A 55,114-nucleotide genomic window follows, 5' to 3' on the forward strand; every position below is an offset into this window, starting at 1 on the left:
GCCATTGCCGCAAGCTTATCCGCAGGGGCAAGGCGGGGGCTCTTGATGAAGGGCGGCGCCGTACTCGAGCAGATCGGCAAGATCACCGTCGCGTGCTTTGACAAGACCGGGACATTGACCGCCGGTAAGCCCCAGGTCACGGACATCATCGGCTATGGACGCACCGAAACGGACGTATTGCGGTTTGCCGCCGCGCTCGAGTTGGGTTCGAGCCACCCCCTCGCCACAGCCATTCTAGCGAAAGCAACCGAGCGGGAGCTATCGTTGCCGCCGACGTCCGACGCCAACGCGATGGGCGGAGTAGGCGTTCGTGCTAAGGTGGAGGGGGTTGAGGTGTTCGTCGGATCTCCGAAGGCCGCTGGTGAACGGGCTCCGATGACACCAGAGCAAAGGACGCAGATTTCTGCGCTCAATCATGAGGGAAAGACGGTTTCCATCGTTCTGGTCGGGCATGAAGTGGCTGGCGCAATCGCGATGCGCGACGAGGTCCGACCGGACGCAAGAGCAGGCCTGAAGGCACTGACCGAGATGGGCATCAAGACGGTCATGCTGACTGGAGATAATCGCAGAACGGCAAATGCAATCGGCGAGCGTCTTGGAATCGAGGTTCAGGCGGAATTGCTGCCTGAGGACAAGCAGAGGATCGTTGCTCAGTTTCAGAAAGCGGGCTGGTCAGTTGCGAAAATTGGAGACGGCATCAACGATGCCCCCGCGCTGGCCGCCGCAGATGTTGGCATCGCCATGGGCGGAGGCACCGACGTCGCGCTCGAGACCGCCGACGCCGCTGTGCTTCACGGTCGCGTCGCAGACGTCGCGGCGATGGTCGATCTGTCAAAGCGCACTATGATCAACATCAAGCAGAACATTGCTGTCGCACTTGGTTTGAAGGTCGTATTCCTCGTGACGACGGTCGTCGGTTTGACGGGTCTGTGGCCGGCCATTCTCGCGGATACTGGCGCTACGGTTCTGGTGACCATAAACGCCTTGCGCCTGTTGGCGCCGCCCAAACTTTAATGATGTGGAAGAACTGCAAGCAGTTTTGTTTCAACGGAAGGAAAGCAGATGGGTTTCGATCAGTATCACGAGCCGCCGGAAGAGCTTTCACAGGAAACTCGTACTTTCGCGCGGATGATCACATCTCTGATCGAGGAGGCGGAAGCCATCAGTTGGTACGAACAGAGAATCTCTGTCGAAAAGGACAAGAACGCCAAGGCGATTATGGCAAACGCGCAGAAGGAGGAGTTCAAACATTTCGGAATGAACCTCGAATTTCTTCTCCGAAAAAAGCCGGACTGGCGTGCGGAGCTACAAGGGATTCTGTTCACGAAGGGCGACATCGTCAAACTAGGCGAGAAGGCGGAGAAGAAAGTCGATTAGACAAACGCGGTGTCGGTCTTGGGATATCATGAACGGAGGAAAGTTTTTAGAGCCGGCATAATCTCTTTCGGAGATGCGGCGATCTCCTGCACAGTCCGGAGTCTCAGTTCCACTGGAGCCTTGCTGGAAATTAGGGGCCCAGCAGGAGTTCCGAAGAAATTTACTCTTGTAATTGCCGCAGACGAGTTTCGGCGAGCTTGTCGAGTTATTTGGATGACGGAAAAGAGGCTCGGCGTGGTGTTCGAACTGATCTGACTTAGGGGGCCGATTCTGCTAGACTGTAGGAGGATGCAATGCTGCATTTATTCATCGTACTCATGGTGTGTCTGACCGTAACCGGAGCAAATGCGCGCGCGGCAGGAATGGCACAGGGCAAATTCTCCCCGCTCTCAGATGAACGCCTGCAACAGCTGCCGCCAGCGATTCACAAGGCATTCAAAGCGGCGCAGCGTCGCTGCATGGACGACTCGATAAATGTTCGAACGGGATATCTGCGATACATTAAAGGCTCGAGGGGCGAAGAGTTCGTCGCAATCCACTTCGATCAGTTTGGTTGTTCCAATCGAGATGCTCTTTGTTCGCCGAAGGGTTGTCCTCATCGTGTCTTCCTTTCCAGAGGAGGCACGTTTCGCGAAGTTTGGCGAGGAGATGTACTCGAAATCGATATGTCGATCGACTCAGGTGTGCCGTCGATCGATGTCGATTGCAGCCGAGACGGGTCGTTTTGTCGCTATCAGATGCGTTGGAATGGTAAGCGGTTTCGCTGAGGTTTCCAGATGCAAACAGGCGCCAGCAATGGCGGAACATCTACTGCGCATCGCGCCTCTCAAACCGCTTAGCCGGCAGAGTAGGCGGACTTGGCGCAATTTTTTCGGGGCAGGCGCGCATGTGAAGCGAGTAACGTCCCCATCGACCAATGCGGATCGATGGTTTTCTTTTGCGCAATGATCCGGATCAGTTCGAAGAATTCCAGATGGTTATGACGGTAGTCACGTGACATGGGATGTTGAAACGAGAAGCGGGCCGGTAGCGAATATAAAGCCGCCAGCACTCCGAAGACCCGGGCAAGCCACGGCAGCAAGCCAGGTAAAGCGATTTGTATTTGTCCGACTGAAGGACTCGAATATCTTAGGTCTTCAGGTAGAAGCGGTGGGCGCAGAAAAAGTGCGCCCCATGACCATCAAGCTCCCAGACCAAGCGATCCGGGAGCGAAAGCCTCCTTGATCAAGTAAGATCAAAGATGCATGGCCCGCAACCGCAGCGCGTTGCCGACAACACTCACGGATGACAGAGCCATGGCCGCTGCGGCGATAATCGGTGAGAGCAACAATCCGAAGGTCGGATAAAGGATCCCCGCAGCGACCGGGATTCCTGCTGCGTTGTAAATGAAAGCGAAGAATAGATTTTGCCGGATATTGCGCATTGTCGCTTGAGAGAGGCGGCGAGCGCGGACAATTCCGCCCAGATCGCCTTTCAAGAGCGTCACGCCTGCACTTTCCATAGCGACGTCCGTGCCCGTGCCCATCGCAATTCCAACTTCTGCCGCAGCGAGGGCAGGGGCATCGTTTACTCCGTCGCCGGCCATTGCGACGATGCGTCCGGCCTTCTGCAGCTTGATTACAACCGCGCTCTTTTGATCTGGAAGCACCTCTGCCTCCACGTCGGCAATGCCAAGCTGCTTTGCGACCGCGTTGGCCGTGGTCCGGTTGTCGCCAGTCAGCATAATGACCTGGATGCCTTCCGCTGCAAGCGCCTTCAATGCATTCGGCGTCGATTCCTTTACCGGATCGGCAATGGCAAAAATTCCCGCCAGCTTACCCTCGACAGCAATATTTATGACGGTTGCTCCCTCTCCGCGCAGCCGTTCGGCTTCTGAGTCCAATGCCTGTGTTTCGATACCGACTGAATTCAAATAGGCGGCGTTTCCAAGAAACACGACTTTGCCTTCCACTTTGCCGGTGACGCCTTTGCCCGTCGGCGAGTTGAAATCCTCCACGTTGCTTAAACTGAGATTCCGCTCCTTGGCAGCACGTACGATGGCGTCCGCGAGAGGATGCTCGCTCGACCGTTCGACGTTGGCCGCCAGTTGCAGAATGTCAGACTCCTCAAATCCGGCGGCAGGGGCGATAAAAATGACCTTCGGTTTACCTTCAGTCAGCGTTCCTGTTTTGTCGATTACCAGCGTGTCGACCTTCTCCATGCGCTCCAGCGCTTCGGCGTTCTTGATCAATACGCCCGCCTGGGCGCCGCGGCCAACGCCGACCATGATCGACATCGGCGTGGCAAGTCCCAGCGCACAAGGACACGCGATGATGAGGACGCTGACCGCCGCGACAAGGCCGAATGCAAGGCGCGGTTCGGGCCCAAAAAGCGCCCAGGCGCCGAAGGCGACAAGTGCCACGACAATGACCGCCGGCACGAACCAGCTGGCCACTTGGTCGGCAAGGCGCTGGATCGGCGCACGCGAACGCTGTGCTTGCGCGACCATCTGCACGATTTGGGATAGCAGCGTGTCTCGCCCGACCTTCTCAGCCTGCATCACGAAGCTGCCAGATTGATTGAGCGTGCCTGCGATCACCTTGGCCCCGGGCCCTTTGGTGACGGGCATAGACTCCCCGGTAACAAGGGATTCGTCCAACGACGAACGTCCTTTTACAATGACACCATCCACCGGCACCTTCTCTCCCGGCCGAACGCGCAGTTTGTCACCCACGTTCAGGCTGTCGAGCGGAACCTCGTGGTCCGCACCGCTCTCGTCCACCTGGCGCGCAATCTTCGGCGCTAGATCGAGGAGCGCTTTGATGGCCCCGGACGTCGCCTCGCGGGCACGCAGCTCTAGGACCTGTCCGAGCAGAACGAGCACGGTAATGACGGCGGCGGCCTCGAAGTAAACGGCAACGGCTCCGTCTTGACCGCGGAAGGTCGGCGGGAAGATGCCGGGTGCGAGGGTTGCAACGACACTGTAGGTGTAGGCGACGCCAACGCCCATCGCAATCAGGGTGAACATGTTCAGATTTCGGGTGACGAGCGATTGCCAGCCGCGCACGAAGAACGGCCAACCTGCCCAAAGGACCACTGGCGTCGCAAAGGCAAGCTGGATCCAGTTTGACAACGTCTGGTCGATCCAGCGATGGCTTCCGATCAGATGGCCGCCCATTTCCAAGACGATGACCGGCAAAGCCAGCCCCAGCCCCACCCAAAAGCGTCGGCTCATGTCCGCGAGTTCGGGATTGGGTGCAGCATCCAAAGTGACCAGTTCAGGCTCGAGCGCCATGCCACAGATCGGGCAGCTCCCGGGTCCGACCTGGCGGATCTCTGGATGCATAGGGCAGGTATAGATCGTACCTTCCGGAACGTGGGGTTGCTGAGGTTGCGTCTTGTGGAGGTACTGCTCCGGCGAGGCCGCGAACTTCGTCCGGCAGGTTGTCGAACAAAAATGGTAGGTCTGGCCGTGGTGCTCGAACCGATGCTTACTGGTCGCGGGATCGACGGTCATCGTGCAAACGGGGTCGATGACCGTCGTCGTATTCCTGCCAGGATCGTGATGGTGATGACCCCCATGATCATGTTTGGAATGACCATGGCTTCCGCCACAGCACCCGGTCTTCACAGCTTCTCGTGAAGCTTTAGTGGTCTTCGACGAGCAGCACCCAGAACCGCTTGAGCCGCCTTCTGAATTTTCATTTTTCGACGCGGTCATCTAAGTCTCCATCATCACTTGCAACGCATACCATGTAGGGGTATATGGGCCATATGCGAAAAGACATCAAGATATCTTGTCAAAAGCGTCTCAACCGGATTGAGGGGCAAGTACGTGGCTTGTCTAAAATGGTGGACGAAGATCGCTATTGCATCGACATTATAACGCAGATTTCCGCGGTTCGTGCCGCCCTTCGTCGAGTCGAAGAGGAAGTGCTGAAGGACCATGTCGCCCATTGCGTGGAACACGCGATCACGAGTGGCGATAAGGGCGATCAACGCAAAAAGATTGCGGAACTGATGACAGTCATTGGACGGGTGGACAGGTGAACGGATGCGCAATGGAACCGTTTTGTATGTCAGGTAGGTTCAGGCTTGGCGAAGAGAGCATTTCCGCGTAAGGTTCAAGACATCACTAGTGTGATTTCGACCTTAAAGTAGATAGGCCAAAATGTTGACGCGCCTAACCAGACCGAAGCGATTGAGGGCAGGGTGGTTGATCGCCCTGGTCTATATGCTTTGTGTCCTGGCGCCGGGCGTTTCCTTTGCGTTCGCCGACGGCTCGCGTGCGGCGCCTTGCCTTACCGACGAGAATCACGGTCTGGGCATTGTTCACGTGCATGAATATAGCACTTCGCAGCACGTTCATAAGGACGGTCACGTACACGAACATCCGGACGGCAACGCCGATTTCGACAAATTGAACAGCCCTGACAGTATGACATCAGTCGCTGACGAAACGTCGGATCCTGCAACTGCTCATCACAAGGCCTCGGGTGGACAATGCTGCGGGATGGTCTGCCTGAGCGCGCTGCCGACCACAGTCATCGACATTGTCAAATCTTCAACGCCGACGTCTGTCTGCGAGTCCGAGAGCTACCGGAACGTCGTCGATAACGCTCCCCCTCGGCATTACCGCCCCCCCATTTCCTGAACTGACGGAATGACGTGGTGCCGCGCCCGTTAAGGGCACGCGTACCTGTGGTTCATCGGCAGTTCAGGAAAAAATCATGCTTGCGCAGTTTGGGGCGAACTTCGCCGCCGTTCATTCGGTGGCGGGAAAAATATTCAGATTCAGATTTCGGATCCTTGCGGGGCTGGCCGTTGCGATCGTCACGCTGGGAGGGTGCATGCCGATCACGGCGCCGCTCGTCGGCGCTGATCCCGCCGACCCGGGCGCGAAGGTCGCCGGTGTCGGTTACCGATCGACGGTGGCTCCTTACACAAGTCTTCGTCCGACAGCTCCGTCTTCATGGCGCGAGCAGAACGACCGCGTCGCCCCTCAGCCGAAATCCGGTCAATAGGAGCGCGCTATGAACCGAGCGATCCATATCAACGCGAACCACACTTTCGAAGTTACGTATCGGCCGAAACCAACGCACGTCGCGATCCTCCTGTCCGCCTTGCTGCTTTCCGGATGCGCATCATTCTCCCCAGATGGCGGGATGACCGTCGTTGCCAATGTGGCCGGCGAGACAATCAAGAAGGACGTAATGTCCATTCGCAGCACAGATGACGCAGAATGGGCGAACGGCGCCGTCCAAAGTCTTCTTCGTCGAGGCCTGACGGTGGATACTGCCGTTCAGATCGCGCTCCTCAACAATCGGGGCTTGCAGGCGGCGTACAATGAACTGGCGTTGGCCGAGGCCGACCTCGTCCAAGAAAGCCTGCCACCCAATCCGACGTTCTCGATTAGTCGCATCGCAGGTGGCGGCGCGGTCGAGATCGAGCGTCAGGTCGCCGCCGATATTCTGGCGCTGGCCACGTTGCCGTTTCGGTCGGAGATTGCGCGGCAACACTTCAAGCAGGCACAGCTGAGAGCTGCAGAAGGCACCCTACGCCTCGCAGCCGACGTCAGGCGCACATATTACCGCGCCGTCGCCGCCAACGAATTGGTTACACTTCTGACGGATGCCAAATCGACTGCGGAATCCACGGCTCAGCTCGCTTTGAAGCTCGGGCAAACCGGCTCGCTGAACAAGCTCGATCAGGCCCGTGAACAGGTCTTTTATGCAGAAGTAACGGCCGATCTCGCCACCCTTCGTCAGGACGCCACCAGTTCGCGCGAGCGCTTGATCCGCCTCCTTGGATTGTGGGACGGCGATTTAGGGTTCCGGCTACCGCAGAGATTACCGATGCTGCCACGCCGGCCGCTATCGTTGCCGGGCATCGAGGTTGATGCGGTTGAACATCGTGTCGATCTTCAGATCGCTCGCATTGAACTGGTTGCTCTCGCGAAGTCCCTCAATCTCACCGAAGCCACCCGCTTCGTCACGCTTGTCGACGTTGCGGGGATCGACAAAAAAACTCGAGATTCCGGGAGCCCGCCGCTTCGAGAGCGTGGCTTCGACATCCAGTTCCAGATTCCGATTTTCGATGGCGGCGAGGTCCGCGTCCGGCAGGCGATCGAGACCTACAATCTGGCGTTTAATCGGTTAACCGAAAAGGCGATCAACGTCCGTTCTGAAGCGCGCGATGCGTTTCGGGTCTACCGTTCTACCTACGACATCGCAGGTCACTATCAGCGTGAGGTCTTGCCACTTCGCCAGATCATCACCCAAGAAATGCAGCTGCGGTTCAGCAGCATGCAAATCGACGTGTTCGCATTGTTGGTGGAAGCGCGGCAGCGGATCGCGGCATTGCGTGCTGCAATTGAAGCCAAGCGCGACTTCTGGCTCGCGCAGTCTGAACTGAAGACCGCAGTAAATGGCGGCGGTCGCGCCGATAGCCAACCCGAAACCAGATCGTCGCCGACCGCGCAGGCGTCCGGCGGGGGAGGGCACTGAAATGGAGAAACCAATGTTGTCCCGACGAAACTTTCTCGGCACCGCCACGGCGCTTGCAAGCGCGACAGCGATCAGCGGCCGCGTCCAGGCAGCCAGCATCCCGGAAGCACCGATCATGGAGAAGGCGACGATGCAGCCGCCGCTGCGCCCGTCGAGCGGACCCGACTACAATCCGGTCGTTACGCTGAACGGCTGGACGCTGCCCTGGCGGATGAACGGCGACTGGAAGGAGTTCCATCTCGTTGCAGAGCCCATCGAGCGCGAATTTGCAGAAGGCATGAAGGCCTATCTCTGGGGCTACAACGGTCAGTCCCCTGGCCCAACGATTGAAGCGGTGGAAGGCGACAAGCTCCGCATCTTCGTCACCAACAAACTGCCTGAACATACGACAGTGCATTGGCATGGGGTGCTCTTGCCTAGCGGCATGGATGGCGTCGGTGGTCTCAGCCAGCCGCATATCCCACCTGGAAAAACCTTTGTTTATGAATTCGAGATGAAACACAGCGGTACGTTCATGTACCACCCGCACTCCGACGAAATGGTGCAGATGGCGATGGGCATGATGGGCATGATCGTGGTGCATCCACGCGACGCAACCTTCCGTCCCGTCGACCGCGATTTCGTTTTCATCATGAGCACTTATCTCATCGACCCGGGTACGTATCTGCCGAAGGTCACTGAGATGACCGATTTTAACATGTGGACATGGAACAGCCGCGTGTTTCCCGGAATCGACCCATTGGCCGTTCGTTTGGGTGATCGCGTGCGCGTCCGCATCGGCAACCTCACCATGACAAATCACCCGATTCATCTTCATGGCCACAAATTTTCAGTGAGTTGCACCGACGGGGGATGGGTCCCTGAAAGTGCGCAGTGGCCGGAAACGACGACCGACGTCCCTGTCGGAGCGATTCGCGCGTTCGATTTTCTTGCCGACAACCCGGGCGATTGGGCGTTTCACTGTCACAAGTCGCATCACACCATGAATGCGATGGGCCACGACGTGAAGAACCTGATCGGCGTCTCAAGGAAGGACCTCGCGAAGGCGGTCGGAAAACTCGCGCCAGACGCCATGGTGATGGGATCGACAGGAATGGCGATGGGCGACATGGAAATGCCGGCACCCGACAACACATTACCAATGATGACCGGCACCGGGCAGTTTGGCCCGATCGAAATGGGCGGCATGTTTACGGTGATGAAGATCCGCGATGGCCTCGCGCGAGACGATTACAAGGATCCCGGTCCCTACAAGCATCCTGACGGCACCGTCGCGCACCAAGTCGACGCTCCAAATACTCAGGCGCCTCGCTCAACGAGCCCAAAGGAATCAAGCAAACCAAGCGACATGAAAGGCATGAAGGGAATGAAAGGAATGTAGATGAGACTTGAAATTCAAATAGATGCGAAGAAAATCAGCAAGACAGTAGAAGGAGTTTGGAGATGAAATATCTGCACAAAACCTGCATCGCTATTATCGGCGCGGTGCTCATCTCCCCGTCCGCTTGGGCCGGGGCGGGTTCTTCGGGCCATAGCCACGACGAAACATTCTCGGCAGGTGAGCCGGGTGATCCTAAAAAGGCCGCGCGGATTATTCAGGTCACTATGGGTGAGATGGACGGCAAGATGATGTTCATGCCGAGCAAGGTTGAGGTCAAAAAGGGGGAACAGGTTAAGTTCATGCTGCGCAACAACGGCGAACTCGACCATGAATTCATCCTCGCGACGACGGCCGACAATCTGAAGCATGGCGAGGCCATGAAGAAGAATCCCGACATGGAGCACGATGACCCGAACGGGAAGCGACTTGCTCCCAAGAAGACCAACGAGATCGTCTGGAAATTCACCAAGGCCGGCGAGTTCGAATACGGATGCCTGATCCCCGGTCATCGGGAAGCCGGAATGGTCGGCACGATATTAGTCAAGTAACCCGAGCCGGAATCAACTGACGAAAGGAATTGAATATGAAGACCAACAAAATCGCAGCCGCAACTCTCGCGCTTTCCCTTGCTCTGTCGTCCGCTGTCGCACTCGCCCAAGCGGCGATGGCGAGCGGCGAGGTCAAGAAGATCGATGAGGCGGCTGGAAAAATAACATTGAAGCATGGTCCCATCAAAAGTCTTGATATGGAAGAGGAGAGCATGACGATGGTTTTTCGCGTGAAGGAACCGGCGATGCTCAAATCCGTCAAGGTCGGTGACAAAGTGCAGTTCGAAGCCGAACGGGCGACCGCCGGAATCACGATCACAAAGATGCAAAAAGGAAAGTGACGGCTCTTCGGCGCGGCGGTTCCTAGGCGTCGCGCCGAATTGGGTGAAAGCTCCGCAAGGAAGCGACCCTTGAGCTGATCCGACATCGCGGCGGCAGTCCGACCATCGGATACGATCACTGGATCGACTGCTCTCAATAAGGTGGAGTTACCGATGACAGGTGTGGGTGGGAGCGGCGGCACGAGAATAGCTACGGAAAAAGCCTTCGCGAAAAGACGGTTTCCGATCAGGCGCGCGAACATTGGTGACATTCGCCAGATCGCGAAGTTGGCCAACATGGCGGGTGGAGATACGCTTTCGTTTATCTTGCGAGGCATCGATCCTTCGGTGAGAGCAGTTCGAACCTACCGCGAGATGGTTGCTGCGCCGACCGGAGTGTATTCGTATCGAAATTGTCTGGTCGCTGTTTCGCGTGGGGTAATTGTTGGTCTGGCGAACGCATTTCCTGCCCAGCTCATCGAAAGTGAGACCGCAGACGCAGCATTGACCGCGCGTGAAGAGTTGCTCCGGCCGCGCACGGAGCTCAACGATCCCACCAGCTTCCTGCTGAACAACATCGCGGTTGTGCGCAGCCACCACAGACTAGGCGTGGGGGCCGCGCTGCTGGCCGCGGTCGTCGATGAGGCCAAGCAGCGTTCGTTCCCGTCCGTGACCTTGCATGTTTGGGCCGATAACGCCGAAGCGATCTCGTTCTATCTCGCCGCTGGGTTCACAAAGGTCCGTCACGCGGAAATCCCCTCGCATCCCGACCTGCCGCACACAGGCGGAAGCCTTCTCATGATGCTGCCGGTCGTAAGTGAAAGGGACGAATCGGTTAGGCAGCGGCTTGCGACCGAATCTCAAGAATCGGCGGATGAACGAGCATCGACTTCAGCTTGAGGACATCGTGATGATTGCTCTCCCTTACGACTATTTTCTGATCGCATGGTTCGTCATTGCGGCCGCTTCCACGGCCTACGTCGCTTTCGACCAGTTCAATGGGAATCCCGAACCGACCGTGATGAAGTGGGGTTTCATCCTTGTGACCCTGTACATGGGTCCGTTCGGACTTCTCCTGTACGTACTCGCTGATAAGGAGCCGCGGCCCGGAGAACATGAGCAGTTCACGTCTCCGCTTTGGAAGCAGGGCATCGGAAGCACCATTCATTGCGTCGCTGGTGACGCCACCGGCATTATTCTCGCAGCGACCGTGACCGCACTGCTCGGTCTACCGATGTGGATCGACCTGATCGTCGAGTATGTCGCGGGCTTCTCGTTTGGTCTCTTCATCTTTCAAGCATTGTTTATGAAGAAGATGATGGGCGGTACGTATTGGGAAAATGTTCGGAAGAGTTTCATGCCGGAGTTCATCAGCATGAACGCCATGATGGCAGGCATGGCCCCGACCATGAGTCTGCTAATGATGGGCCGCGACATGCGCGCGATGGATCCGCTCGAGCTGATTTTCTGGGGCGTGATGTCGCTCGGCGTAATGGTCGGCTTCACGACAGCCTATCCGTTCAACGTCTGGATGGTGAAGAAGAAGATCAAGCACGGGTTGATGACCGAGCGCTCGGATAGGGAAGCTGGCGAGAAGAGCTCAATGTCCGGAATGAAGTCCGAGATGGCTAAAATGTCGGCTGCGGATATAAGCCACATGAAGGGACACGAAGACCATCCGCAGAAACAAACGGCCGCGAACGGCCGCAAATCTTACGGCGGTCATCAAATGACGAGCGACGCGACAACGCCACAGTTAGCTGCGCTCGCCGGCGTGACGACATTCCTCCTGATTTCCGGAATGGTGCTCCCAGGTTTCAAGGTCAATCTAGGTCTGAGCGTACGCGACGTCGGCGGCGCCATTATGCCGCCGGGCATGATCATGACGTTCGACACGCCCGGCGAAGCCATGAAAGACATGGCGGCGGTCAATCCCCGGCAAGTGGTCTATAAGGCGCCTGCCGAAGCCCGAGGGGACAACGTTCTTGAGCCGCGCATCGAAAACGGGGTGAAGGTCTTCGATATCGAAGCTTCGATCATACGCTGGAATATTCTTCCGGATGTCTCCGTAGAGGCCTATGCCTACAATCGCCAGGTGCCGGGCCCGCGGATTCAATTGACCGAAGGCGATCACGTCCGGATCAAATTCCGCAACAACCTTCCGGAATCCACGACTGTGCACTGGCACGGTCTGATCGTACCAAACGAGATGGACGGCCCGGCCAAGATAGCCCAGCCGCCCGTGGCGCCGGGCGGGCAATACACCTACGAGTTCACCGTGAGCCAAAGCGGAACCTACTTTTATCACAGCCACGACCACCCCGATCGTCAACAAGGCCTAGGCCTTTACGGCGCGTTGCTGATTGCGCCGAAGGACAGTGCCGCCGATGTAAAAGCCGATCTCGAATACACTATCCAGCTCCAGGAATGGCTCAAGCGCGAATGGCTCACCTATCCCGCGATGCTGATGGAGGGTGGCCTTCCGAACTATTTCACCATCAATGGGAAGTCGTATCCGGAGACAGACACCGTCTTCATGAAGGTTGGGCAAACCATCAAGATTCGCTTCATCGGCACCAACAACAACTTCGTTCACCCTATGCATGTTCATGGCGGGCCTTTCCAGGTAGTGGCCCGCGACGGAGAGACGTTGGCAGAAAACCAGCGGTTTTTTGCCGATACGGTGAACGTCGGACCAGGACAGCGATACGACGTGGTTTGGACAGCGCGCAAACCCGGGAAATGGCTGGTGCACTGTCATATCCCGCATCACACCACCAACAACAATGTCGAGCAGAAAGGAGCGGGCGGCCTGACACTAGTTCTCAACGTGCAATAAGGGGCAGCCATCAAACCCAGGAGAGCTCAATGAATCAAATGAGCAAAGAAATGCAAAGCTGCATCGATGAATGTCTGCGCTGCTACCAAGTATGTCTAGGAACAGCCATGACCCATTGCCTGGAGACTGGGGGCAAACACGTCGAACCCCAGCACTTCAGGCTTATGATGGCCTGCGCCGAAATCTGCCGCACGGCCGCGCATTTCATGTTGCTGAATACGCCTCACCACAAGCACGTCTGCGGCGAGTGCGCGGAAATTTGCACCGAGTGTGCGAAGGACTGCGAACGCATCGGCAGCATGGACGATTGCGTCAAGGCCTGCAAGCAGTGCGCGGAAAGCTGCCGCGCCATGGCAGGCTAGATGAGCTGACAATCGGTCAGGCGCAAGATCGATGTCTAGCGCCTGATCGGGCTATCGTTCGAGGCGAAGTGCCTTTCCCCGGTCGAATCGTCACCAACGTAAACGTCCCCGCCTTTCTGAAACCGTCGCCAAGAGTTTTCATGACAATTCGTGCTTTCCTTCCTGCCAATGGCCGTGATCTCCGCCTCGATCTTTTCCGCGGCCTTGCGAACTGGGCAATCTTTCTCGATCACATCCCGAATAACGCGGTCGCGTGGCTCACGACCAGAAATTATGGCTTCAGCGATGCAGCGGATATCTTCGTCTTCATTTCCGGCTATACGGCCGCGTTTGTCTACGCCAAGAGCATGCTCGTCCAAGGCTTCGTTGCAGGAACCGCTCGACTATTAAAACGCGTTTGGCAATTATATATCGCGCACGTGCTGCTGTTCGTTTTCTATATCGCGGCAATCGGCTGGGTCGTGGAAGCCTACAATCATTCTCACCTTGTGGATGAATTCAACGTTGCAGGGTTGATCGATCGTCCAATGCAGACCTTAATGCAAGGCCTGCTGCTCAAATTCAAGCCTCTGAATCTCGACGTTCTCCCGCTCTATATCGTTCTGATGGCTGCATTTCCGCTGGTATTGTGGCTGATGCTTCAACGGCCAGACCTTGCAATCGCGAGCTTGCTCGTCATCTATTTCGCTGCACGCCAATTCGGATGGAATCTTCCCGCCTACCCATCGGGTGTTTGGTATTTCAACCCGTTCACATGGCAACTCCTCTTCGTGCTTGGGGCCTGGAGCGCGCTCGGTGGAGCGTCGCGGCTGCAGAGATTCATTCGGTCGCCCGCGATCATATCGATCTGTTTCGTTTATCTGGGGTTTGCGCTGCTTATGACGGTTGCAGGTCATGTAGGGCCGCTTGGAAAGCTAATCCCTGAAGGGCTGTTGGGCGCATTCAATCCTAACGACAAGACAAACCTCGCGCCATATCGGGTTCTGCACTTCGTTGCCCTGGCCGTTCTAGTCGTTCGGTTTCTCCCCTTCGGTTGGCCCGGGTTGACCTCGCGCTGGCTTCGCCCACTGATCATCTGCGGTCAGCGCTCATTGGAAGTATTCTGCGTCGGAGTGTTTCTCTCCTTCGTCGGTCATTTCCTTCTCGAACTGATCTCCGACTCGCTTCTCGCGCAGATCATCGTGAGTGTGTCTGGAATCGCGCTCATGACGGCCGTCGCCTACTACCGATCGTGGTCCAAGGATCTGGACAGGCAACCCGCGGCGTCCAAATCCAGTGCGGAATCGGTTTCGACATCGATCACTTAGAAGTTTGTTCGGAGGGAGAGATGTTTGGAGTAGTCTCGAAGACCAACGAAGTACGGACCCCGCGACATGGATAGCTCAGGAAAATATCCAGGCGTTTTGACTCGCAGGAGCGTTTTGGGGCTAACAGCCGCGCTACTGGTTTTCCCGGACGGCGCTACCTCCGCTGCGGAATCCGTTGTCTTGGTTCATAAGGATCCAGATTGCGGTTGTTGCTCGGGTTGGGTGCGCCATCTCAAGGAAGCTGGTTTCACCGTGACGATCGAGGAAACGGCGGATCTTCATGCGGTCCGGAAACGCCTTCGCGTACCTGCCGACCTCGCGGCGTGTCATACGGCCGAGGCGGATGGATACGTCATTGAAGGTCATGTCCCCGCAGCCGCGCTGCGACGACTATTGAAGGAACGTCCGAACGCGGTCGGGTTGGCGGTTCCCGGCATGCCTTTGGGATCGCCGGGGATGGAGGGCAGCCGGGTCGATCCCTATAACGTCGTTCTCTTTGACGCCTCCAGCCGGCGAACATACATGCGGTTCATCGGCGGCGATATCGCTGGTTGAGACTGATCTTTTAACCATGTCGCAAGTAACTGTTATCTGATCGTTTTCCGCCTATGGCGGATTTGTGATGTGATCTGCCTTCCCAAATCCATGATCCTATGGGATGTTGGGTTATGAATTTATGCCGATTCATCAGCCGTTTGTTTGCGGTCTTTGCGATCATCGGGCTCGTTGCTTCGCCGCTGGCCACGCCAGCGGCGGCTAAACTGATGCCGGCAGCAAAGATGGGCGACATGTCGGCGATGAGCGATATGTCAGCAATGTCCGCCGACATGCCTTGCTGTCCGGAGACACAAAAGAGCAACGACTGCCAGGATTGTCCGCTTCGTGCGATGTGCGCGTTGGGCGTTGCACAGGCGCAGCCTCCTGTGGCAACCGGAATCCTGGCGCCTCTGCCAATACACCGTCCGCTCACGGCTTTCGACGATCGGATCGCCGATGGCCTCGACGGTTCTCCGCCGGATCACCCCCCTCGAAACCTGGTCTGACCGGCGCTTAAGCGCCGATTGCTGCCGCGCGGACGCAAGTTCGCGCGGATGACGCATGCCGCCTTGCGGCAGACCCAGGACAATCGAGGACTACGAACATGAAGACGTTTAACTTCGCGCAGGCCTTCCAGGCTGCGCTGATCGCTGCCGCAATCGGTGGTACAAGCACGGCCGCTCTGGCGGACATCAAGGACTACAAATTCGAGCTGGTCGATCAGACCATCCAGGCCGGGCCCGACAAGGTCATCACCGTCCGACTGATGAACACGAAGACCGGCAAGCCGGTGCCTGACGCCGTCATCTTCGCGACCCGTCTCGACATGGCTCCGGACGGCATGCAGGAGATGGCAACCAAGATCGCGCCGATGCCGGGCGCGGAGCCGGGCAGTTACAAGTTCAAGGCGACGTTCGGGATGGCGGGCCGCTGGCAGCTTTCGCTCGGCGCCAAGGTTCAGGGCGAGACCGGCACCGTCGAGAACAAGCTCGTCATCACGGCGCAGAAATGACCCGCGCCGTTCTCACAAGCGCTGCCGCCGCGTTGATCGCGGCGGCAGGCATTGGATACGTCGCCGGCACGCAGCGGCCGCCGGCGCGCGCCTTCGCCATGGTTACTCCCGCAAGGGCGGAAGGAAATTCCGCCCCGATCTATTTTCAGGATCCGGACGGCAAGCCTGCATATTCGCTGACGCCGAGGAAGACCGGGGATGGCCGCGACTATCGTGCTGTTCCGGCGGGCGCCGACGTCAGTTTTGGCGAGGCAGCTCCGGACGCAATGCCACCAGCGGCGGCATCCGCCAGCGGCACTACGGAGCGAAAAATCAAGTACTACCGCAATCCCATGGGACTGCCGGACACGTCGCCGACACCGAAGAAGGACTCGATGGGGATGGACTACATCGCTGTCTTTGAAGGTGACGATTCCGACGACGGGTCCGTCAAGCTTTCCCCCGGCAAGATCCAGCGCACCGGCGTCAAATCCGAACCCGCGTCACGGCGAGTGATCCGGACGTTGGTGCGGGCGCCCGGGACGATCCAACTTGACGAGCGCCGCATCTCGGTCATCTCGATGCGAGCCGAGAGCTGGGTGCAGAAGGTCGCGGATGTGACCACGGGCACCCAGGTCAAAAGGGGCCAGCCGCTGATGGAGATTTACAGCCCATCCGTGGCATCGGCGGCCGCCGAATACATAGCCACCATCACGTCGAAAGGGACGAGCGGCGTCGCCGTGTATGGTCGCGGCTCGCGTCAGCGGCTGATGAACCTCGACGTCCCTGACACAGCAATTGCGGCCATGGAGAAGAGCGGCACTGTTCCGATCACCATCGACTGGTCGGCGCCGCGCGACGGCATTGTGCTCGAACGTAACGCCATCGAAGGTATGCGCGCGCAGCCCGGGGATGTGTTGTTCCGGGTTGCGGATACGTCCGTGGTGTGGGCGATGGTCGATGTCGCAGAGCGTGACCTCGGCGCCATTGCCGTCGGGCAATCCGTCACCGTGAAGGCTCGCAGCTTTCCCGGTCGCGAGTTCGCCGGGAAGATATCCGTGATCTACCCGCAGGTGAACCGGGAAACCCGCACCGCCCGCGTCCGGATCGAACTTGGGAATGCTGATCTCGCGCTGCTTCCTGACATGTACGTGGACGCGGAAATCAACACCGGCAATCCGGAGCCGGTCCTCGTTGTCCCTGCCAGCGCCGTTCTTGATACGGGGAAACGACAATCAGTACTTGTTGACAAAGGACAAGGGCGGTTCGAGCCACGTGAGGTCAAGCTCGGTCATCGTGGCGACGGCTACGTGGAAGTCCGGGACGGTGTCGCGGAAGGCGAGCCGGTTGTCGTCTCTGCGAACTTCCTGATCGACGCCGAGAGCAACCTGAAGGCTGCGCTCAAGGGATTTTCTGAAGCGGGAGGCCAGCAATGATCGCGCGCCTCATCGCATGGTCGGCTCGTAACCTGCTGCTCGTCTTCTTTGGCGCGGGTTTTGCCGCGGCAGCGGGAATCTACGCCCTCGTTCATCTGCCGCTCGATGCGATTCCGGATCTCTCCGATACCCAGGTGATCGTCTACACCGAATATCCCGGCCAGGCGCCGCAAGTGATCGAAGACCAGGTCACGTATCCGCTGACGACCGCGATGCTGACCGTGCCCCGATCCAAAGTCGTGCGCGGCTTCTCGTTCTTCGGGGTTTCGTTCGTCTACGTCATCTTCGAGGATGGCACTGACATCTACTGGGCTCGCTCGCGGGTGCTCGAATTCCTCAACGGCGCGGCCTCGCGGTTGCCCGCCGGCGTAAGCCCGACGATCGGTCCCGACGCTACAGGCGTGGGCTGGGTCTACCAGTACGCAGTGGTATCGAAAGCGCTGAACCTCGCCGACACGCGGACCATCCAGGACTGGAATCTGAAATTCGCGCTGGCCAAGGCCGAAGGCGTCGCCGAAGTGGCGAGCGTCGGCGGCTTCGTCAAGCAGTACAACGTCATCCTTGATCCGCAGCGCATGCGCGATCTCGGCATCTCCATGCAGAAGATGCGCGATGCGATTCGCGCCAGCAACGCCGATGTCGGCGGCCGCACCGTCGAGCTCTCCGAGTTCGAATACGTCATCCGCGGCAAAGGTTATCTTAAAGGCATCAACGACCTCGGCAACATCGTGCTGAAGACCAGCAACGGCACGCCGGTTCTGCTGCGCGATGTTGCCCGCGTCGAGCTTGGTCCGGACGAGCGCCGAGGCATCACAGAGCTCAACGGCGAGGGAGAGGTTGCCAGCGGCATCGTGCTGCAGCGGTTCGGCGTTAATGCGCTTGATGTGATCGAGAATGTGAAGAAGCGCTTCAAGGAGATCGCCAGCAGCCTGCCGAAATCCGTCGAGATCGTCCCGGTTTATGACCGCTCCAACCTGATCAACGCGGCCATCGCTACGCTCAAGCACACGTTGCTCGAGGAAAGTGTGGTCGTCGCCTTGGTCTGCATCGTCTTCTTGCTGCATGTCCGCAGCGCGCTCGTCGCCATCCTGATGCTGCCGGTCGGCGTGCTGATGGCGTTCGGTGCGATGAAGCTGCTCGGGCTGGGGTCCAATATCATGAGTCTGGGCGGCATCGCGATTGCGATCGGCGCCATGGTCGATGCAGCGATCGTTATGATCGAGAATGCACACAAGCATCTGGAGCGGGCTGAACCCGAACGGTCAAGGGTCGACATACTGATAAAGGCAGCGTCCGAGGTCGGGCCGGCGCTGTTCTTTAGCCTGCTGATCATCACCGTGTCGTTCATGCCGATCTTCACGCTGGAATCGCAGGAAGGCCGGCTGTTCAGCCCCTTGGCGTTCACGAAGACCTTTTCAATGGCGGCGGCAGCGTTGCTGTCGGTAACGCTGGTGCCGGCGCTGATGATCATCTTCGTGCGCGGCAGAATCGTGCCCGAGCACAAGAACCCGATCAATCGCTTCCTGATCTGGATTTATCGGCCGGTGATCAAGGCCGTGATGCGTGCCAAGGCACTGGTGATCCTTATCGCGCTGGCAATTGTTGTGGTGACAGTGTGGCCGGCGCGTCAGCTCGGCACCGAGTTCATGCCCAACCTCAACGAAGGCACGCTGCTCTACATGCCCACCACGCTACCGGGAATTTCGGTGACCAAAGCGGGTGAACTGCTGCAGATGCAGGATAGGATCATCCGGTCGTTCCCGGAAGTGGCGTCAGTCTACGGCAAGGCCGGCAGGGCTTTGACGGCGACCGATCCGGCACCGTCCGAAATGTTCGAGACCATCGTCAACCTGAAGCCGAAGGAAGAGTGGCGGCCCGGCATCACGGTCGACAGTCTGATCGCAGAGATGGACAAGGCGTTGCAATTCCCCGGCGTCTCGAATGCCTGGACCATGCCGATCAAGGCGCGCATCGACATGCTATCGACCGGAATTCGCACGCCGGTTGGGGTCAAAGTGATCGGCACAGATCTGGTCGAGATCGACAAACTGGCCAAGCAGATCGAGCAGGTTCTAAAGGCTGTGCCGGGAACATCGTCGGCGTATGCCGAGCGGGGTATCGGCGGCTACTATCTCGACGTGACACCGGACCGGGCGGCCTTGGCGCGCTACGGCATCATGGTCCAGGACGTTCAGGATGTGATTGCGACCGCACTCGGCGGCCAGACGGTGACCACGACAGTGGAGGGCCGACAACGCTTCAGCGTCAACATGCGTTACCCCCGGGACCTGCGCGAGAATCCGCAGGCCATCGCCAACGACGTCCTGGTTCCGATGCCGGCGGGAGGTGCAGTGCCGCTTGGGGAGGTCGCCACGATCGAACCGGCGCGAGGGCCGACATCGATCCGCACCGAGAATGGACAGTTGGCGACTTACATCTACGTCGACATCCGTGACCGCGATCTCGGCAGTTATGTTGCCGACGCGCGGCAGGCGGTGCAGGCCAGCGTCCAGTTTCCGCCAGGCTACTACGTGATGTGGAGCGGTCAGTACGAATATCTCGAACGCGCAACGGCGCGCCTGAAGATCGTCGTCCCGGTGACGCTGCTGATCATCTTTCTGCTGCTGTACCTCAACTTCCGTTCCATCGCCGAGACCGTGATCGTGATGCTGTCGCTGCCGTTCGCCTTGGTCGGCGGCATCTGGCTGATGTGGGCGCTAGGCTTCAACCTGTCCGTTGCAGTCGCGGTCGGTTTCATCGCGTTGGCGGGTGTTGCGGCTGAGACTGGCGTCGTTATGCTGATCTACCTCAACCAAGCCCTTGCCGAGATCAAGGCGCAGCGTGACGCCGAAAAGCGAACACTGACCCGTCACGACCTCTACGACGCCATCATGGAAGGCGCGGTGGAGCGGGTGCGGCCGAAGATGATGACGGTCGTGGCCATCATGGCGGGACTGCTGCCGATCATGTGGAGCACTGGTACCGGGTCCGAGATCATGCAGCGCATCGCGGTGCCGATGATCGGCGGCATGATCTCGTCGACACTGCTGACGCTGATCGTGATTCCCGCGATCTATGGATTGATCAAAGGCTTCCGTTTGCCGCCCAATGATCACGAAAACGATCATTCGCCATCGCGGGCCATCAAGCCGGCCAAGGAAGACTCGCGACTTGTTTCGGAACCCGCCGAGTGAGGTGAACCATGATGAATGGTATGGCGCCTGGAATGATATGGGGCATGGGGCTTTTGTGGCTGCTGATCATCGTTGTTTTGATCCTATCGGCAGCAGCACTCGTCAAATATCTGTTTTATGGAGACAAGGGAGGTCGGCGATGAACAGATTGATCATGATCGCATTGGTGACAGGCGCGTTCCTGCCCTCTGCACAGGCACAGCTAGGCGACGCATCCCGTGGCCAACGGAGTTTCCAGGCTTGCGCGCCGTGCCATTCGCTCGCGCCGAACCGAAACATGACGGGACCAAGTCTCGCTGGGCTGTGGAATCGAAAAGCTGGCTCTTTGCCGAGCTTCAGCCGCTACTCACAAGCCCTCAAGTCATCGAGAATCATCTGGGACGGCACCACGCTCAACGAGTGGCTTCGGGATCCGCAGCACCTCATTCCAGGCAACACGATGACGTTTCCTGGCATGAAGGACGCAGGACGGCGCGGCGATCTTCTGGCGTTTCTCAAGGAAGCGACCCAGCCAGGTCATGCTCCGCCATCGACTGCGCAACGCGGCAGTCAAATGGGCGGGATGATGGGCATGATGGGTGGTGGCCCTGTCCAAAATCTCAAAAAACTCGAGTCTGACCAACGGGTGACGGCGATCACGCACTGCCGAGACACCTACCGGGTGATCACCGCGGATGGAAAAACGCGCGATTTCTGGGAGCGAAATCTGAGATTCAAGACCGACGTGAGTGACGATGGGCCACAGAAGGGCGCTCCGGCGATCGTGGCGGCCGGAATGATGGGAGACAGGGCTGACGTGATCTTTGCCGCACCAGAAGAGATTAGCGGGGCCATCTCACCGCAATGTTGATGAGCTCCAAGCCCATCAATCGACAACGGCGCGGCAGCGGGCCAACTATTTTCCATTGATAGCGCCGTCAACTGTAACCAAACCGGCTGGATCAGCGAACTCATAGAGATAATGCAAGTATGACGACCAACGAAATCGAACTCAAGGCACTGATGCTTGCAAGTTTGGATGGCGACGCGGCCTCGCACCGCGCGCTGCTCAATCGGTTGAGCCGCCGTCTGCGCGCGTATTACAAGGGCAAGCTCGTGAGAATTGGGAGGGGCGCAGCAGAGGCCGAAGATCTGGTTCAAGAAGCGGTATTGGCGATCCACTTCAAGCGCCATACCTATGACCCCGCCGAGCCTTTGACGCCGTGGGTGCATGCCATCGCGCGCTACAAATTGATCGATTTCTTACGTCGGACTCGCGCATCACTTGCCGATGTACCTATCGACGAGGCTGACACCATCGTGGCGCACGATGATAATCTCAGCGCCGAGAGTACATACGACATCAGACGACTTATGCAGCGGCTGCCGGAAAAAATGCGATGTTCCATCGAGGCGGTGAAACTGGACGGACGGAGCATCGCTGAAGCTGCAGACCGGTGCGGTATTTCGGAATCGGCCGTAAAAGTGAACATTCACCGTGGGCTCAAGGCGCTGGCTGCCTTGATTGCCCGGGAAGCCAGAACATGAAGACAGATGATTTGGTTGCGATGCTGAGTACGAACGTTGAGCCGGTCGACCGTCGGCTGGTCGTTCGTACGGTTGGGATCGCCGTTGCGGCTGCGTCAGTGTTGGCGCTTGGCATCATGCTCGTCGGACTGGGTGTTCGGCCGGACTTGATGACGTCCCGTGCCTTGATTTTTATCCTCCTAAAGCTCGCGTTTGCGGTTGGGACTGTCGGCGTGGCATCGGTTTATCTGACGCGGTTGGCCCGCCCGGGAGGAGAGCGCAGAACCTCGGCAGTTTTGGTTGCATTGCCTTTCGTAGCGGTTGTACTCCTTGCTGCAATCAGCCTTGGGCTTGCGCCCAGCTCGCATTGGGACAAGATGATCGTCGGCGATCAGTGGCTTGAATGTCTTCTCTCGATTCCGATCATCGCAATCGTGCCTTTCGCAATCACCATCTGGGCGGTGCGAAAAGCTGCCCCAACAAATCTTGTCCGAGCGGGTGCTTTCGCCGGCCTCATTTCCGGCGGTGTAAGCGCAATGGCTTATGCGCTTCATTGCACGGACGATTCATTGCCGTTTGTTGCGGTCTGGTACGGTGGCACGATTGTGCTTTGCACGTTCGCGGGCGCAATATTGGGACCGCGGCTGTTGCGGTGGTAACGGGCTTTGTTGGTCGTTTCACGTCAGCGTGAGGTTGTAACCGGCCGACGATTTGCTCCGAACTCATTTGTAGAAGCGCACATGACGTGCCTTTCCAAGGGAATGGAGCCGGACCATGTTAAAGAAAAGCTTTCTCACGATTTCGCTCTTGCTGCCGCTTGTAGCGATATCAGCAACCGCCCAGGCGGGCCCGACAATTTCGGACAAGAGGTATTGGCCAAATGAGGCCCGCACCCCCGCTGTGGTAATCCCCACGGAGAGCACGGTGCTGCCGTTTGCCCCCGTGCTCCAAGACGAGCGGGCGCGGCCTTCTCGCAGCACCGCTCCAAAGGTCCGAAGATGAAGCGGAATCCGTAATAGTCTGCGCCAGAAAATCCCGCCGAGGGTGGCAACGTGTGGCGCTATCAGGGCGGTCCAAAATCTCTCCGATGACGCGCACCTGAGATTATGATGCGCACTAACCAAAAGACGTATGCATCAGACGAGCGTGCAAAGAGCTGGTTCGAAGCGGAAACGGTTTCGGATCCAGAATGGTCACAGCAATCCTTTCACAGCGACGATTCTGCATTTTCACCAAAGGGAAGAACAATTGTATGATCCTGATTGATCACAACGCAACCACCCGCCGGGCAGGCATTCGACCTCGCGATACTGTGACGAGCTATTTCACTCGGTATCGGTTGGCGCTGTATCTCTTCTCGGGCGCGGGAGTTTCTGCCGGCGTTGCGTTGAATTGGAACTGGCTGGCAGCAGCGGGGTTCCTTCCTATCCTGGCGTTTCTTCCCTGCATGTTGATGATGTTCATGTGCATGAAACAACACGGGACGCAATTGCCAAAAGATCCAGGTAAGGAGCCAACCAAGACCCAACCATCTCGATTTGGTAAGCCGCTTGATCCGCAACAATAGATGCGCGATCGAACCTGTTGACTGGCGTGCGCAAATACACTGCGGATTCGTTCGTAAATCGAAACAGAGAGGAGAATCTTCGATGAAAACAGTTGCAACATTAGCTGTCATTTTGTTCGCCGTTGGAACAGGCTTGGCTCTTGGTCCCGTTGCTCGCGCCCAAGATACGCCGACGCCATCGACCCCGCAGACCGGCGATCACGGCATGATGAGCGGTGATATGAAAGCAATGATGGGTATGATGGGCCAGATGAACCAGATGATGGAGAACTGCAATCGAATGATGCAGAGCAAGAACGATCGGCGTGACGAGAAGAATCCGACGCAGAAAGATCGACCTGGTTAGATAAAAGCCACAGCGTCTCGGGGAGTTTGGCCATTCGAAATTTGCTCGGTCGGAATGTAGGTCATAGCCCAGAGGTGACTTCCCAACATTGGCGGTTATTCATCGTCCCATTGCCGACCAGGAGCATCGAAGCCGGAATATTCATCGTGGTGAAGTGCCTTTTACAGTGCGAGCGCTGGGTCGACGCATGTGGCGGGCGACGGGCTTCATCTCGAACAGCGCATCGATGACCGGACACTCCGGAACCTGATCCCGCGTGCACTGGGCAGCCATGTTCGACATCACTCGTTCGAGGCGTCGCAAATCAGCGATCTTCTGACGAATATCCGTGAGGTGCTCGACCGTGAGCGTATGCACCTCCTCGCAAGTGTAGGTGTGCCCATCGACAAGACGCAGCAATCCCCGCAGCTCGTCGAGACCAAATCCAAGCTCCCGACCGCGACGAACGAAATGTAACCGCCTCACATGCTCGGGTCCGTAGATGCGGTAGCCGCTCGCGCTGCGGGCGGGCGACGGCATGACGCCTATTTTTTCATAATAGCGAATCGTCTCGATATTCACTCCGCTGCGCGCTGACAGCGCCCCGATCGTAAGATCTTCGGTAGTTTTCATTATTGGCCTCACACGGCCGTGAGAAGTTCCCGCTTGACCCTGTAGTCGCTACAGGCACTAGGGTCACCATAAACCAATCGCGGGAGCGGGCTCAATGACGATGCGAGACGAGGCGACTGTGCTGCAAAGCAAGGCCACGCCGACGCAGAAGCGCTTTGACAGCGTAGCGCTGCTGTCGGTTGGCGGCATCCTGGCGGCACTTGGCGCCGCGACCTGTTGCGTGGTCCCGTTCGCTTTGTTCCTCGCCGGCGTCAGCGGTACATGGATCGGCAATTTGACCGCGCTCAAGGCCTATCAGCCATTGTTTATCGGGCTCGCGGTGGCATGCCTCGGCGGCGGTTACTATGCCGTCTACCGCAAACCGAAGGCGGCCGATTGCGTCGAAGGCTCCTACTGCGCCAGCCTGTCATCTCGTCGGACCGCCAAGGTCGGGCTGTGGATCGCGACGCTCCTGATCATCATCGCCGTGGGCTTCCCCCACATTGCTCGCCTTTTCCTCGACACCTAACAACAAGGAGACTTGCCATGAAAATTCTGCCTCTTGTCGCCCTGACCGTTGCCCTGTTCTCCTACGGTGCAGCTTCAGCCACCGAGCGAACCGTGACGATCAATGTCGCCAACGCTACCTGTGAACTCTGCGGCCCGATCGTGAAACGCTCTCTCACCCGCATATCCGGCGTGCTCGATGTTCAGATATCGGAGGCAGATGGGGCTGCGATTGCAAAGGTTCGGTTTGAGGATAGCCGGACGGACGTCTCGACGCTCATTTCGGCGACCACCAACGCTGGCTATCCCTCGCGCATCGTGCAGTAAGGCCGCGTCGGTATGACCGTCGCAAAACTCATCATCATCGGGGCAGGGTGTACTCCGGTTGTCTGCTGTGCGGCCCTGACTCCTGCAACGTGGATGCGAACACACGAAAGTTGAAACCATGAACGACTGCTGTACCCCGAGCACGAGTGGCGGCAGCAGCCGCTACGACCTTGTTGTCGTCGGCGCCGGCTCCGCCGGCTTCTCGGCCGCGATCACTGCCGCCGAGCAGGGCGCGCGCGTTGCGCTCGTCGGGCACGGCACGATTGGCGGCACCTGCGTCAACATTGGCTGCGTGCCGTCGAAAACGCTGATCCGAGCTACAGAGACGGTGCACCACGCTAACGCCGCCCCGGCTCGGTTCGACGGCATCGAAAGCAGCGCGCGCGTGGTCGATTGGGCCGCACAGATCGCCCAGAAGGACACGCTAGTCGCCAGCCTTCGTCAGGCGAAGTACGCCGATCTTTTGCCCGAATACAACAACATAGCCTACCGTGAAGGTCGGGCGCGCCTCGTCGAGGGAGGCGTCGACGTGGACGGTCAGCGCCTCGTCTCGGACCGCATCATCATTGCGACGGGCGCGCGGCCTGCGCTACCCACCATCCCAGGCATCGCAGAGGTTGCGCCTCTCGACAGCACGACGGCGTTGTCGCTGAAGGAGCTACCGCGCTCGATGATCGTGCTCGGCGGCGGCTACATTGGAGCTGAACTCGCCCAAACCTTCGCACGCGCGGGCGTCGCGGTGACGCTCGTCTTTCGCAGCCGGCTTTTGCCGGAAAGCGAACCTGAGATCGGGCAGGCGCTCGCGGGCTATCTGGCCGACGAGGGGATCACAATTGTGGGTGGCTTGGCCTACGATTTCGTCCGCAAAACTGAGAATGGCGGCGTCGCACTCACGATCACTCGCAACGGCGATCCAGAGATATTGACCGGCGAACGGATTCTCGTGGCGACAGGGCGCACCCCGAATACTGAAACTCTCGGGCTTCCGGAGGTGGGCGTCGCGCAGACATCGTCTGGCGCGATCGTCATCGACGACCGCATGCGCACTTCGAAGGCCGGCATCTATGCCGCCGGCGACGTGACGGGCAGGGACCAGTTCGTCTACATGGCGGCTTATGGCGCAAAGCTTGCGACCAAGAACGCGCTGAATAGCAACGGCCTGCGCTATGACAACACCACCATGCCCGCCATTGTCTTCACGGACCCTCAGGTGGCGAGTGTCGGTCTGACGGAATCGCAAGCTCGTGCCGCCGGGTACGCCGTGCGGACTTCGGTGCTCTCGCTCGACAACGTGCCGCGTGCGCTCGCAGCGCGCGACACACGGGGGCTTATCAAGCTCATCGCCGATGGGGTAACGCGCAAGCTGCTCGGAGCGCATATTCTTGCGCCAGAGGGTGCCGATAGCATCCAGACTGCGGCCTTGGCCATCCGCTGCGGTCTCACGATTGATGATCTGTCGGAGACGATCTTCCCCTATCTCACGACCGTCGAGGGCCTGAAGCTCGCGGCACAGACGTTCGACAGAGACGTGAAGAAACTGTCCTGCTGCGCCGGGTAACGGGGCGGGCTAAGGAACTGGCTATGGAATCAGAAGCGTCACTAGCGTCCGAACCCGCAGTGGAGATCAGACCGGGCGTCTTCCGTTCGGACTGATCTGCGGTGGCGGGCGCAGCGGCACGCCAGGCGTCCTTGGGCGCATACCGAAAACCTCATCCGGCGATGCTTGCGTAAGCGTCCATTCCTGACACGTGGGATCAGGTTGCGGGATTTGACGGGGTCCAATTCCAGGGCAGCAGGTCGTCAAGTCGGTTCATAGGATGACCGTTGGACATGTGAATAAGCACGTCTTTGAGGTGGGCGAAGGGCTCGACGTCGTTAAGCTTTGCCGTGGTGATAAGGGAGCGGACGGTCGCCCAGCGCGCAGCCCCGCGATCGAATCCGGCGAACAGGTGTTTTTTTGCGGCCGAGTGTGATGGGGCGGATGGCGCGTTCCACGGTGTTGGTGTCGAGTTCGATGCGCCCGTCATCGAGGAACCGGCTGAGGTCGCTCCAGCGGGTCAGTGCGTAGCGGATCGCATCGGCAAGCCCGCCGCGCGGCGGGATGTGGGTCAGCTGCGTCTCGAGCCAGGCCCTCATCGCAGCAACCAGCGGCAACGAGCGAACTTGTCGTACGTCCCGCCGTGCGTCGGCGGTCTTGCCTCGGATCGTTGCCTCGATCGCATAGAGCTCGGCGATGCAGCGTCTCTACATCGGCCGGCAGGGCGGTGAGATCGATGTTCATGACGATAGAGTGTAGCCGACTCGTGTCCGCTTCCGCCGCTCCGAATGCACCATTCAATCCGTCTCAGATCATCCGGCCAGGGCCGGTCGCCAGCGCTGCACGATCGGCGCTCCCGACCACGAGGAGGGATAAGCCCCCGGACTAACGAGAGGACTAAGCGGCGGACTAAAGGGAGGACTTAAGTTGCGCCGCCGGTAAAGCAGCTTGCGTTCCGGAGGCTGCGGCTCAGCCTCAAAAATCGCGCGTCAGTTCTCGAAGGCCTTGCGCGGAATACCCTCCGCCTCGCAATACTGCCGTTGGTTCAAGTCACTACGCTTCCACGCCTCATGGTGTGCCCGCCAGAAAGTCTCGCCCTGACGTCTCCACACTCCGTTCTTGCTCGCCATCTCGCTCTCCTCATCTACAAATCGAGAGCGAGAACAGATCGCGTCCGCTAGAGCCTATTCAAGCGTGTAAGAATTCAGCGCTCACCTAGATCCCTGTTGTCCGCGCGAGGTTTCCCTGTTCTTCGAAATGTGTTCCCTGTTAATTTTGTAGGGAATTATCGCCAAAAGCGCTGCGCCGCAGTGGTTTCTCGCCTCCAAGCTCCTCTGGGGAGGCCAAAATCGCGAATTTCCCTGTAAAATTCCCTGTTACCAGGGAATTCGCTTAGAGACGGGCGCGATCAGCACTGCGTCGCCAGCCATCCAGTGCGGATTTCAGAGAATTTCTTTCTTTTGTGCGAGAATGCCCCGCCATTGGCGGGCTTTTTCAAAATGCTGAGTCTCTACAAAGACCGGAATCGAACCGTCACCTTCCCAAATTGGCCGACATTCTCTGACCAATCATTGAAGAATTCCCGTTTTCAAGAGTCGCGCGGAAGAGACCGGAGAATAAAACCACTGCGCGATGGAGCATGCAGTTGAATCGAACTTTCTCCGCTTACGTTTGGTCAGCCATTAACATCAACTGATCCACTTCATCGTACAGGTGGGGCGCAACGTCGGCAGTTTGTGACGCGATTTGAGAGCAATGTCTGTCTTCTATTTGTCTGGCGACGGTATCTTGGCTGACTCGTCTCACCTTCACGTCGATAAACCAATTTCATAGATGCGATGTGTGGTCGATATCGTCCCGCCAATGCGTTCGATGGTGCGCCGCAGACCCATGTTGTCCTCGAGAACCCAGCCTAGTTCGACCTGACGAATCTTGTGATTGATCGATCGGTGCACGAGTTCACCGATCATCATGGCGGGCAGGCCGAGGTTTGAGGGATTTCCTCGCTCCGATTGAGCAACTCCCAGCAGGATGACACGGCAACTGGAATAAGCGCGGCGCCTAGCGCGCCAGAGAAACCTGATCCAGTTGAATGGCAGCAGACGGCCGTCCATATCGGCTACCATCTCCTGGATGTTGGGAATCCACAATGCGACGGCGATAGGCATGCCGTCGCGTTCGACAATGACCGCCATGTCTTGCTGGATGATCGCTTTGAGCGAGTCCGCCATCGCCAGGGATTCGGCATCGGATATCGGTGTGAAGCCCCAGTTGCTAGACCATGCATCGTTATAGATGGTTGTGATGATCCCGATGTCGCGGCGCAGGTGCCGCAGATCGAGGCTGCGGACCTTGAGATGGCCGGTCGTTTTTGCTGTCAAGGCCCGATGGCGTTTCAAGTCGGATGGTCCGAGCCGCGCCAGGTCGAGGCTATAAGACACGACATCCTTGACCGGTTCGAGGCTCGAGGCCTCGACATGCGCTGCGAGATAGGGCGGATGCCATGGTGTCATCACCATCGGATTGTGTGATTGTCCGCCTATCTGAAGACCGGTCTCGCCGTTCGACGACAGGTTGAACGGCCCGCGCATCCGATCCATTCCGCGCGCCTGGAGCCATCGTCCCGCTTCGTCAAGCAAGGTGCTCGTCACGCGCGGATCGTCGATCACGTCCAGGCATCCGAACAAGCCGGTTTTGAGCGGCCACTGCGCCGGTGCATCACCTAATATCTGCGCTGATATCCGCCCTACGGCTTTTCCCTTGAGCCGTGCGAGAAAAAACACGGCCTCATTGTTTTGAAAAAAAGGTGACTTTTTCGGCGATAATGTCTGTTTGCGCTCCATGTCGAGTGGAGCGGAGTAGCCCTGCATGCCGCGATAAAGCAGTCGTGGAAGGCGCAGAAAGTCCTGCAGATCTTTTCGGGATGCAACGGGTGTGACGGCGATCATTGCCGTGTCTCGGCTGGAGCGACACGCCGCCGATTCAGTTTCAAGGCGGCCATGATTTCGCTGTTGCTTTCAGGCGGCTGAACCGATCTCCCGATTCAGCCGCCCGCAAGAGTGTTCTCCGTCAGAACTTGAACTCCAGCGTTCCAACCACGGCGCTGGATTCGAGCCCGTAAGTGACCGGAAGCGGCACGCTGCAGCAAGCAAACGGATAGGTGGCTTTTTCCGCGACCTGATAGGTATATCGCACGCCCGCGACAAGGTTGTCGGTGATGCCGTAGTTCACACCCGCAACAAACTGCCCCAGGGTGTGCTGTTGGGTCTGATACTCGGCGACGCCGGGACCAAAGATCGCGCCGCCCTTGACCTCAGCCGTCCCGATGCCGCCGCCGATATAAGGTAGCCAGCGGTCGAAAGCGTAGCCCAGGGTGCCGATCGCAGAGACGGCATATTTGACGTCCGCAGTGTAGGAGACGCCGGGAATCAGCGCTGACTGAACGGTCTGCTTCTGGAAGGCGACGGGCGCGTTGACCTCAAATCCGAGCACAAGCCGGTTGGCGAACTGATAGCGATAGCCGCCCTGAACGCCGGCGAGATATCCCTTCGGATCAATGACGTCATTGCCATTTCGCGCGAAGGAGGTGCCGGTGACATCGCCCCAGAGATAGCCGACATGGCCGCCGACATAGAAGCCGGTCCAGTTATAGGCCGAAACCACGGGCATCGGCTTCGCTTTGACATAAAGATCCGCGGCGGCGGCTCCGGACGCGGCAACGGCTGCAATCACGCCAGCCAGAACAACTTTTTTGAACATTGAAATTTCCCCAACCACTGAAAACCGGTATCCTTCCTATATAATAGCTCAGTGAGCTATTATGTAACTCTTCTGCAACGGTCACAGATTTAAATACGTGGCCGGGGCCGTGGTCCGTAACCGCTGGTGGTATTTCGGTAGCTTCATGACCTCTCCTCGCTCCATTCTCATCACCGGCGCCTCGAGCGGGATTGGCGCAGCGCTTGCTACGGCCTATGCGCGCGAGCAGGTGACGCTCGTGCTGATGGGGCGAAACGAAGAGCGGCTTTCGCGTGTTTCCTCTGTGTGCCGCGACAAGGGAGCGTGCGTTGTCAAAGCAGTCCATGACATCGCCGACACGGAAGGATTTCTCGATGCACTGTCAGAGCTGGACCGGCACTGGTGCTTCGATCTCGTGATCTTTAACGCCGCCGTCGGCGATACGAGCGCGCCGCTTCAGCAGACCGAGACGCCGCAACAGATCGTCCGCCTTCTTGATATCAATCTTCGCGGTCCGGCGGCTGGCGCCAGCCTGATTGTCGAGCGGATGATCGCGCGCGGTGAAGGGGGCGCAATCGCGATGATCAGTTCGGTCGCGGCCTTTGTGCCGCTGCCCATGGCGGCAGGTTACGCCGCCTCCAAGGCGGGGTTGAACGCCTTTGCCCTGTCGCTAAACGCGGCGCTTCGCGGACATGGCATCGCCGTTTCGGTGATATGCCCGGGATATGTCGATACACCCATGAGCGCGCGGCTGAATACGTTCAAGCCGTTCCAGATGAAGCCGGAGGCGGCTGCGGGCGCGATTATCGCCTGTATCGCCAGGAAGCAGGTCTTCGCCATTATTCCATTCCAATATGCCGTTGCGTGCTTCGTTCTCAAATTCGTGCCGACGAGACTGGCTGTCTGGCTGTCGTCGAAGTTCAGTCTGGATGCGAGCCCGTATTTTGCGGCAGGCCAGCCAAAATGCGCAACTGCGGGCACGGATGACTTCTCCGAAAAACTGGATATTCGATAATGTCGCGCTCGCTCGTTGATCATGCATTGAGCAGATATCGGCTCGCGGGAGCGAACCTTATTTCGGACCGCGATCCATTCTTTCTGCCGGTCGATGGCTTTCGTCTGTCCCGCGAGCGGGAAGGCCAATCGGTGGTCAGCTTCGCGCACTACGATTATCTGGGGCTTTCCGCGCACCCCGATGTGGTCATGAGCGCACACAAGATGCTGGACAGCCTCGGCCCGTCGGTGTCGGCATCACGCATGGTCGGTGGCGAACGCATGCTGCACGGAGATCTTGAGGAGGAACTTGCCGCGTTTGTCGGGGCGGAGGCCGCGCTGACGCTGGTCAGCGGCTATTTGACCAACGTCACCTTGCTGGCTCACCTGATGTCGTCGCAGGACCTGATCCTGTACGATGAACTTTGCCATAACAGCATTGTCGTGGGAACGCGAGCCGCGCGATGCGACTCGCACCCGTTCGCGCATAACGACCTGTCCGATCTTCGCCGGAAACTCGCCGCTATGCGAGGTCGCTACAAGCGATGCCTGATCGTAGTCGAGGGTCTTTACAGCATGGATGGCGACGTCGCAGATTTGCCTGAGCTTGTGAATATCAAGAACGAGCACGATTGCTGGCTGATGGTCGATGAGGCTCATTCGATCGGAACGCTTGGAAGCAGTGGCCGGGGGCTTTGCGAACATTTCAATGTTGATGTCGGCGATGTCGATCTGATCGTTGGCACGCTGTCCAAGGCGTTTGTCTCATCAGGCGGATTTATTGCTGGACATGGCGCGGTCATCCGGTGGCTTCGGTACACGTTGCCAGGATTCGTCTTCAGCGTGGGTCTCGCGCCTAGCGTTGCTGCTTCAGCCCTGTCGGCATTGCGTGTGCTGAAGCGCGAGCCCGCGTTAACAGATATCCTGAGGAAAAAATCCCGACACTTCCTGCGCGAGGCCGAACGGCTTGGTCTCGATACAGGACCAGCCATCGGCATCGGCGTCGTGCCGATTTTGATGAAGAGCGAGCAGGCTGTACTGGAGGTGTCTGAATTGCTCAAGCAGGCCGGTTACTATGTTCCGCCCATCGTTAGGATTGGTGTCCCGAAGGAAAAGCCCCGGCTAAGATTTTTCATTTCGGCGTTGCATGAGGATCGCGATATTTCGCGCTCGCTAGAGACGCTGATAAACAATGCCGCGATGGGTTATGATACGGCGGCGCGGAGCGAAGCTGTTTGAGGACAAACTCACTCGATCCATTCATTAGCTCAGTGAGCAAAAATTGATTTGCCAATGATTTCCCGTTTTCCGTGGCCCATGCAATCAAGACGGAAGAAGCCGGGCTGGATTGCCCGGGAGTATCCGGCTTGGCGGAGGCTGGCCTCGACGTTTCTTCTTGCCGCGTTCGCCGCTGTACTTTTTCAAGCCGTCATCATCCGAAATGCCGCGGCGGTCACCTATGAACTCGGTCCTGTCGCGGATCACTTGCTCGACCTGACCGGACAACTCTCAGTGGCCGACGTGATAACTCCAGCCATTGCGGCGAGGTTCAAAGCCGCCAATGGCACTCCTGCCAACTATGGGCCGCAGCCAAACAGCGCTGCGGCTCTCTGGCTAAGGATACCTATTCCGACCCTGACTGGCTCTGACGCGCAGGATTGGGTCATGTCCGTTGTAGAGACGCGGATTCGGCGGGTGGATCTGTTCGTGCCGTCCGAAGGCAAGAGCTTCATCTGGAGCGGGGAGCAGCATGCCAACCCGTCGGTATCCACGACGCGGTACCCGGCTATCGTGGTGCCGGCAAATATCATTTCCGGACGCACGCTTTTCCTGCGTATCGACACAGCATCCTCCATGCGGGCGATGGTCAGGCTGCAAAACGATATGGATTTTTCAGTCTCCTATGGAACGCAGAGTTTCCTGTTCGGCGTGGCGTCGGGGCTTCTCGGCATTCTTGCGCTCTATCTCTTCGCCAACGGGATCGCGACGTCAGACCGCACGACGTTGATTTTGTCGGCCTTCACGCTGACCTATCTCGTTTATATCCTGACCCATCAGGCATTTCTGGAATCGCATCTGATGCCTGGCGCCTTAGGCGTATCGCGCGTTCTTTCGATATTCTCCAGCACGCTGCTGTTTGCGTGGTGGCTATTCTTCACAGACAGCTATCTGAGGGTCGAGAGCCATCGCCCGGTGCTGTCGCGGATCGCCAGAGGTGTCGCGTTTTTTTGTCTCCTGTTTGCGATCTCAACTGCGATTGCGGTGCTATTCGAGTGGCGGTTCCTCAGACGGTTTACGTCCATCGTCGGTATCGGTTCATTGCTATTTGGAATCGGGATCGCCGCTGCGATGTTCAAACTCGAGCGCAAGCGTACGACCATCTTCCTGCTGTGCTGGGCAGTCGGTCTTGTCGCCGGGATCATCCGTATGCTGCACGATGTGGTGCCCCCGATTGGCAGCAATGCCTATGCGCTTAACGCCACCTATGTGGCGACATGTTTTTGTTTCGCAGTTTTCGGAATCATTACGTCAGTTGAAGCGCATCGGCGAGAGCGCGCTTTGAGGGCTTCCGTCGAAGCAACAACCGACCGTCTCAGGGATTTCGCTCACAGCGCCTCGGACAGCTTCTGGGAAACAGATGATAGCGGATGCGTTACTTTCGCAACCGGACCGGCGGCTGACCGTGCCGGCATCCGTCCGGGGCGTTCTTTTCTTGAGATCGTGCAAGCGGGACAGCCGGATGCACATCTTAAGCCGGATGGTTCCTCCAGTGTCGCGAGCGGAGCGCCGCTGCGCCACATTCTCCACCTGACTGGACAGCACGGCGGTCCTGGCAGTTACATCGACCTGCGCGGTTCAGCGCGCTTTACGTCCGATGGAGCCCTGTTGGGATACAGGGGCATCGCGACGGACGTCACGCGGGACATTCTCGACCAGCGGCGGCAGACCCAGCAGCAAAAACTCGCGGCCATGGGCCAGCTCGCCGGAGGCGTTGCGCACGAAATCAACAATCTGCTCCATCCCATCATCAATCTGTCCCGCCGCGTGGCCGAACAGACAGAGCAGGACGATGAAAAGCGCCGCTGGCTTGATGTGGTTGTGGACTCGGGAAAGCGCGCGGCCGAAATCGTGAGAGCGTTGCTGAACAATGTGCGGCCGGCGTCCGAGACAGCGGCAACGGCGCCGCTGTTCGAGAGCGTCACACGCGCGCTTGATTCCGTTCGGAATGTTTTGCCGCGCGGGATTCGGCTGGATCTGACGGGCGATGGAACGCCTGGCCCTGTATTGCCCGTGCATGAGGTTTTTCAGGTTGTCGTCAATCTGGTTGCGAACGCGGTTCACGCCTCGCAAGGGGGCGGGAGGGTCAGTCTGGATGTGCGGGCCAGCCGATACGAAGGATTGAACGCCACGGTACTCACCGTCACCGACGAGGGAGAGGGCATGGACGCGGAAACGCTGCAACAGGCGCTCGATCCGTTCTTTACCACCAGGAAAGCCAACGAAGGCACCGGCCTTGGCCTCTATGTGGTTTACGGGCTGGTTCAGAGCTGGAATGCGGTGCTTGATATCCAATCGGAACCCCGGCAGGGAACGAGGGTGACGATTACCTTTCGCTCGGGGGAGGGGCAGACGTGAAAAGTGGACCACTGAGTATTCTTGTTGTCGACGATGTTCCTGCCATGCGGGAGTCCATCGGTGCCGCGTTGAGTGCGGCCGGGCATCGGCCCTCCTATGCCGAGAATGGCAAGGAGGCGCTTGAGCGCATCATTGCCGGCTCATTCGATGCGGTCGTCACCGATCTTTGGATGCCTGAAATGGACGGACTCGGTCTTATCAAGCGGATAAGGCAGGAGCAGATGTCGCTCCGGGTCTTTGCAATTACCGGCGGCGGGCCTCGCCTGACATTGGAGGCTGCGACGTCGATTGCCGAAATCTGGGGAGCCGAAAAGGTTTTTCTAAAGCCCTTCGATGAGTCGCTTCTAGTCGAGGCTTTGATGGAGGTGAGCTGAGGTCCGTTATTCGGCCGCCTGTGTCGGCTCATGCTTTTGCGCCTGAACAGCAGCGATGATGGCTTCACATGCCATCGCCAGACTTTCAGCCTGTTCCGGTGGCATTGCTTCGATTGCCCGCACAACCACAAGCAATGGGTCTGCCTTGAGCAGAGCGCGGCCCATGCTTGTCAGTTCCACGATCTCCGAGCGCCCGCGTCCGGCGGACCCGGCTTTACGCAGCAAACCCTTTTCGATCAGGGTTCGCACCGAACGAGAAACCGGCCCGAACGCCAGCCCCTGAAAGCGAGCCAGTCCCATCGCGGTGTTATACGGCGCGGCGGCGTCACGAAAGTAGCGAAGCGCCGTCCATTGTGCCGGAAAAAGACCACCATCGTGACCGATCGAGTGCATTGCACGGGCGACTTGATCGAGCAAACGCGCAACAGGGGCTGATGCTGGCCGCTTCAGCTTCGCAGGTGCCATTGCCATACCTTGCTACCGAGAAGAGAATCTATTGTGAGGGAGCAGATGATGCAGGGCCTTGGCAACTCTCGATGGGTCATATCAAGCAATATTGTTGACGTTGCGGATGGTCCTGCCAACACACAATAGCGTGGACTTGGCGGGCGGGTGCACTTGTTTCCCCGGCATTCGCTGACATTTTCTCTGCCCTCGAAGTCTCTTAAAAAATGCGAAATTTCCTTTTGAAATCAAAGGGAGGATTTAATTTGGGAATGTGCTGGCTCGATCTCTTCCAAGGCAGCCAACCAGTGTGGATTTTGGAGAGTATCCTTCCTGCGGTGGAGAAAAGCCCGCAAAATGCGGGCTTCTTTAATGTCGAAAAGTCTCTCGGGTGCCCATTTTCGAATTTTCGCGGCGAGAATTCCCAAAAGTCTCTTGGTATCTACTGGAAAATTCCCGTTTTCCAGACTCTCGCTCCGGAGACCAGAGAATAACTCCACTGCGCGGTAGGGTGTCAGTGTGAATCGCGTCAGAGGCGCAATTTTTTAAGCCCACGCCTTCAACTGCGGTCTGCTGGTCTACGTTAGCCGAGATTGATCAGCGAGAAGCTCGCGGCTCGCCTCTCTAGCTGATGAATCTCTGACAGCTTCGAGCGCTTCGCCCGCTTCTCCACCGAAGGCCAGCCATCACTCGTATGGTCGCCCCCAGAACCAGCGCGCAAAGAGTCGCCTTCGATATCGTCTCCATCGTTCCATTGATCATGGCGTGGACAACACCACCTGCGACGATGACCACCGCGAGGGACATATGAACGATGCGCTACGTTCGCGGTCCTAGGCCTAATTTCCGGCGGAGTGCATCAAAAAGCGCGACGGCGAAAATCGCCGACATGGCGATCACCCCCCACGGAGAGAACGGTGTCGGCGATGCGAAGAGTATAGCGTCAATTGTTCCCCGTCAGCTCGCCTGGGTATTCGCTGCGCTGATGCCGGCGGTGTCCTTCGCGTTGATCGGGGACATCGTCGGCGAGTTCATCGGTGCTGAGCGCGGGCTCGGCAAGCTCATCGTGGAAGCGGAGACCCGCGCCAATGTAAGCGAGATGATGGTCGCCATCTTCGTGACGATGGTGGTCGGCATGCTGCTTGCCTACATCGTGCGTTCGCTTCAGTCCTATATCCTGCGATGGCAACAACAGTTTGAAGCCTAGATGTGAAGTGCGAGAGCGAGCGGACCTACGATCCACAGACTTAATGCAAAGGAGCAATGTGGGCTTCCGCCGAGGTCTTGTGTAGCTAACTTCCGGTGGTTGATCTGTGGCGCAAAGCATCCGCCAAAACGGCGAAGGCTGGTGAGAGCTGCCTGCGGCTTGGATAATAGAGATGATAACCGGAAAACGGCGGACACCAATCGGAAAGGACGCGTATCAGCCTCCCGTCGGCGACGTCCTCCCGGACATGGTCTTCAAAGAGGTAGGCCAATCCTGCGCCGCTGCGCGCAGCAGCCAACGCCAATCGGGATCCGTTGAACGCTAGAGGTCCGTCCACACGCACCCGCAGTTCGCGCCCGTCTTTCTCGAATTCCCAGGCATGAAAGCCGCCGAAGGTTGGCAGGCGAATGTTTATGCAGCGGTGAGCGGTCAGATCCTGCGGGGTCAGTGGTTTTGGATGTCGGATAAAATAGGATGGTGTGCCGATCACAGCCATCCGCATCTCAGGACCAATGGGCACCGCGATCATGTCCTTGTCGACCTCCTCGCCGAGCCTCACGCCGGCGTCGAAGCGTTCAGCTACGATGTCCGTGAAGCCGTGATCGATGACGATCTCCACCTTGATGTCTGGATAATCCGGCAGGAGCGTTTCGACGGCAGGCCAGATGACCGCGACGGCAGCGTGTTCACCAGCCGTGATGCGGACGCTGCCAGCAGGCTTATCCCTGAGTTCGGTCAGCGCCGACAGTGCGGCATCGATTTCTTCGAAATGGGGCCCCACTGTCTGGAGCAGGCGCTCGCCGGCGTCTGTCAGTGAGACGCTCCTTGTCGTTCGCGTCAAAAGCCGAACACCGAGCCGTTCTTCCATGCCGCGGATCGTATGGCTAAGGGACGACGGTGACAGGCGGAGTTGGGCAGCCGCTTTCGTGAAACTGCGCTCCCGGGCGACAGCGAGAAATGTGGTCAAGTCGCTAATATTGTCTCGCGCCATTCCTGAATCCCGTTCAGTACCGCATGATAATTATGCACCCTAGTGCTACCAATCCGATTGCGCCAGATGGTGCTCTAGGAAGAAAACTGGCGTCGCAAAGATTGATTCCCGCGAGGTTGGCCTGAGGGATGACGTGAAAGGCGGCTCGGGCAGCCTCTTTTGCAAAGCTGCGCGCCCGGCGCCCGCGAGAAACCCGGTCATGCCGCGCGGGCCCCATTTATGAATCCTGTTCAAGACTGCATGCCAATGTTGCAGGCTAATCGCGGTGTCCAAGTTGCACTAGATTTGGGCTGAGACGTCGCTACATCGTGGCAAGCCCTTGAGCATCTGCGGATGCATGGAAGTGCATTTCGTTGATGCGTCTTGGCTGGCGACACGCCGCCGTTCGAACTTCTTCAAACAAGGGAATATGCGATGGCTGATAGAACCTTCGATGCGAAGAGACGCCAGTTCCTTGAAACCACTGCGTTTGCGCTGTCTGGTGCTGTCGTGGCCAGCTCGGCGCTGGTGGGCGTCACTTCGGCATCGGCTCAATCCACCGCTGCGAAGGGGCCGGCAGTGGTCAACTATCCCAATGAGAAAGGCGTGACGATCGAACGCGTCACTTACCCCGCGAGGAACATGGGGACGAACATCGTCGCCAACCTGTTCAAACCCGCGAACTTCGACAGCAGCAGGAAGTATGCTGCGATCGTGGTGACCCATCCGTTCGGCGCCGTCAAAGAACAGTCGTCCGGCCTTTATGCCCAGCGTCTCGCCGAGGCGGGCTTTATTGGTCTGGCCTATGATGCGTCCTATCAGGGTGAAAGCGGCGGCGAACCGCGCCTCATGGAGGTGCCAGGGCAACGCGTGGACGACATCAGTTGCGCCATCGACTTCCTTGTTCAGCATCCTCAGGTCGATGCGTCGCGGATCGGCTCACTCGGCATTTGCATCGGAGGCAGCTACGCGCTGAACCACGCCCAGCACGAACATCGCGTGAGGGCGGTTGCGGCCGTCAGCACGTTCGATATCGGCGAAGGTCGCCGGGAAGGTCTTTCGGGTTCGATTTCTTATGAGGAGCGGATCAAGCGGCTCAAGGATGCTGGCGAACAGCGCAGCCGGGAGGCACGCGGCGAGCCCGTACGCCTCGTGCCTGTCGTAGCCAATTCGCCGGCCGACTTCACGGCGGCGACCCCTGTGATGTACAGGGAAGGCTATGAGTATTACCGCACGGCACGAGGGCAGCATCCAAACTCGGTGAACCGCTATGCGTTCTCGAGTCTGCCCCAGCAGATGGCGTTCTACCCGTTTGAGATGATCGAGACGATTTCACCTCGGCCCTTGCTGGTTATCGCAGGTTCCAAGGCCGAGACGAAGTTCTGGAGCGATCGGGTCTACGAGAAGGCCAAGGAGCCGAAGCAACTGTTCGTGGTCGACGGTGCGACACATGTCGATCTCTACGACAAACCACAGTTCGTTGGACCGGCCGTCTCGAAGCTGGCCGAATTCTTTGGCCAGCATCTGGCGTCGGCCTGACGAGCGTCCTTCGTTGCGATATCCAGGCAGGGAAGGGGCGTCATGAAAACCCTTTCCGCGCCGGGTGTCCTTTCAGCGGCGGGCTTTCCCACTCCATACCCTTGGCCGTCAGTTAGCTCGTCCCAGCCACAACTTCGGCAAGTCGAATCTACTTGTGAATGTCAAGCATCACGGCATGCAGAATTGAATGTCTAATCAACGGGCGCTTGTCGGCCCATATCTGAGGCATGCAAATCAGCGAGCTAAGCGCCGTTCTGAAGCGATGAACGCGAAGGAGATTCCAATGAAGAAACGTCAATTGGGCAGCCTTGAGGTGTCCGCTCTCGGCTACGGCTGCATGGGGCTTGATTCGACCTACGGCAAACCACTGGAGCGAGCCGAAGCCATCAAGATGATTCACGCAGCGGTTGACCGCGGCGTCACCTTCTTCGACACGGCCGAGGTCTACGGGCCATTCACGAACGAGGAACTCGTGGGCGACGGTCTCGCCCCCTTCCGGGATAAAGTGGTCATCGCAACCAAGTTCGGCTTCGGCATCAATCCCGACGGCACTCGCTATGGCCTCACCAGCCGTCCGGAACACATCCTGGGCGTAGTCGAGCAGTCGCTCAAGCGGCTCAAGACGGATGTTATTGATCTGTACTATCAGCACCGTGTCGACCCGGCAGTGCCGATCGAGGACGTCGCTGGGGTTCTCGGTCAGCTTATCGAGCAAGGCAAGGTGAAGCACTACGGCCTTTCCGAAGCGAGCGTCGGAACCATTCGCCGCGCCCACGCCGTTCAACCGATCACCGCCGTTCAGAACGAGTATTCGCTATGGACGAGAAATGTTGAACACAACGGTGTTCTCGCGTCTTGCGAGGAGCTGGGAATCGGCTTCGTTCCCTGGAGCCCTCTGGGCGCAGGGTTTCTGGCGGGTGCAATCACCGCAGACACCAAGCTCGATTCTTCCGATTTCCGCAGCAACGTTCCACGTTTTGCGCCGGAAGCGCGCGAAGCGAACTTGGCCCTGGTCGGCGCGTTGAAACAGGTCGCGGAACAGAAGGGTGTAACGCTGGCGCAAGTTGCGCTCGCTTGGCTTCTGGCGCGGAAGCCTTGGATCGCCCCGATTCCGGGCACCACGAAGTTGCACCGGCTCGAAGAGAATCTCGGTGCCGTTAACGTCCAACTGACCGTGTCTGACCTCAATGCAATCGAAGGAGCCGTTTCAAGCATTCCCGTTCAGGGTGAACGCCTCCATAAAGCGGCCTTGGAACTGGTCGATCGCTGAACGCTTCAATCGTGTTGACCCGAGGCGCTGTCCTCGAAGGCATGGCCGCCGTGTTCAGTGCTTCGGCTTTGTGCTCGAATTGCCTTCCGCGGTCAAATAGAGTCCATGAGAGCGCCGCTCCGATGCGTGCGCGGTTCGCGTTCTAAGACCGCTCGACGAGCATCTGTTGCGAACGACTAACGCCAGCATCGTTTGATCTTGACTGGTTTGACGCTATCGCACCGACAAACCACAGATCGATCACTCCGTCGGTAAAGGGAGGGGTAACACTTTGCGTCCAATCAGCAAAATGTCCCCTAAAAAATTTGTTTGTATAGCAAACAAAAATATGTTCTAGTCTCGTCATGAAAGTTATGGAACGAGCCGTCAGGACGGGATCCCAGAATACAAGAAGGGCAATTCTCCTTACTGCCTCACGTCTGTTCGCGGACCGCGGCTTTGCCGAAGTTTCAGTAAACGAGGTCGCTGCGTCCGCTGGCGTCTTCCCCAACCAGGTCACTTACTATTTCGGGAGTAAGGATGGCCTCTTCGTCGAGGTCGCCGGACGAATGATCCTGGAGGCGGGCCTCAACGCGGAAACGGAAGCGTGCGAAACGGCATCGGTGCGAGAGTACAATCGGGCGCTGGCTACTTCGGTCCTCGGCGCGGGCCTGCCGGCCGTCCTCGCGTTCATCGAGGCCATGTTGATCGCAAGAAGGCGTCCCGATCTAGGAGCGCAGATCAAAGGCACGCTCGATCGCCTGCATCAAGAAGGCGCAAGAGCGTCCTCAGAAATCATTTCCCGGAAGGGCTGGTCGATGAAGACCAGCCCCGAAGTTGCCGCCCGAAACTTCTGGGCGACGATTACGGGCATCGCACTGCAGATGGTAGCGAATGGCGACACGAACATCGCTGGAGAACTCGACGCGCTGGCGCTCGTCGAGTTGAATCTTAACGACCACGACATCAACAAAAATAGTTAGCGAACAAGGAGACGTCACGATGGCTGAAATGGCTCTTAAGGCGAGACCCACTCACGAAGTCACGAACCAGGCTGTTCCGCTCCCGTCGGTTAATTTTTTCGACGGTGATGCTGCGTTAAGGGATGTGGTCCAGTGGTCCGGAGCCGCCGCATTCGAAAAGTCATTTAGGAGTTCCGGCAAACAAGCGGGTGATGTGCACGTTCAGGATCTTTCCCGCTTGGCCAACCGATATTCTCCGGAGTTGCGTGCGTTCGATCGCTTCGGTCACCGGACCGACCTGGTGGAATTCCATCCCGCCTATCACGAGCTGATGGGCCTGGCTTTCGGAAGTGGCGTTCACTCGCTTGCCTGGACGGCTAAGGAGGGTGGGCACGCGGCACGCGCGGCGCTGAGCTACATCTGGAATCAGGCGGATGCAGGTGTGAATTGTCCGACATCCATGACGTATGCCTCCGTCAAGGCCATCCGCAATGCTCCCGCCTTGGCGGCGGCGCTCGAACCCAAGATATTCTCCACCAGCTATGACCCGCGACCGATCCACTTCAGCCAAAAGAAGGGCATCACGGTCGGCATGGCGATGACCGAAAAACACGCCGGCTCAGACCTGCGAGCAATGGCTACGGTCGCCACACCGGTCGGCGATGGTGAGTTCGGTCCGGAATTCGAACTAACCGGTCACAAGTGGTTCTGCTCCGCTCCGATGTGCGATGGATTTCTTACTCTGGCGAGGACCGACAAGGGAGTGACGTGTTTCTTTGTTCTGCGCTCGCTGGCCAATGGCGAGAGAAACACTTTTCTGATCCAGCGCTTGAAAGAAAAGCTTGGAAACCGCTCTAGTGCCAGCAGCGAAATCGAGTATTCGGGTACGCGCGCCATCCTCGTCGGGGAGGAAGGCCGCGGCATTCCCACGCTGATCGAAATGGCCCATTTGACGCGGCTTGAAACCGCAATAAGCTCCGCAGCTATCATCCGCCGCGGATTGACCGAGGCAATCCAGCACACGCGGACGCGTTATGCCTTTCAGCGGGCTTTGATCGATCAGCCGATCATGGAGGCCGTCATTGCTGATGTCGCCGTGGAGAGCGAGGCGCACCTCTCGTTGGCCTTGCGTGCCGCGCAGGCGGTCGACCTGAGCGAGACGAATCGAACCGAAAGGCTTCTGTCCCGCTTCCTCGTGCCGCTGGCCAAATTCTGGATTTGCAAGCGGGCGCCGGTCGCGATCGTCGAACTCCTCGAGTGCATGGGAGGCAACGGATACGTCGAGGAGGGCGTGCTGGCACGACTGTATCGCGAGGCACCTTTGAACGGAATCTGGGAGGGGTCAGGTAACGTCATCTGTCTGGATCTGCTGCGTGTGCTTCGTCGCGAGCCCGAGATCCGCGAAGCACTTCGGGGAGAAATCAGAGTGGAGGGTTCTGCGGTTCTCGACCGGCTCTGGGCCGAGATCGACGATCTTATCGACGAAGCCGCATCGCACGAAAGGGCGGCACGGCGTCTCGCGGAGCAGATCGCGATAGCGGTGCAGTATTCGCTGTTGCTGAGGAACGCACCGGAGATCGTATCAGACACGTTTCGGGTAAGCAGGATCGAAGCTCCGCATCTGACATTCGGCGCGTTTAAATCCGCGTCATCGCTGCGTGCCATTATCGAGCGGGCGACCGTCACCTGATGCGGCGCGGCCCAGAAGCTGGCTCGGTGGTCGGTAAAGACGCTGCGGGCTAGAGATGTGCGGACAGTGCTTGGGCGAGCGTCGCGAGGGCTGGTCTCCGCTTGCTCACTAGAGATTGTCTGATCGATCGCGAAGATCGAGCGATGCAATTGATCGACCTTCGTACGGGGCCGTCTGGAGATATCGGGGGTGCCGCGACACCCCTGATATTCTAACGCATCGTCGTATCGACTAGGCAGAAACCCTTCAACGCGAATTCGTTCGTTGCCTGGTTGAACTCGCCTCTCAGTCTTTCCCATTTGTCTGGATACCGGGACGCCAATGTTTTCAACAAGTCTTCGCGTTCCCCAGTGCACGCGTAGCGAATTAGGCCTGGTTGCCGTACGTGCCATGTCGATCGCGAACCCGACATTGAAGAAATAAGGCATGGCGGTACTGCTGCAGCGCTCGAAATAGATCAGGTGAGGCACATCTGGGCAGGCATCTTAACGCGAGATCGGACGCCATTTGAGGAAATAGTCGAAGGGTGAAATCCGACTCCGTTGGCTAAAGCTAAACTTTGCCCAGATTCCATAACATCGGATGGGCGACTCCGATCAGCGCCCCAAGGCGCGGCGTTGTGCGAACCAGGTCAGAGGCAGAGTCTTTGGAATCCGCGCCAGCGTGAGTGTAGGCGGTTGCTCGCCGGTCAGAATGGCCTCGGTGATTGAGGGCGCCAGAAACGCATAGCGCAATTCCTGCCGGACGACTTTCGGATGGAGTTTGACCGATTGTGCCAGCGCCTCGACGCTGTCGAACTTGCCGAACTGCAGGTCGCGCAACCAAGCATGCGCCCGGACGATCGCCTGCAACAACTTTGGATCCGGCTGATCGGTATCTGTTGAGGATGGCGCAAGCGCGGGAGCGTTCTTCAGCGGCGCTTTCCACGGGATATCGAGCGCGTCTGCGTTGTCTGGCTGTAGGCGGATCGTGATGTTCTTCGGGTAAACGGCGACGTCAGCAACGGAATCCACGACATGGCGTCGGAGCTGATCGTCGGGAGTCTGCGGATCGAGTGCGAGGTGCTCCCGGATAGCGTTGATGACAAGGCCTTCGATGAGTTGCGCCGGAATGCGGGCGACCGAGCCAGCCTGAGCTTTCCTGCCGCGCATAAGAGCGCGTGAAATATAGAACCGGTAACGGATGCCGTTCTTCACCGTAAAACTCGGGCTCATATAATTGCCGCGATCATCGCGAAGTTTGCCGGCGAGAAGGGCTACGCTGGCTGATTGCCGGGTTCGGGTGGTCACGCGGTTCTCGTCGAGCAGGGTCTGCACCTGATCAAAGATTTTCTGATCGAGAATTGGCTTGTGCTCGGCGGGATACCACTTGCCGCCATGATGCACCTCGCCCAGGTACACGCGGTTCTTCAGGACATGGGCGAGAGGACCATAGGTGAAGGGTATGCCGCCGCGATATTTTGGCACTTTGGTGTCGCGTCGTTTGGTGACGATGCCGCGGCGGTCGAGGTCCTGCACCAACAGGCTGAAGGATTTGAGCGCCAGATACTGCTTGAAGATGATGCGGACGGTTTCAGCCTCCTTCGGATTGATGACCAGCTTCTTGTCCTTGGCCATATAGCCGAGCGGGACGGTCCCACCGGTCCATTTTCCCTTGCGACGAGAGGCGGCGACCTTGTCCCGCACGCGCTCGGAGGCGAGCTCCCGCTCGAACTGAGCGAACGACAGCAGAACGTTCAGGGTCAGCCGCCCCATGGAGGAGGTGGTGTTGAACTGCTGGGTTACCGCGACGAAGGAAATCGATTTCCGGTCGAAAGTCTCGACCAGTTTAGCGAAGTCGGCGAGCGACCGGGTGAGACGGTCGATTTTGTAGACCACGATCACATCGATCAGGCCGGCTTCGATATCGGCCAGAAGTTGCTTAAGGGCAGGCCGGTCGAGGTTGCCGCCGGAGAAAGCCGGATCGTCGTAGGGCTGCGGCAGAACGCGCCAGCCCTGCGAAGCCTGGCTTTTGATATAAGATTCACAAGCCTCTCGCTGGGCATCGAGGGAGTTGAACTCCAACTCAAGACCATGTTCGGTGGATTTGCGGGTGTAAATGGCGCAGCGGACTGGTTTGACGTTATTTGCGGCCACGGCGAACCCCCTTTGATGCCGGTCGGGCCTGGCCCGTCCCGTCGGTCTCCTTGTTCTTCGTTCGCAGGCCAAAAAACTTCGGGCCGTTCCACCGGGTGCCGGTGATCTTGTTGGCGATCTCCGAGAGGCTGGTGAAGACCTCGCCTTGGTAGGCAAAGCCCTTGGTTAGCACCGTGACCCTATGGGTTTGGTCGTTCCAAACCCTCACCAACTCGGAGCCGGGTTTGATCCGCTGCGGCACCTCAAGGCGTCCGGTCTTGCGGGAGGCCATCGACCGCACCAATTGTCCGAGCAGCTTCTTGGCCTCCCGGGAGAGACCACCGTAAGCCCTTTCTTGAACCCGCTGGGCGATGCTCCGCCGCAACAAGTCCGGACCGAACGCTGGAGGCGGTTCAGACCGGAACAACTCGCGGTACCGGACCCGCAAGATTGCGATCGGCATCGCGCCGAGCTTATTCAGCTCGGCCTCCACATCCGGATCAATCAGTCGTCCGTTCACGGGTGGGCGGGCGTCCATTACCTGGATGCCGCAGCTTTACCAATCCGATAGCGGCGCTCGCCATCAATCTTCTCGGAGGCAAGATTGAGCTTCAGTTTCTTGCGGACGACACCAGCAAAGAAGCCCCGGACTGAATGCTGCTGCCAACTGGTCGTCTTCATGATGGCTGCGATGGTGGTACCGCTTGGCTGACGGAGCATCGCCAGGACAGTGTCCTGTTTGGATAAATCCGGCGCTGGATTTGAGGCCTTTGCGCTACGAGATGGCGATGGGACAATCGTTGTGGGCTTCTTAAAACGCTCAGCGGCGGTGGGCTTGCGTTTCTTGGCGGAAACCTTCGTTCCCGATTTCAGTTTGGTCGACGTTGGCTTGGCCATCTGGCTCTCCGTAGGTAAGCGACAGCATCCTGTGCTGCCACAACCACAAGCCCGCCATTTGCAGACGGGCAGGGAACCTTGGGCTGAAGAAATCCTATTCGCTCGACAATCGGTTGAGCAGCGAAGCTGCATCCTGCAAACGGTGAGTCTCGTAAAATATCTGCTCGAGATCCATCGAGACTCTCACCCCTTCACTGACACTGCCGGCTAGAGCGCAGGCTTCTGCAGCTTTGGCGATTCGCGCGGCTTCCCCAAGGCGCGCACCAATCTCGATGAGGATCAAGCCAATTGCTTGTTCGGTGATTTTGCGGTCCATCATTCCGTCTCCGATTTACGGCGACAGTGACGCTCCGAATGGCAGTGAAGTCGAGCGGAAAGGCGAGCAATCTTGTGACGATGTTCGCCCGGTTTGGATCACAAGATGCTCGGGCCGAATGTCTAGCCGTTCAGCCGCGTTTTCGCGGCGGAGTGGGGGACTTTCCGGCGAGAAAATCCCGCAACAGCTTTATCGGATCTGCACCGAGGGCCCTTGCGATGGCTATAAACTCGATCACGTCGAGCCGCCGGTCGCCGCCCTCATATTTGGCAACGAAGGACTGCGGCACATCAAGGGTTTCGGCAAGGGTGTGCTGGCGGATTCCGGCCCGTTCCCGCGCAGCGACAAGAAGGCCAATCAGACGCTCATAGTCTTTGGATTTAAGGGTCTTTTGCATGTGCCGCCATGGCCGTGAATCGGCGGCAAGCAATTTGATCCCGAAAATGGATTATCCCAAAATAGGATTATATTAACCGACCGCTCCGATAGTGGGGCAGGCGGCCGGAGGTGTTGTGGACTTCGGTCTTGAGGGAAGCGATGTGCTGACCCGCCCACGTCGCGTTACTCACGATGCGGCGGGAGGGCCAGCGAGCACTGAACGGGAGTCCTCCCCATGAATATTGCGGTCAAGGCGGCCTTGGGCTGCGCGTTTGGATTTGTCGTCGTCGGAGCTTTGGTCGGGGGCGGGAAAAGCGCTCCTCCGCCGGCTCCGAGCATGCCTCTTCCACCGGACCAGGCCCGCTTTATTGAGGCCGTTACAAAAGCCCGCTCTCAGTTTATCGCTGCCCCAAATGAGTTGGCTGCAGGAGGTGTTCGAAGCAACAGACAGCAGGCGGTTTGCAACGCTCTTCAGGGCAATTACGTCTCCGGCTGGATCGCAAAGGTCGCCGATCAGTCAACAAATGGGGATGGCAAAGGGGTGGTTACGCTCGAGCTTGCCCCGAACCTGCAGGTCTCGACCTGGAATAATGCCGTATCGGATTTTTCTGACAAGACCCTGATCGATCCCGACACGAGCCTGTTCAAATCTTTGGCCGCAATGAAGAAGGGGGATACTGTCCGATTTTCGGGAGAGTTTTTTCGATCAACGGTCGATTGCGTAAGGGAAATGAGCGTGACCCTGGCAGGATCAATGAGAAGTCCGGTCTTCACCATGCGCTTTTCTTCAATCCGCAAGCTCTGACCGGGCAACGACACGCCTCACTTCAGGGGAAGGGCTTCATCCTCACCCCACCCATGACATGGTCGTATCGTATCCTCCCTTGTATGAGAGAGCCTGGCTGAGGCTGTCGACCTGATCGTCATGCTTGCCTTGCGGAAAGGTCAAAAGCTCGGCTTCAAGTTCCGCCAGAAAAGGCGCCTTCCGTGGAAACAGCACCAGGCCGCCTTCAAACTTGGCCTGATGGACAAACAGGCGACCGACCTTATCCCGCTCAATGGGGACAGGTTTGACGGTAAAGATGCCGCTTTGTTTGAGCTCCTGGCCCAGAGCAATGCCTGTTGATGCATCTTCTACAAGAATCTTGAGCGGATTGAACTTCTGCGCAAGAGTAATCGCCATAGCGCGAAGCTGCGGGTATTCATAACGGCCCCGCGTCACGTCGATCAGATAAAAATGCTTGTCGACCAGAAGCCAGGTGGTGCAGACCGACCAATCGTTCTGACTGCCGACCTTGGCAGCGGTATCCCACGATTGAATGACCTTGGTGCGGTAGGTCTGTTCTGGCAGTTGATCATAATACCGAATCCATTCGCGATGGATCATCGCGCCGCCGTCAGGGACGGGCGACTGTTGGTATTGGGCGCTAAAGATGGCGGATCCCATCTGGGTGCGAAGCTTCTCCAGCGTTGAAATCGTCTCATATCGGGGATGAAGGGCTTCGCCCGCAGGTCGCATGTGGTATTCCCTGTCGCCGATTTCGATTTTCTCGTCGGTTTCGGCGATGGCCGGCAAGCTCAGGACCTTCCAGTCAGGGGAGTTCTCAACCAGAAAGCCTGTGAGGTCGTGAAGATGGACGCGCTGCATGACCAGAATGATGACGCCGGCCGCCTTATCGTCGAGCCGCGAAAGGAGCGTATTTGTGAACCACTGGTTGAGCGAGTTGCGTAAGACATCGGATTGCGCATCGACGGGCTTCTGGGGGTCATCGAGAATGATCATGTCGCCGCCAAGACCTGTCAGTGTTGCCGACACAGAGGTTGATCGGCGGAAGCCCCGCTTTGTGGTGAAGACATCGGAATCCACAATGCGGGCCAACCGCATGCCTGGAAAAGTCTTTTGGTACCAATCCGAGGTCACGATAGCCCGGAAATCTGCCGCGTGCTTGGCGGATAGATCGTTGCTGTAACTCACGCCGAAGATTTTCATACGCGGGTTATGTCCAAGCAGGAACGCCGGCAGGATCACTGACACCGTCAGGGATTTCAGGTACCGGGGCGGCATGTTGATGATGAGACGGTTGATCTCTCCGCTCTGGATGCGTTGCAACTGATGGGAAATCGCCTTGATATGCCAGTTTTCGAGGTAGATGGCGCCCGGGTTGAGCATCAAGAAGCAACGATGCAGAAAGCTTTCGAAATCGTTGCGCATGACCGAGTAAAACAGCTCTCTCTCGTTCATTCGCTCACTCCTTTTCGTCGAGCGAGGATCGGAATTTACGCAGATAGGCGTCCAGGACCGCCTTGTCGTCGGGATTGATCTCGGACTCGGTGCTGGCTGTGGATGCTATTGCTGCAAGTCGGTTCAGAACGAATGCCGCGCTCTTGGTATTGCCCCTGAGCGAATCCTCGGTGAGCTTACTGAGAATGCCCTCAAGGATGGTGATCTTTCGGATCTTACCATTCTGACGCATCTCGACCTTGCGATTGAGGAGTTCGAGCAAGATCGTTGCCTCGCTTTTAGCTCCCTCGGGGCGACCTTTTGGATTGCCGCTTTTGCCCGGCTTGAATTGATGCGCCTTGGGAGGCTTGCCATAGCCGACATCCTGGTCTCGAACTCGGTCACGTTTTCTGATGTAGCGGGGTGGTTTGTCGTCTGATCCGTGCAGCGTTGTATCTGAGCTCATGACGTCCTCACACGACGGATGCGGCGAGAACGCTCAGCGGCGACCTCATCGAAAGTTTGGCCGGTGGATCCGAGGATGGCGTCGCGCTTGGTGAAATCCTGCCAACGTCGTATCGCCACATCCACGTATAATGGATCAATCTCAGCCCCATAAGCTTTGCGACCCACTTTCTCGGCAGCGAGAATTGTCGTGCCAGAACCCATGAACGGGTCTAAAACAACGTCGCCGCGAGACGAACAGTCGCGCATGGCATCAGCAACCAGAGCAACTGGCTTCACGGTGGGATGAACCGTCAGCTCCGCTAGCCGGTCCTTGCGGAACGAATTGACTCCGGCGTACTGCCATACATTGGAGCGCGACCGGCCGTGCTTCCCGAGCTCGATGTTGTTCTGATGACGTCCGGTGCCATTCTTGAATACAAGGATCAGTTCGTGCTGGGAGCGGTAGAAGCTGCCTTGGCCGGCGTTGGACTTGACCCAAGCAATGATGTTCTTCAGCTCGGTGAAGGCCTGTTCGCCGGCTACAAGACACTCTCCAACGTGCTTCCAGTCCATACAGCAGAAGATGATTGCGCCGTCCTCAGTATAGCGAGCGGCAAGACGCATCCATTGAGTAAGGAAATCTGTGAACTCAGCGCGTGACATCTCCCCAGAGGCGGCCGCGAATTCACGGTGTTTGATCTTGCCGCGGCCTTGTACGGAGCCAATCCGTACGTTGTACGGCGGATCCGTGAAAATCATAAAGGCGAGGTCGGAACCCATAAGGCGTTCGACATGGCCCGGATATCTGGAGTCCCCGCACAAAAGTCGGTGACCCCTGAGTGTCCATAGATCGCCGGTGCGACTAACAGCCTGCGCCGCAATTTCAGGTATGATGTCAGCGGGTTCATTTTCGAGGTCGACGAAGTCGCCCATAAGGCTGTCGATCTCTGCAGCCTCAAAGCCCGTGATCGACAAGTCCAGGTTGCATTCCGGTAACAGCGTTGCGAGTTCGCCCAACTCTGCCGCGAGCACTTGACGATCCCAACCGGCGTTTGCTGCAATTTTGTTATCGGCAACTGCAAGGGCGCGTTTCTGAATCTCGGTTAGCCCACTGCAATAGATAACGGGCGCGGTTCTGAGCTTGAGCTCCAGGGCGGCGGCCAGTCGTCCATGGCCGGCGATAACATTTCCTTGGTCATCTGCCAGAATTGGCTGGGTCCAGCCAAACGTACGAATGCTGTTCGCGATCTGCGAGATTTGCTTCTTTGAGTGGGTTCGCGCGTTGTGCGTGTTCTGCTTAAGTGAGGAGAGTAGTGCCGTTTCGACAATGGGCGTATGCATCGAAGCTCCATTCCAAAATGAATGAAGCTGCTAATATTCACATCTTTTGAACGCCGTCACTAGGCTGCATCCAAGTCAGAAGATGGCGAAAAAGTGACCTCGGTGATTCATGATTTGGTTCTGCGTTTTGGTTTCCAAAAGCCGGCCAAGGCTAGGGTATCGGAAATCTTTTGTTCAGATGGAGATCTCTCAGTCGGAAAGAGTTTCTCAAATTCGCCTTTGATATTCAGGAGTAAGAGGGGCGGTATTTTGACCTGAGCTAGTTTACCGAAATCGATAAACTTAAACTGGTCAATGAATTCACCGAACTCAATGAGCTTATCATCGACAACGACAGTTCGCTTGGCATCTTCCTCAGATATTCCATGACGGAAAGATCGATAAACAGCGTTTTCAATTTTCGCAATTGAGATGGCGGCGTGGATGATTTTCTGATCCAGCGGGCCTAATTTGTATGGAAGTCGCTCAGGTACGATTTCCACGGCGTGTAACTCTGCGCCATTTTCTAGTGTCACGGTCGCATCAAGCGACACTATACCGCCGTCTAGCAACTCAATGGAATACTCGCGGCGTTCGATGCTTGAACGTTCGATTGCACGAAACACATTGCCCGATTGCAGAGTGATGAAAGTGCTTTCGGCTGAGAGAGGATGCCTATGCTCCATTACAACGAGATGAGTATGCTTCCCGGAATTCGGATTCAGCCGCGCTATATGGAAAATCGTCCGTCCACCTGCATCGAAGCTCTCTCTCTGCTCAAGCGCATCGATAGCTTCGGCAAGGGTTGTGGGCTTTCGGTCGATTTTGCCCTGGGCCATGCAAATTAGGACTTCTCAGGTGTGGGAGTCGAACTATACCATATTTGTCAATAATGAATGGTCTTGAAGCTCCTCGCAGTAATGAGCGTTTATGGAATTTGTCAGCGCACGTTCCATCTCTGAGCATCGCCAAACGACAGCGCGCTGTACAACTGCCGCGGATTCAAGGGAATGCAGACAAACGATCAGCCCGGACTGTTGCTGAATAAGGAGCGCAAATCCGAGCTTGGTTCCAAGTTGCAGTTCAGCGCGGTCTGTTCGCGGCGATAGGGGCGTTTGTTTTGGTTCTTAAAACATCAGGCGATGGTCTATCTGTGTAGTCATCGCTAACTCGACACGCGCGGTTCATCGATCGCATGTTGTGCGACAACAGTTGACGTCGACGCATGGTGATGGATCTAGAGGGCAAAAGAAGGAGCTGTGGGCCACGCAACGCCGCTCACGGATCCAACAGCCGGCTCATCGTCGCCAAGTTTTTGGGCGGCGATCACGACTTCAAGACGGTTTCTCGCATGCAGCTTCTGCATCAGGATCGTCATATAGTGTTTGACAGTTTTCTCGCTGATCTTGAGCGCAATCGCAATTTCCTTGTTCGTTTGACCGCGCAAAAGCAGCCGAACGATCTGCGTCTCACGGATCGTTAAATTGACCGCTTCCGCGGCGATTCGCCGAAGCGAGGTATCGCGCAGGGCTGCGATAACCTGGCTGGCAAAATTCTGAGTAATATAGGTTTCACCGCGTCGAACGCAGTCAATTGCCTGTAGTAACTCGGACGACTTGCTTCCCTTCAAAACGTAACCGTTTGCTCCTGCGTCGAGTGCGCGGATAGCAGTGTCCACGCCGGTAGCAGCCGTGAAGGCCACGATCTTTGTTGCGGGGCAATTTTTTGCGACGGCAGCTAGCGCCGCATAGACATTTCCCGACATGCTGAGATCCGAGATGAGCACATCCGGCTTATGCCGGGAGCAGATTTCGATGATGTCGTTTGCGGTTGTTCCGGTAGCCAGAAGCCGCAACCCTGGAGCGCGCGAAAAAAGCGCTACAATAGCTTCGACCATGAGGGGGTGATCATCGACAAGTGCGACTGTAACAATACTCATTACTCGACCTACTCAAAAACAGAACCGGCGGGTCTTCTAAAGGGACTGTGCAAAGCTAGAAACATTCTTAATAAACAATTTATAGGTAAAAGCCGATCCAATGTAAATAATCCCCGTAACTATTGGCCCGTTAGGCTTACCGGCGCGCCGCGCGGCGTTCTCTAGACCTTGCCTCTTACGGGTCATACGCGTTCTGGTTGATCTGAGAGGAGGCCGTGTGCGGCAGCTTTGCTTCAATTCGGGTTCCTCCCTCCGGCAGGACTTTGATAGTGAAAGTTCCATGAAATGCTTCGACGCGGCGCTTTAGCCCGGGCAGGCCGAGCCCTGTCCGGCTCCGCGGATCAGGAGGTGGTGTAGCGGAATCTGGACCGCCATCGCTCACGACGACATGAATAAAGTCAGCGTCAGACCAGGCGCCAACATGCTGATCACGCCCCCCGGCATGAGAAAATGCATTGTTCAGCCCTTCCTGAACGATACGGTAGATACATACTTTGGTTGGGGGGGAGATCTCCTCCGGAAGTGCTCCGATCGTACAAGTGACTTTGGTGCCTGTGACATGTTCGTGCGCACGGACGGGAAGCCAGATCGTTTCGGCCGCCGACAGGCCTTCCAACTGGGGAAGAACCAGCCCTTTTGAAATTTCGCGCAACTCACTGAGAATTCGAGTGGTCAACTGACGTGCATCCGCTTTGACATTCGTCCTTTCAGGAATGGCGTTGGTCATCACCGTTTCGGCTTCGCTCAACTTGAGGATAAGCAGGCTAAGGAGCTGCACGGGTCCATCGTGCAGATCCTGCCCTATTTGCTCCAGGAGAAGTTCATTCGATCGGGTAGAGTCGATCCGGGATTCTTCCGCAGCCTGTCGCAACTGATCGTTTTGAATTGCAAGCGCTTCTGTTTCAGAAATTTTTTGAGTTAGCTTTTCGCGATGTTTCTCAACCATCTGACTGGCCTGACGCACCATCAGGAAAAGCAGCAGCATCATCGGGACGCTTATCATTCCCACGATCCCCGCCGATGCGAATCGTACAGATCGAAGCTCTGCCGCGAACTGCTCTCCACTATTGTAGAGTTCTCCGACCGCGATAATATCTTGCGACCCGGTTCGGCGAAGAGGTGCGTAGATTTCAATGAGGGGTATGTTAAGCAAGCGTTCGTTGTGGTTTTCTTCGTCGTCGAGTTCATCGAACGAGCCCGAAATCTTACCGAAAAATGCCAAGTCGAGATGCTTGGACGGGTATCTTTTCCCGACAAGCGCCTTGTCTGTCGAGTAGACGAGCGTCCCGTCGCGCAGCCAAATTTTGATATTTTTTACTCGGGCCTTGAGTTGCCCTTCCAGAATCTCGTCCAGCTTTTTTGCGTTCTCCGGCGACAGTTTATCGGAGGTAGCAAGCTCCTGCACTGATGGCCCAAGGAAGGCGTCAATCAGCAGAGCGGCCTCTCCGGCGGCGCTCTGCAAGAGGCTTCCCTCAATTCGCTCCGACATTGAATACGCAAGAGCGGCCATGGAGAGGGCAAT

The 55,114-nt window shown here is 57.7% G+C and carries 58 protein-coding genes and 2 pseudogenes (1 of these 60 only partly in view); 38 read left to right on the forward strand and 22 right to left on the reverse strand.

What is annotated here, in order from left to right:
• The 4 genes from HMPREF9696_RS22070 to HMPREF9696_RS21725 all read left to right on the forward strand — a co-directional run.
• A partial coding sequence (locus tag HMPREF9696_RS22070) for an HAD-IC family P-type ATPase (protein ID WP_040301654.1) occupies window positions 1-1,014 on the forward strand: 1,014 nt, incomplete at its 5' end.
• A gap of 48 nt (window positions 1,015-1,062) precedes the next feature.
• A complete protein-coding gene (locus HMPREF9696_RS19845; protein WP_002714842.1) occupies window positions 1,063-1,377 on the forward strand; it encodes a ferritin family protein in 315 nt (104 codons plus the stop codon).
• Window positions 1,378-1,386: 9 nt separating this feature from the next.
• Window positions 1,387-1,632, forward strand: a complete 246-nt coding sequence (locus HMPREF9696_RS22075) for a PilZ domain-containing protein (protein WP_081602424.1) — start codon at window positions 1,387-1,389, stop codon at window positions 1,630-1,632.
• A gap of 38 nt (window positions 1,633-1,670) precedes the next feature.
• Entirely contained in the window at window positions 1,671-2,144 is a 474-nt protein-coding gene (locus HMPREF9696_RS21725; RefSeq protein WP_157170044.1) for a hypothetical protein, read from the forward strand.
• A 68-nt stretch (window positions 2,145-2,212) separates the two neighbouring features.
• Here the strand turns inward: HMPREF9696_RS21725 and HMPREF9696_RS21965 are convergent, their stop codons facing one another.
• Together HMPREF9696_RS21965 and HMPREF9696_RS19850 are read right to left on the reverse strand one after the other, a co-directional pair.
• Window positions 2,213-2,458: a hypothetical protein gene (locus tag HMPREF9696_RS21965; protein WP_152528602.1), complete on the reverse strand. Its 246-nt coding sequence runs from the start codon at window positions 2,456-2,458 to the stop codon at window positions 2,213-2,215.
• Between the two features lie 153 nt (window positions 2,459-2,611).
• A complete protein-coding gene (locus HMPREF9696_RS19850) occupies window positions 2,612-5,077 on the reverse strand; it encodes a heavy metal translocating P-type ATPase (protein WP_029659692.1) in 2,466 nt (821 codons plus the stop codon).
• 53 nt (window positions 5,078-5,130) lie between these two features.
• On the opposite strand from HMPREF9696_RS19850, the gene HMPREF9696_RS19855 reads away from it, so the two are divergent.
• The 12 genes from HMPREF9696_RS19855 to HMPREF9696_RS19910 all read left to right on the forward strand — a co-directional run bounded on the left by HMPREF9696_RS19855 (window position 5,131) and on the right by HMPREF9696_RS19910 (window position 15,174).
• Window positions 5,131-5,406 (forward strand): metal-sensitive transcriptional regulator, encoded by a 276-nt coding sequence (locus HMPREF9696_RS19855; protein WP_024575748.1) that lies wholly within the window; start codon window positions 5,131-5,133, stop codon window positions 5,404-5,406.
• Window positions 5,407-5,572: 166 nt separating this feature from the next.
• Entirely contained in the window at window positions 5,573-6,010 is a 438-nt protein-coding gene (locus HMPREF9696_RS21420; RefSeq protein ID WP_244432852.1) for a hypothetical protein, read from the forward strand.
• Window positions 6,011-6,086: 76 nt separating this feature from the next.
• The gene (locus HMPREF9696_RS19865; RefSeq protein ID WP_002714847.1) at window positions 6,087-6,380 is read left to right on the forward strand and encodes a hypothetical protein; all 294 of its coding nucleotides are present in this window, start codon (window positions 6,087-6,089) and stop codon (window positions 6,378-6,380) included.
• A 9-nt stretch (window positions 6,381-6,389) separates the two neighbouring features.
• Complete coding sequence (locus tag HMPREF9696_RS19870) at window positions 6,390-7,862, forward strand: TolC family protein (protein ID WP_002714848.1); 1,473 nt, start codon at window positions 6,390-6,392, stop codon at window positions 7,860-7,862.
• A 13-nt stretch (window positions 7,863-7,875) separates the two neighbouring features.
• Window positions 7,876-9,243: a multicopper oxidase family protein gene (locus HMPREF9696_RS19875; protein WP_040301659.1), complete on the forward strand. Its 1,368-nt coding sequence runs from the start codon at window positions 7,876-7,878 to the stop codon at window positions 9,241-9,243.
• A gap of 62 nt (window positions 9,244-9,305) precedes the next feature.
• On the forward strand, window positions 9,306-9,791 hold the full coding sequence (locus HMPREF9696_RS19880) for a cupredoxin domain-containing protein (protein WP_002714850.1): 486 nt from the start codon (window positions 9,306-9,308) through the stop codon (window positions 9,789-9,791).
• 35 nt (window positions 9,792-9,826) lie between these two features.
• Window positions 9,827-10,132: a copper-binding protein gene (locus tag HMPREF9696_RS19885; protein WP_002714851.1), complete on the forward strand. Its 306-nt coding sequence runs from the start codon at window positions 9,827-9,829 to the stop codon at window positions 10,130-10,132.
• A gap of 153 nt (window positions 10,133-10,285) precedes the next feature.
• Window positions 10,286-11,011 (forward strand): GNAT family N-acetyltransferase, encoded by a 726-nt coding sequence (locus tag HMPREF9696_RS19890; RefSeq protein WP_002714852.1) that lies wholly within the window; start codon window positions 10,286-10,288, stop codon window positions 11,009-11,011.
• A gap of 10 nt (window positions 11,012-11,021) precedes the next feature.
• Window positions 11,022-12,950, forward strand: a complete 1,929-nt coding sequence (locus tag HMPREF9696_RS19895) for a DUF4396 domain-containing protein (protein ID WP_002714853.1) — start codon at window positions 11,022-11,024, stop codon at window positions 12,948-12,950.
• A 29-nt stretch (window positions 12,951-12,979) separates the two neighbouring features.
• Complete coding sequence (locus HMPREF9696_RS19900) at window positions 12,980-13,312, forward strand: four-helix bundle copper-binding protein (protein ID WP_002714854.1); 333 nt, start codon at window positions 12,980-12,982, stop codon at window positions 13,310-13,312.
• Between the two features lie 140 nt (window positions 13,313-13,452).
• Window positions 13,453-14,619, forward strand: a complete 1,167-nt coding sequence (locus HMPREF9696_RS19905) for an OpgC domain-containing protein (RefSeq protein ID WP_002714855.1) — start codon at window positions 13,453-13,455, stop codon at window positions 14,617-14,619.
• A gap of 66 nt (window positions 14,620-14,685) precedes the next feature.
• Entirely contained in the window at window positions 14,686-15,174 is a 489-nt protein-coding gene (locus HMPREF9696_RS19910; RefSeq protein ID WP_002714856.1) for a DUF411 domain-containing protein, read from the forward strand.
• Between the two features lie 10 nt (window positions 15,175-15,184).
• On the opposite strand, the gene HMPREF9696_RS21730 is transcribed toward HMPREF9696_RS19910, so the two are convergent.
• Window positions 15,185-15,448 carry a hypothetical protein gene (locus HMPREF9696_RS21730; protein ID WP_157170045.1) on the reverse strand — a complete coding sequence of 88 codons (264 nt, stop codon included), beginning with the start codon at window positions 15,446-15,448 and terminating at the stop codon, window positions 15,185-15,187.
• A 312-nt stretch (window positions 15,449-15,760) separates the two neighbouring features.
• Here HMPREF9696_RS21730 and HMPREF9696_RS19920 point away from each other — a divergent pair, with 312 nt between their 5' ends.
• The 9 genes from HMPREF9696_RS19920 to HMPREF9696_RS21735 all read left to right on the forward strand — a co-directional run bounded on the left by HMPREF9696_RS19920 (window position 15,761) and on the right by HMPREF9696_RS21735 (window position 24,196).
• Window positions 15,761-16,168: a FixH family protein gene (locus HMPREF9696_RS19920; RefSeq protein WP_002714858.1), complete on the forward strand. Its 408-nt coding sequence runs from the start codon at window positions 15,761-15,763 to the stop codon at window positions 16,166-16,168.
• Window positions 16,165-17,583, forward strand: coding sequence for an efflux RND transporter periplasmic adaptor subunit (locus tag HMPREF9696_RS19925; protein ID WP_002714859.1), 1,419 nt, complete (start codon window positions 16,165-16,167; stop codon window positions 17,581-17,583). The genes HMPREF9696_RS19920 and HMPREF9696_RS19925 overlap by 4 nt, the downstream gene beginning before the upstream one ends.
• A complete protein-coding gene (locus tag HMPREF9696_RS19930) occupies window positions 17,580-20,777 on the forward strand; it encodes an efflux RND transporter permease subunit (protein ID WP_002714860.1) in 3,198 nt (1,065 codons plus the stop codon). Before HMPREF9696_RS19925 ends, HMPREF9696_RS19930 begins: the two co-directional genes overlap by 4 nt.
• A gap of 8 nt (window positions 20,778-20,785) precedes the next feature.
• Complete coding sequence (locus HMPREF9696_RS22155) at window positions 20,786-20,920, forward strand: hypothetical protein (protein WP_002714861.1); 135 nt, start codon at window positions 20,786-20,788, stop codon at window positions 20,918-20,920.
• Window positions 20,917-21,627: a c-type cytochrome gene (locus HMPREF9696_RS19935; protein ID WP_002714862.1), complete on the forward strand. Its 711-nt coding sequence runs from the start codon at window positions 20,917-20,919 to the stop codon at window positions 21,625-21,627. Before HMPREF9696_RS22155 ends, HMPREF9696_RS19935 begins: the two co-directional genes overlap by 4 nt.
• 119 nt (window positions 21,628-21,746) lie before the next feature.
• Entirely contained in the window at window positions 21,747-22,304 is a 558-nt protein-coding gene (locus tag HMPREF9696_RS19940) for a sigma-70 family RNA polymerase sigma factor (protein WP_002714863.1), read from the forward strand.
• A complete protein-coding gene (locus tag HMPREF9696_RS19945; protein WP_002714864.1) occupies window positions 22,301-22,942 on the forward strand; it encodes an NrsF family protein in 642 nt (213 codons plus the stop codon). Before HMPREF9696_RS19940 ends, HMPREF9696_RS19945 begins: the two co-directional genes overlap by 4 nt.
• Before the next feature lie 593 nt (window positions 22,943-23,535).
• Window positions 23,536-23,850, forward strand: coding sequence for a hypothetical protein (locus HMPREF9696_RS19950; RefSeq protein WP_040301661.1), 315 nt, complete (start codon window positions 23,536-23,538; stop codon window positions 23,848-23,850).
• Window positions 23,851-23,932: 82 nt separating this feature from the next.
• Window positions 23,933-24,196, forward strand: a complete 264-nt coding sequence (locus HMPREF9696_RS21735; RefSeq protein WP_002714866.1) for a hypothetical protein — start codon at window positions 23,933-23,935, stop codon at window positions 24,194-24,196.
• A 141-nt stretch (window positions 24,197-24,337) separates the two neighbouring features.
• Here the strand turns inward: HMPREF9696_RS21735 and HMPREF9696_RS21430 are convergent, their stop codons facing one another.
• Window positions 24,338-24,808: a MerR family transcriptional regulator gene (locus HMPREF9696_RS21430; RefSeq protein ID WP_002714867.1), complete on the reverse strand. Its 471-nt coding sequence runs from the start codon at window positions 24,806-24,808 to the stop codon at window positions 24,338-24,340.
• A gap of 94 nt (window positions 24,809-24,902) precedes the next feature.
• Here HMPREF9696_RS21430 and HMPREF9696_RS19960 point away from each other — a divergent pair, with 94 nt between their 5' ends.
• The 3 genes from HMPREF9696_RS19960 (at window position 24,903) to merA (ending at window position 27,179) form a co-directional block, all read left to right on the forward strand.
• On the forward strand, window positions 24,903-25,316 hold the full coding sequence (locus tag HMPREF9696_RS19960) for a mercuric transporter MerT family protein (RefSeq protein WP_002714868.1): 414 nt from the start codon (window positions 24,903-24,905) through the stop codon (window positions 25,314-25,316).
• Between the two features lie 17 nt (window positions 25,317-25,333).
• Window positions 25,334-25,621: a heavy-metal-associated domain-containing protein gene (locus HMPREF9696_RS19965; RefSeq protein WP_002714869.1), complete on the forward strand. Its 288-nt coding sequence runs from the start codon at window positions 25,334-25,336 to the stop codon at window positions 25,619-25,621.
• A 118-nt stretch (window positions 25,622-25,739) separates the two neighbouring features.
• Window positions 25,740-27,179 carry a mercury(II) reductase gene (gene merA / locus HMPREF9696_RS19970; RefSeq protein WP_002714870.1) on the forward strand — a complete coding sequence of 480 codons (1,440 nt, stop codon included), beginning with the start codon at window positions 25,740-25,742 and terminating at the stop codon, window positions 27,177-27,179.
• 196 nt (window positions 27,180-27,375) lie between these two features.
• Here merA and HMPREF9696_RS21740 read toward each other — a convergent pair.
• The 4 genes and pseudogenes from HMPREF9696_RS21740 to HMPREF9696_RS19985 form a co-directional block, all read right to left on the reverse strand.
• Window positions 27,376-27,862, reverse strand: a pseudogene (locus HMPREF9696_RS21740) (IS66 family transposase); the annotation flags it as partial.
• Between the two features lie 285 nt (window positions 27,863-28,147).
• Window positions 28,148-28,288, reverse strand: coding sequence for an IS66 family insertion sequence element accessory protein TnpA (tnpA, locus tag HMPREF9696_RS22240; RefSeq protein WP_002714872.1), 141 nt, complete (start codon window positions 28,286-28,288; stop codon window positions 28,148-28,150).
• 678 nt (window positions 28,289-28,966) lie between these two features.
• Entirely contained in the window at window positions 28,967-30,106 is a 1,140-nt protein-coding gene (locus HMPREF9696_RS19980; protein WP_002714873.1) for a hypothetical protein, read from the reverse strand.
• 121 nt (window positions 30,107-30,227) lie between these two features.
• Complete coding sequence (locus HMPREF9696_RS19985; protein WP_002714874.1) at window positions 30,228-30,917, reverse strand: outer membrane protein; 690 nt, start codon at window positions 30,915-30,917, stop codon at window positions 30,228-30,230.
• A 145-nt stretch (window positions 30,918-31,062) separates the two neighbouring features.
• On the opposite strand from HMPREF9696_RS19985, the gene HMPREF9696_RS19990 reads away from it, so the two are divergent.
• From HMPREF9696_RS19990 to HMPREF9696_RS20005, 4 genes are read left to right on the forward strand one after another with little or no spacing between them, the layout of a single operon-like run.
• On the forward strand, window positions 31,063-31,911 hold the full coding sequence (locus HMPREF9696_RS19990) for an SDR family NAD(P)-dependent oxidoreductase (protein WP_051053274.1): 849 nt from the start codon (window positions 31,063-31,065) through the stop codon (window positions 31,909-31,911).
• Complete coding sequence (locus tag HMPREF9696_RS19995; RefSeq protein WP_002714876.1) at window positions 31,911-33,128, forward strand: aminotransferase class I/II-fold pyridoxal phosphate-dependent enzyme; 1,218 nt, start codon at window positions 31,911-31,913, stop codon at window positions 33,126-33,128. Before HMPREF9696_RS19990 ends, HMPREF9696_RS19995 begins: the two co-directional genes overlap by 1 nt.
• A 54-nt stretch (window positions 33,129-33,182) precedes the next feature.
• Window positions 33,183-35,525, forward strand: coding sequence for an ATP-binding protein (locus HMPREF9696_RS20000; protein ID WP_002714877.1), 2,343 nt, complete (start codon window positions 33,183-33,185; stop codon window positions 35,523-35,525).
• Entirely contained in the window at window positions 35,522-35,899 is a 378-nt protein-coding gene (locus tag HMPREF9696_RS20005) for a response regulator (protein WP_002714878.1), read from the forward strand. Before HMPREF9696_RS20000 ends, HMPREF9696_RS20005 begins: the two co-directional genes overlap by 4 nt.
• Window positions 35,900-35,905: 6 nt before the next feature.
• Here the strand turns inward: HMPREF9696_RS20005 and HMPREF9696_RS20010 are convergent, their stop codons facing one another.
• Both HMPREF9696_RS20010 and HMPREF9696_RS22085 read right to left on the reverse strand, forming a co-directional pair.
• Window positions 35,906-36,292, reverse strand: coding sequence for a MarR family winged helix-turn-helix transcriptional regulator (locus HMPREF9696_RS20010; protein ID WP_051053278.1), 387 nt, complete (start codon window positions 36,290-36,292; stop codon window positions 35,906-35,908).
• Window positions 36,293-36,967: 675 nt separating this feature from the next.
• Window positions 36,968-37,291, reverse strand: a pseudogene (locus HMPREF9696_RS22085) (ferric reductase); the annotation flags it as partial.
• Between the two features lie 37 nt (window positions 37,292-37,328).
• Between HMPREF9696_RS22085 and HMPREF9696_RS20025 the strand changes: the two are divergent.
• Window positions 37,329-37,550 (forward strand): ABC transporter permease subunit, encoded by a 222-nt coding sequence (locus tag HMPREF9696_RS20025; RefSeq protein ID WP_040301668.1) that lies wholly within the window; start codon window positions 37,329-37,331, stop codon window positions 37,548-37,550.
• 85 nt (window positions 37,551-37,635) lie between these two features.
• On the opposite strand, the gene HMPREF9696_RS20030 is transcribed toward HMPREF9696_RS20025, so the two are convergent.
• On the reverse strand, window positions 37,636-38,541 hold the full coding sequence (locus tag HMPREF9696_RS20030) for a LysR family transcriptional regulator (RefSeq protein WP_002714882.1): 906 nt from the start codon (window positions 38,539-38,541) through the stop codon (window positions 37,636-37,638).
• 363 nt (window positions 38,542-38,904) lie between these two features.
• Between HMPREF9696_RS20030 and HMPREF9696_RS20035 the strand changes: the two genes are divergently transcribed.
• The 4 genes from HMPREF9696_RS20035 to HMPREF9696_RS20050 all read left to right on the forward strand — a co-directional run bounded on the left by HMPREF9696_RS20035 (window position 38,905) and on the right by HMPREF9696_RS20050 (window position 43,960).
• Entirely contained in the window at window positions 38,905-40,059 is a 1,155-nt protein-coding gene (locus tag HMPREF9696_RS20035) for an alpha/beta hydrolase (protein ID WP_210161309.1), read from the forward strand.
• A 283-nt stretch (window positions 40,060-40,342) separates the two neighbouring features.
• Complete coding sequence (locus HMPREF9696_RS20040; RefSeq protein WP_002714884.1) at window positions 40,343-41,329, forward strand: aldo/keto reductase; 987 nt, start codon at window positions 40,343-40,345, stop codon at window positions 41,327-41,329.
• 344 nt (window positions 41,330-41,673) lie between these two features.
• On the forward strand, window positions 41,674-42,291 hold the full coding sequence (locus HMPREF9696_RS20045; protein WP_002714885.1) for a TetR/AcrR family transcriptional regulator: 618 nt from the start codon (window positions 41,674-41,676) through the stop codon (window positions 42,289-42,291).
• Window positions 42,292-42,310: 19 nt separating this feature from the next.
• Entirely contained in the window at window positions 42,311-43,960 is a 1,650-nt protein-coding gene (locus tag HMPREF9696_RS20050; RefSeq protein WP_002714886.1) for an acyl-CoA dehydrogenase family protein, read from the forward strand.
• Window positions 43,961-44,556: 596 nt separating this feature from the next.
• Here the strand turns inward: HMPREF9696_RS20050 and HMPREF9696_RS20055 are convergent.
• The 5 genes from HMPREF9696_RS20055 to HMPREF9696_RS20075 form a co-directional block, all read right to left on the reverse strand.
• On the reverse strand, window positions 44,557-46,095 hold the full coding sequence (locus tag HMPREF9696_RS20055; RefSeq protein ID WP_002714887.1) for a recombinase family protein: 1,539 nt from the start codon (window positions 46,093-46,095) through the stop codon (window positions 44,557-44,559).
• Window positions 46,082-46,612, reverse strand: coding sequence for a DUF2924 domain-containing protein (locus HMPREF9696_RS20060; RefSeq protein WP_002714888.1), 531 nt, complete (start codon window positions 46,610-46,612; stop codon window positions 46,082-46,084). The genes HMPREF9696_RS20055 and HMPREF9696_RS20060 overlap by 14 nt, the downstream gene beginning before the upstream one ends.
• Complete coding sequence (locus HMPREF9696_RS20065; RefSeq protein WP_002714889.1) at window positions 46,612-46,971, reverse strand: DUF3489 domain-containing protein; 360 nt, start codon at window positions 46,969-46,971, stop codon at window positions 46,612-46,614. The genes HMPREF9696_RS20060 and HMPREF9696_RS20065 overlap by 1 nt, the downstream gene beginning before the upstream one ends.
• 94 nt (window positions 46,972-47,065) lie before the next feature.
• Window positions 47,066-47,287: a hypothetical protein gene (locus tag HMPREF9696_RS20070; protein ID WP_040302215.1), complete on the reverse strand. Its 222-nt coding sequence runs from the start codon at window positions 47,285-47,287 to the stop codon at window positions 47,066-47,068.
• Between the two features lie 130 nt (window positions 47,288-47,417).
• On the reverse strand, window positions 47,418-47,684 hold the full coding sequence (locus HMPREF9696_RS20075; protein ID WP_040301671.1) for a helix-turn-helix domain-containing protein: 267 nt from the start codon (window positions 47,682-47,684) through the stop codon (window positions 47,418-47,420).
• 216 nt (window positions 47,685-47,900) lie between these two features.
• On the opposite strand from HMPREF9696_RS20075, the gene HMPREF9696_RS20080 reads away from it, so the two are divergent.
• Entirely contained in the window at window positions 47,901-48,470 is a 570-nt protein-coding gene (locus HMPREF9696_RS20080; RefSeq protein WP_002714892.1) for a hypothetical protein, read from the forward strand.
• Window positions 48,471-48,512: 42 nt separating this feature from the next.
• Here the strand turns inward: HMPREF9696_RS20080 and terL are convergent, their stop codons facing one another.
• The 6 genes from terL to HMPREF9696_RS20110 all read right to left on the reverse strand — a co-directional run.
• On the reverse strand, window positions 48,513-49,907 hold the full coding sequence (gene terL, locus HMPREF9696_RS20085) for a phage terminase large subunit (protein ID WP_002714893.1): 1,395 nt from the start codon (window positions 49,905-49,907) through the stop codon (window positions 48,513-48,515).
• 4 nt (window positions 49,908-49,911) lie between these two features.
• Entirely contained in the window at window positions 49,912-50,352 is a 441-nt protein-coding gene (locus HMPREF9696_RS20090) for a DUF5681 domain-containing protein (protein ID WP_002714894.1), read from the reverse strand.
• Window positions 50,349-51,674 (reverse strand): site-specific DNA-methyltransferase, encoded by a 1,326-nt coding sequence (locus HMPREF9696_RS20095; protein ID WP_002714895.1) that lies wholly within the window; start codon window positions 51,672-51,674, stop codon window positions 50,349-50,351. Before HMPREF9696_RS20095 ends, HMPREF9696_RS20090 begins: the two co-directional genes overlap by 4 nt.
• Window positions 51,675-51,781: 107 nt before the next feature.
• Complete coding sequence (locus HMPREF9696_RS20100) at window positions 51,782-52,492, reverse strand: hypothetical protein (protein WP_040301674.1); 711 nt, start codon at window positions 52,490-52,492, stop codon at window positions 51,782-51,784.
• Window positions 52,493-52,890: 398 nt separating this feature from the next.
• Entirely contained in the window at window positions 52,891-53,592 is a 702-nt protein-coding gene (locus HMPREF9696_RS20105; RefSeq protein WP_002714897.1) for a response regulator, read from the reverse strand.
• 175 nt (window positions 53,593-53,767) lie between these two features.
• Window positions 53,768-55,114, reverse strand: partial view of a sensor histidine kinase gene (locus HMPREF9696_RS20110; RefSeq protein ID WP_002714898.1) — the 3' portion only. 84 nt of this gene lie beyond the right edge of the window; the window shows 1,347 of its 1,431 coding nt (coding positions 85-1,431); the start codon falls outside the window, past its right edge; it ends in the stop codon at window positions 53,768-53,770.

This window comes from Afipia clevelandensis ATCC 49720 (genome assembly GCF_000336555.1).
Lineage (GTDB): Bacteria > Pseudomonadota > Alphaproteobacteria > Rhizobiales > Xanthobacteraceae > Afipia > Afipia clevelandensis.

What these genes read in the sequence shown, in the direction of transcription:
- HMPREF9696_RS19845 (WP_002714842.1), top strand. Translation starts at nt 1,063, where the DNA reads ATGGGTTTCGATCAGTATCACGAGCCGCCGGAAGAGCTTTCACAGGAA.
- HMPREF9696_RS21725 (WP_157170044.1), top strand. Translation starts at nt 1,671, where the DNA reads ATGCTGCATTTATTCATCGTACTCATGGTGTGTCTGACCGTAACCGGA.
- HMPREF9696_RS19850 (WP_029659692.1), bottom strand. Translation starts at nt 5,077, where the DNA reads ATGACCGCGTCGAAAAATGAAAATTCAGAAGGCGGCTCAAGCGGTTCT.
- HMPREF9696_RS19855 (WP_024575748.1), top strand. Translation starts at nt 5,131, where the DNA reads ATGCGAAAAGACATCAAGATATCTTGTCAAAAGCGTCTCAACCGGATT.
- HMPREF9696_RS19865 (WP_002714847.1), top strand. Translation starts at nt 6,087, where the DNA reads ATGCTTGCGCAGTTTGGGGCGAACTTCGCCGCCGTTCATTCGGTGGCG.
- HMPREF9696_RS19870 (WP_002714848.1), top strand. Translation starts at nt 6,390, where the DNA reads ATGAACCGAGCGATCCATATCAACGCGAACCACACTTTCGAAGTTACG.
- HMPREF9696_RS19875 (WP_040301659.1), top strand. Translation starts at nt 7,876, where the DNA reads ATGTTGTCCCGACGAAACTTTCTCGGCACCGCCACGGCGCTTGCAAGC.
- HMPREF9696_RS19880 (WP_002714850.1), top strand. Translation starts at nt 9,306, where the DNA reads ATGAAATATCTGCACAAAACCTGCATCGCTATTATCGGCGCGGTGCTC.
- HMPREF9696_RS19885 (WP_002714851.1), top strand. Translation starts at nt 9,827, where the DNA reads ATGAAGACCAACAAAATCGCAGCCGCAACTCTCGCGCTTTCCCTTGCT.
- HMPREF9696_RS19890 (WP_002714852.1), top strand. Translation starts at nt 10,286, where the DNA reads ATGACAGGTGTGGGTGGGAGCGGCGGCACGAGAATAGCTACGGAAAAA.
- HMPREF9696_RS19895 (WP_002714853.1), top strand. Translation starts at nt 11,022, where the DNA reads ATGATTGCTCTCCCTTACGACTATTTTCTGATCGCATGGTTCGTCATT.
- HMPREF9696_RS19900 (WP_002714854.1), top strand. Translation starts at nt 12,980, where the DNA reads ATGAATCAAATGAGCAAAGAAATGCAAAGCTGCATCGATGAATGTCTG.
- HMPREF9696_RS19905 (WP_002714855.1), top strand. Translation starts at nt 13,453, where the DNA reads ATGACAATTCGTGCTTTCCTTCCTGCCAATGGCCGTGATCTCCGCCTC.
- HMPREF9696_RS19910 (WP_002714856.1), top strand. Translation starts at nt 14,686, where the DNA reads ATGGATAGCTCAGGAAAATATCCAGGCGTTTTGACTCGCAGGAGCGTT.
- HMPREF9696_RS21730 (WP_157170045.1), bottom strand. Translation starts at nt 15,448, where the DNA reads ATGTCGGCGGACATTGCTGACATATCGCTCATCGCCGACATGTCGCCC.
- HMPREF9696_RS19920 (WP_002714858.1), top strand. Translation starts at nt 15,761, where the DNA reads ATGAAGACGTTTAACTTCGCGCAGGCCTTCCAGGCTGCGCTGATCGCT.
- HMPREF9696_RS19925 (WP_002714859.1), top strand. Translation starts at nt 16,165, where the DNA reads ATGACCCGCGCCGTTCTCACAAGCGCTGCCGCCGCGTTGATCGCGGCG.
- HMPREF9696_RS19930 (WP_002714860.1), top strand. Translation starts at nt 17,580, where the DNA reads ATGATCGCGCGCCTCATCGCATGGTCGGCTCGTAACCTGCTGCTCGTC.
- HMPREF9696_RS22155 (WP_002714861.1), top strand. Translation starts at nt 20,786, where the DNA reads ATGATGAATGGTATGGCGCCTGGAATGATATGGGGCATGGGGCTTTTG.
- HMPREF9696_RS19935 (WP_002714862.1), top strand. Translation starts at nt 20,917, where the DNA reads ATGAACAGATTGATCATGATCGCATTGGTGACAGGCGCGTTCCTGCCC.
- HMPREF9696_RS19940 (WP_002714863.1), top strand. Translation starts at nt 21,747, where the DNA reads ATGACGACCAACGAAATCGAACTCAAGGCACTGATGCTTGCAAGTTTG.
- HMPREF9696_RS19945 (WP_002714864.1), top strand. Translation starts at nt 22,301, where the DNA reads ATGAAGACAGATGATTTGGTTGCGATGCTGAGTACGAACGTTGAGCCG.
- HMPREF9696_RS19950 (WP_040301661.1), top strand. Translation starts at nt 23,536, where the DNA reads ATGATCCTGATTGATCACAACGCAACCACCCGCCGGGCAGGCATTCGA.
- HMPREF9696_RS21735 (WP_002714866.1), top strand. Translation starts at nt 23,933, where the DNA reads ATGAAAACAGTTGCAACATTAGCTGTCATTTTGTTCGCCGTTGGAACA.
- HMPREF9696_RS21430 (WP_002714867.1), bottom strand. Translation starts at nt 24,808, where the DNA reads ATGAAAACTACCGAAGATCTTACGATCGGGGCGCTGTCAGCGCGCAGC.
- HMPREF9696_RS19960 (WP_002714868.1), top strand. Translation starts at nt 24,903, where the DNA reads ATGACGATGCGAGACGAGGCGACTGTGCTGCAAAGCAAGGCCACGCCG.
- HMPREF9696_RS19965 (WP_002714869.1), top strand. Translation starts at nt 25,334, where the DNA reads ATGAAAATTCTGCCTCTTGTCGCCCTGACCGTTGCCCTGTTCTCCTAC.
- merA (WP_002714870.1), top strand. Translation starts at nt 25,740, where the DNA reads ATGAACGACTGCTGTACCCCGAGCACGAGTGGCGGCAGCAGCCGCTAC.
- tnpA (WP_002714872.1), bottom strand. Translation starts at nt 28,288, where the DNA reads ATGGCGAGCAAGAACGGAGTGTGGAGACGTCAGGGCGAGACTTTCTGG.
- HMPREF9696_RS19980 (WP_002714873.1), bottom strand. Translation starts at nt 30,106, where the DNA reads ATGATCGCCGTCACACCCGTTGCATCCCGAAAAGATCTGCAGGACTTT.
- HMPREF9696_RS19985 (WP_002714874.1), bottom strand. Translation starts at nt 30,917, where the DNA reads ATGTTCAAAAAAGTTGTTCTGGCTGGCGTGATTGCAGCCGTTGCCGCG.
- HMPREF9696_RS19990 (WP_051053274.1), top strand. Translation starts at nt 31,063, where the DNA reads ATGACCTCTCCTCGCTCCATTCTCATCACCGGCGCCTCGAGCGGGATT.
- HMPREF9696_RS19995 (WP_002714876.1), top strand. Translation starts at nt 31,911, where the DNA reads ATGTCGCGCTCGCTCGTTGATCATGCATTGAGCAGATATCGGCTCGCG.
- HMPREF9696_RS20000 (WP_002714877.1), top strand. Translation starts at nt 33,183, where the DNA reads ATGATTTCCCGTTTTCCGTGGCCCATGCAATCAAGACGGAAGAAGCCG.
- HMPREF9696_RS20010 (WP_051053278.1), bottom strand. Translation starts at nt 36,292, where the DNA reads ATGCACTCGATCGGTCACGATGGTGGTCTTTTTCCGGCACAATGGACG.
- HMPREF9696_RS20025 (WP_040301668.1), top strand. Translation starts at nt 37,329, where the DNA reads ATGCCGGCGGTGTCCTTCGCGTTGATCGGGGACATCGTCGGCGAGTTC.
- HMPREF9696_RS20030 (WP_002714882.1), bottom strand. Translation starts at nt 38,541, where the DNA reads ATGGCGCGAGACAATATTAGCGACTTGACCACATTTCTCGCTGTCGCC.
- HMPREF9696_RS20040 (WP_002714884.1), top strand. Translation starts at nt 40,343, where the DNA reads ATGAAGAAACGTCAATTGGGCAGCCTTGAGGTGTCCGCTCTCGGCTAC.
- HMPREF9696_RS20045 (WP_002714885.1), top strand. Translation starts at nt 41,674, where the DNA reads ATGAAAGTTATGGAACGAGCCGTCAGGACGGGATCCCAGAATACAAGA.
- HMPREF9696_RS20050 (WP_002714886.1), top strand. Translation starts at nt 42,311, where the DNA reads ATGGCTGAAATGGCTCTTAAGGCGAGACCCACTCACGAAGTCACGAAC.
- HMPREF9696_RS20060 (WP_002714888.1), bottom strand. Translation starts at nt 46,612, where the DNA reads ATGGACGCCCGCCCACCCGTGAACGGACGACTGATTGATCCGGATGTG.
- HMPREF9696_RS20065 (WP_002714889.1), bottom strand. Translation starts at nt 46,971, where the DNA reads ATGGCCAAGCCAACGTCGACCAAACTGAAATCGGGAACGAAGGTTTCC.
- HMPREF9696_RS20070 (WP_040302215.1), bottom strand. Translation starts at nt 47,287, where the DNA reads ATGGACCGCAAAATCACCGAACAAGCAATTGGCTTGATCCTCATCGAG.
- HMPREF9696_RS20075 (WP_040301671.1), bottom strand. Translation starts at nt 47,684, where the DNA reads ATGCAAAAGACCCTTAAATCCAAAGACTATGAGCGTCTGATTGGCCTT.
- HMPREF9696_RS20080 (WP_002714892.1), top strand. Translation starts at nt 47,901, where the DNA reads ATGAATATTGCGGTCAAGGCGGCCTTGGGCTGCGCGTTTGGATTTGTC.
- terL (WP_002714893.1), bottom strand. Translation starts at nt 49,907, where the DNA reads ATGAACGAGAGAGAGCTGTTTTACTCGGTCATGCGCAACGATTTCGAA.
- HMPREF9696_RS20090 (WP_002714894.1), bottom strand. Translation starts at nt 50,352, where the DNA reads ATGAGCTCAGATACAACGCTGCACGGATCAGACGACAAACCACCCCGC.
- HMPREF9696_RS20095 (WP_002714895.1), bottom strand. Translation starts at nt 51,674, where the DNA reads ATGCATACGCCCATTGTCGAAACGGCACTACTCTCCTCACTTAAGCAG.
- HMPREF9696_RS20100 (WP_040301674.1), bottom strand. Translation starts at nt 52,492, where the DNA reads ATGGCCCAGGGCAAAATCGACCGAAAGCCCACAACCCTTGCCGAAGCT.
- HMPREF9696_RS20105 (WP_002714897.1), bottom strand. Translation starts at nt 53,592, where the DNA reads ATGAGTATTGTTACAGTCGCACTTGTCGATGATCACCCCCTCATGGTC.